The sequence below is a fragment of the Streptococcus oralis subsp. tigurinus genome, from assembly GCF_002096275.1.
GTDB classification, from domain to species: Bacteria; Bacillota; Bacilli; order Lactobacillales; family Streptococcaceae; genus Streptococcus; species Streptococcus oralis_CN.
Window position 1 is genome coordinate 1 of record NZ_NCUG01000015.1, and the last position, 57,671, is coordinate 57,671.

Genomic DNA, 57,671 nt, shown 5'->3' on the forward strand with positions numbered 1-57,671 from the left:
TCCAATTTTTTCTTAGCTTCAATTACAGCCTCAGCTGGTTCAGTGCTATACGTATTTGTAACAGTCAAATCAGCTGTTTGTGCTGGAGTATAGCCATCTATCGTATCTACGATGAGATTGCCATCTTCATCGACTTCCATCACACTATAAGTGTACTTCACGCCGTGCTCATCTGTCGCAGGAAGGTCTGTCCATTCTACAGTTCCATCTGTTTTGGGAACTTCTTTTTGACTAACACCAACTACTTCTTCAATCGCTCCACCTTCTGGCATACGATAGAGTTTGAAGTAGACAGTTGGACGAATATGTTCCTGACCGCCAACCCAGACTTTCTTAGCCGTCACGTTTGTCTTTGGAACTTCGTAAGTGTTGGTGACTTTGTTGTTTCCGTTATAGGATACAACATAGCTGTTGTCGCCTACTTTGACTTTCTCTCCTGCTTTCAGAGGAAGACCCGTCTGATCTTCAAGTTCTCGAACAGAATAAACTAGCTTGCTTCCATCAACATCACGTTCAGGAAGTTGATTTTTCCATTTATAAGTGTAAACACCATTAGACTCTGTCACTTCAGGGGTGTAGTTCCCAGTAACAGGTTTTGCATCTGCAACAGTTTGTCCTTCTTTGTGCACATACAAACCGAGTTTGACTTTTTTGTAGTCAGTTGCTTTTCCGTTTACCCAAGTCTTGGTTGCTTCAAAGTCAACTGTCACACGTTTGTTAGAGATATTGAGGGGAACACCCTTTCCATCTTTCATCTCCACTTCGAACTCTTGACTATTTACCTGATAGCCTGATTTAGGAGTTTTTTCTTTAACGATATACTTACCATTATTGAGAGCCTTTGAGACAGCTATCCCATCCGCATCTGTTGTAACGGTATCAACCAAATTATTAGTGGTTTTCTCACGGATTTCAAAGACAACGCCTGCCAACTTAACAGTTGCATCCGCTTCATCGTATTTTGTGATTTTGATCTTACCAGCAATATCAGCTGTGACTGATGCACCTACAGATTTAACCGTCTTTAAATTAAAGGTTGCTTCTGTTCTGGTTCCAATACTACCACCGTATTTTTCCCAAATAAGTTGTGGTTGGTTATCAATCAAGTACTGCGCTGAGTTACTTATCGTTGAAGTATCTGCTGGTGAGGACGTATCATACGTTAAGAAAAAGCTCTTTGTCCCCATATTGGTCGGCATGAGCAACTCAAATCCTCGTTTCCCGTTGACAAAGGTCAACAAAGCTTTTTTATCTGAGTTAGCCTTGTATACCTCCGGATCGGTTGTGATTTCGTATTCATCACCTAAACGTTTAAGAGCAGATGAATTCGTATTCGTCGTTTCGAATTCCGCTTCATGCATATAGAAAGTACCTTCCACATAGTTAGCAAAGGCTCCCTTTGAAACATCATCTGTAATCTTCACCACATGTCCAGTCATATCTTTCTTAGCGCGATTAATCTTCATCTGAAAATGTGCTATCGCCTTATTGTTATCGTTATAACCGTACTTTGTAATGGTTTCTCCTATCACGTCAGTCTGTTCATATTTATTTACTTTATACGTGATGGTCTGTTTTTTACCATCTGGTAAAACATAGGTAACCGTTTTCCCCTCTTTTTTGAGCGTTTCAGTTGCTTCTGCAACAAAGTCCCCACGAATATTTTGCTTGTCCTCCACCTTTTCGTTGAAAGTAAATACCAGCTGATGGTTAGCATTATCCACCTGGACAGTCCCCATTTTGGTATTTGATGTCGAATCAATCAAATCCAGATTACCATCCGTCAAACTCAAGTTATTTGGAGCTTTTACGATAAAGTAATCACCATTCTTGATTTCATTAACTGCCACATTGGGAAATGAGAATTTACCCGAATATTTCAATTTCATCGAAGTATCATTTGAACCATGAATTCCTTCAGTCTCGCTTCCTGTAGATGCTATAGTAATCTTCAAGTCATCTATTTTGACTTTACTCGTGATATCAGTTGCCGCATGTGCTTCACCCGCCGGGAAAAGCATCATCAAGAATAAAAGAGGGAATACCAGAAAACCGAGATATTTTTTTATCTTATCCATTATGACCAACCTTTCTATTTGTATATCGATAAAAAATTAAGTATTCAATTCTACGTACGCAACACCTCCACAATATAGTGACGTATCCATAATAACACCATGCTCTATTCTTGATAAAATTATATTCACTTACAGCACATGATATAATAGAACTTATCAAGTTTATTATAACATATATATTTTAATTGATTTATTTCATTACTAAAGAATTTATTTACGAAATGTCAACTTTAAAGAATTCATTCCTTTGATATTTCTACTATCCTTCAATAAATAATGTCCCTTTATTCCTAAAACTAAATATAACCAATTTATTAATCTATATACTGTTATAAGATTTAATATAGTAGAAATATATTATAATAAAAGTTTAGAACATAACAAAAAGTGAACTAAACAGAATTCTGATTGTCCCAGAATAGTTTGGTTCACTTTTTATTTAATCTATTAGATTTTCAAAATTCATAATGAAGAGTTTTTAAAATATAAATCTATTTTGTCCCCATCTCTTCATATCATAGAAATTCTAATCCTCTTTTTTGCCTTTAGTGGCTACTAGTCCTGCGCTCAAACCAAGAAGAGCTAGGCCTGCTGCTAGGGCTGCTTGACTTTCTGCACTTCCTGTATTTGGTAACTGCTCTTTTTGAACCTGACCAGCTGTACTTGAAGCGATTTCTTTTGTATCTGCTTTTTCTGATACTTGTGGTTTTGTAGACTCTTGCGGTACTGGTTTAGTCGTTTCACCAGCCGTACCTACTTCTACGATGCGATCCTGAGCCACGACTTTATCATAGCTTTCTTTTTCAGTTCGCTTGCCATTTTCAACTTCAATCAAGTGAACACGGATACCTTTTTGTCCTTCTTGGAGAACACGGGTTTGACCTGCTGGAAGCTTATCGTTCTTTTGTTCCTGAACCTTGAAGTCAATTGTTTCTTCTTCGATTACAAGTTTTGGTCTGTTAAGGACAAGGTTCTTCACTTCATCTTCTGGAAGGGAGGTTCCTGGTTTCGTTCCAACTTCTACGATGCGATCCTGAGCTATAACTTTATCATAGCTTTCTTTTTCAGTCCGCTTACCATTTTCAACCTCGATCAAGTGAATGCGAATACCCTTTTGACCTTCTTGGAGGATACGAGTTTCACCTAGATACAACTTATCAGACTTACGTTCCTGAACCTTGAAATCAATTGCTTCTTCTTCGATTACAAGTTCTGGTCTGTTAAGGACAAGGTTCTTCACTTCATCTTCTGGAAGGGAGGTTCCTAGCTTCGTTCCAACCAAGACGATGCGGTCTGTCGGAGCTTCTACCACTTCACGGAGTTTTTCTTCCTTAGTCCCGTCAGGATTCATCGATGTGAAAATACGTTCTTTACCAACTTTTCCTTCTTGTTTTACACGAGTTTCACCTAGATACAGTGTTGAATCTTTTTTCTCAACTGTCTTGTAGGCCAAATCTTTTTCAACAAATTCGAGTTTTGGAAGATCTTCTTGTACAGCAGCAACAGTCTTCTCAGAAACTGGTTTTTCCTTAGTCAAGTGGATACGGTATTCCTTGACTTGTTTTCCACTTTCTGAAACAAGACGAACAAGTACTGGAAGGCTATCGTCTCCGCTATCTACAACTGTTGAAGCCACTTGATTACTTTCTTCGACTGAGACTTTTGGACGTTGACCTTTATAGGTGATTTGATAGTCTTGACGATCCTCAGCGAAGTCAGGAAGTTCTTTTCCATCCACAAGAATCTTCGATTGGGTACTTTCTTGAGGCAATTCACTCGGTGCAAGGAAGGTCATCTCAATCATCGCAACACCGTTCTTGTCTGCTTTGCGCTCCATGCGCCATCTCATGGCTTTGGCTTTGACAGCTTTAAATGTTACGTTGATTTCATCACCAGCTGCAATGTCTTTATCCGCACGATAAGGCACAGTTTCCCAATTTTCTGGATTGTTGAATGGATGGGCTGCATCATAGGCTTGGTAGTTAGAATAGTAGGTAGGCACTTCAAACTCTGGGCCAATATAGCGTTCCAAAACGAGTTTAGATGGTGCATCCGTACCACTATCTGCAAAGAAATGAAGTTTGGCTTGCGCAACAGTCCGTTCTACAATCTTACCATTTTCACGGAAGATCACACCTGCTGATACTTCTGGATTAGAAGATGGTGTTGGAGACCAGTTTGTCCAACGACGATTTTCTGAATGATCTCCATCATTGATATAGTCTACACGGTCATGTGAACTTGGATCAATATCATTAGTTGCGGAAGCAAAGGCTTGGTTACTGTTTCCATCATACTCTGGGTTATTTGAGAGAGCTTCGCCTAGTTTGTCTGTCACTCGTACAGTGAACTCAGCAACAAGATCACTACCAAGGACACGACCTCGAACAGTAAATTGACCTGCTTTTGTCAGATTTTCTGCTGTAACTTCTTCCCATTCAACTGCCAAGTCTTTTGTTTCGTAACCGTCTTTACCTGTGAAGTAAACAGGAACCTTAGTTGGCAATTCAAGCGGTTGCCCTACTTGTAGCAAGCGAGCTTGTTTGACCGCGGCAACTGGTTTACGAGAAAGCAAGTCTTTATTGCTTGTAAAGTGTAGACGGTATTCTCCTAGGATATCACCATTTTCAGCTTTCGCGATAACACGAACTGGCTCACCTTCACGAACACTTGGAACGACGGTAGCGAGACCATTGTTGCTAACACTTGCTGTTACTGCAGGAACTTTTCCATCTACAGACTCAAGGTAGTAGTCTGTCAAATCAGGGTTAAAGTTTGCTAAGTCTTTACCGTCAACTTGGATTCTCGTTTGTCCTTGTTTGGCTGCTGCGACTTGTTTTGCAAAGATTTGTACTTCTGTGATAGAAGTTCCTTTCTTGCTATCAAGTCGAACCATACGAATGCGAACCGCATAGGTCTCAACTTTATCAAAGCTGAAATGATTCATTTCTCCAGCCTTGAGTTGAGCTGGTGCTTTTAGATTGGTAACAGGTTTCCAGTTAGCTGGATCGTTAAAGACATGGTTTTCTTCACCTACAAAGCTAGGGTTTTTAGGTGCTGTTGGAACAGTCTTACCAACATAATACTCAATCACATAAGACTTCGGTACACCAACTCCGTGGTCTTCGTGGAATCCGACACTTAGATTATCAACTGAACGTTTGCTCAAGATACCTGAATCTCCGAATAGGACACCAACTGAAGCTTCTGGATTAGTACGGTTCCAGTTTGTCCAACGGTTGGCTGGGCGGTCATTAAATGAAATCAATTTATCGTTGACGTTTGAAACAGGGTCGCTTGGATTTGAGTCTGAAGCAAAGGCCAGTGGCAATTCTGAACCGGTCCATTGGTCAGAAATATTTGCACCTTGCTCAGTTTGAGCAGATACGCGAACATGAAGTTTAGTTGTTAATTGCGTACCTTCTAGACGACCATTAACCGTAAAGACACCTTCCTTGGCGTATTGGTCTGGACGAATCGCATCCCAAGTAACCTTAGCTGATGAAACGTGACCATTTGAATCGTAGGTACGAACACTTTCTGGTAATTGTGGTGCTTCTGCGATTGGGGTTGTCACACTGACTTCTTCAACCGAAACAATACCTTCTACAGAGACTTTAGCACGCGCTTCAAGGTCAATTCCTTCAACTTTACCTAGTACTTCAAATGTTTGATAGGAGTCTAGTTTTTCTTTTGGAATAGCTTGCCAAGTGACTTTATGAGTTTTAGGGAAACCTTTGTCATACTCAACAGTTACTGTTGTTGGAAGAGTAGGTTCTTGATGCAAGTCTGTCACTACATTTACTGGACGGATAGATTGCGCAACCTTCGTCTCAGTATTGGCTTGGATAGTGAGTTCAACTTGGCCTTTAGCCCCCTCATATTCCGCTTTCAGAGTGACTGCTCCTGGCTTATGTAACTCAAGCATTCCTTTACGAACTGCGACTTCCCCTTCACCACTTGTAGAGAAGGTTACTTTATCAGCTGGTAAAACTGCTTGCGTTCCATCTTGATAGTGAGCGAGTATAGACAATTTCACTGTTTGATCTTCTTTAAGACCGTCAGCTTGCTCTACTTGCAAACTCAAGTGGTCAATTTTCGGTGCTTCTTCAAGGAATTGAATTGCATAGGTTTGAAGAGGGCCACCATCTTTTGGTTGAACATAGATACTTGCACGCATGCCGTTTGCTGCACTTGCTTGGACTACAGTAACATCCGCATTTTCAGCACTTGCTACAACTTCTGGCAACTTAGCTCCATAAGCAAGAGTTCGATATTGCATTGGTTTTTGGCTAGTAAGACCAGTGACAGCTTCACCACCAACCGTTACAGTTGGTAATGCAGGTGCCGCAGCCTCACCTTCTTCTACTACAAGGGTAGCATGAATAGTCTCACCACCCAGTTGGCCAGTCATTTGAATACGTGATCCTGCAACTGACAGTTTAGCTTTATCTGCTTCCGCAATCTCCCACTTATCAACTTCGTATTCTTGTACGCTTCCATCCGTAACAGCAATAGAAACGTATTTGTCAACAGCACTCAAGTCTGTTCCTGGAGCAACACGCTTAACAGTTGGAAGCTCATTTGCAATTGCTAGAATTTCGACACGGGCCTCAACTTCGCGTCCGTCTGCCATACCTTTAACAGTCACAACTCCTGCTTGGCTCACATCAACTGAAGACCAAGTTACTGGACGTTTTTCACGACTGCCATCACTGTAGATAAAACCGACTGTCTTCGGCATTTTTGGCTCTTTCTCAATAACAGTACGTACTTTTGGTACTTCTGTCCCGAGAACGGTCTTTTCTTGGTCTTCTTTCTTACCAGTAAAGATGGTGACTTGGTCCGATTTCAAGAGATCTGAATGGGCTGTTAGTGTGAATTTACCTGCTTGTTCAGTTGATTTGACAATGGCAACACCTTTACCGTTAAAGGCTCTGCGGACCCAAGAACCGTCTGGTTGCGCCTTGTAGCGTTCACGGCTGGCTTGTTCCCCATTATCGACACCGACCAGTTGACCTTGTCCATGTAATTGGAAACGAACCAGATTATTTGCAGTTGGTACAACATTTCCTTCACTGTCTACGATTTCGTAGTAGATGTAAGTCAAGTCTTTTCCATCTGCTGCGATTGCGTGTTCTTCCTTGACGAGGCGAACTCCTGCTGGTTGGCCTGCAGTAGTGATCTTATCACGTGCAATTTCTTTTCCAGCTTCATCTCGTGCTACAGCTTCCAGAGTACCTGGTTGGTACGCAACCTTCCACTCAAGATAGAGTTCCTTGGCATTGGCACCTTCTTGGTAAGTGCGTCCATCGCTGGTTTGTTTTTTGTTGAAGGTCTTAACTCCGAGAGATTGACCGTTCAAGAACAATTCAACGCTTGCAGCGTTTGAATAGGCTCGAACTGGGATTTTTCCGTCTGCATCAGCCACATTCGCTTTTAGAGTAGGGTTTTCCCCGTTCCAGTGAGGAAGAAGGTGAACCATTGGTTTCTTCTTGACAGAAACCCATTGGCTTTGGTAGAGGTAGAAGTCATGTTTTGGAATGCCGGCTGTATCTACGATACCAAAGTAAGAGCTCTTAACAGGAGTTTGATTTTGGTTGTGCCATGGTGTAGGTTCACCAATATAGTCCGTACCTGTCCAGATAAACTGTCCAGCATAGCCAGCGTTGTCACGGTCAAAAGTCCATGAAGCAGTTGCAGTTTTCCCCCAACCAACACGGTCATTTCCATAATCGGACTGTTCGTAATTACGATAAGCTTGGTTGCTATGTACCAATTCTTGGTCAGGACGATAGTAACTTCCACGTGTACGGGTTGCTGAAGATGTTTCTGAACCGTAAATCAACCAGTTTGGATGTTTCGCACGAAGTTTCTTGTAGTTGTCTTCTGAGTAGTTGAAACCAACCGCATCCAGTTCATCAGCAATTTTCTCATGATCACCACTACCATCACCAAAGCGGAACTTATCTGCTCCCATGGTAACATAACGAGTCTTATCAACATCTTTAATCACTTTTACTAAGCGTTTAACCGTTGCAAGTGAGTGAGCATTGCCGTTGGCTTCACCGATTTCGTTTCCGATAGACCACATGAAGACAGCTGGGTTATTTTTGTCTCTTTCGACCATGGTACGAAGATCGTAGTCAGACCATTTTTCACCTTTTCTAGCTTCTGGGTGAGTGGCATCTTTTTCAAAGAAACGTCCGTAGTCATAAGGTTTCTTGCCACCATACCAAGTATCAAAGGCCTCTTCCTGAACCAGCAAACCAAGTTCTGCTGCGATTTGCAAGGTCTGTGGACTTGCAGGGTTATGGGTTGTACGGATGGAGTTAACGCCCATCTCCTTCATTTGTTTGAGACGACGGTATTCTGCTTTATAATTTTCTTCTGCTCCAAGCGCTCCGTGGTCATGGTGCAAGGAAACACCATGGAATTTAATGCGTTCACCATTCAAAGAGAAACCTTCATTTGGAGTCCAGTGATAGTAACGGTAACCAAACAAATCTTTCTTAGCATCAACCAATTGACCGTCACGGTAAACACGCGTAATCAATTCGTACAAGGCAGGTTTATCGTTTAAAACTGTCCAGAGTTTTGGTCTTTCAACTTCTAAAATTGCATCAAGGCTTGTTGATTCATGTGCTTTTAAGGTACGACTCGCTGTACGAACCAAACCCGTTACAGCCTGACCACCACGTTCAACGATTTGATACTCTGCCACCAGTTCATGGTCTTTATCATCTGTATTGACGATTTTGCTGGCTACATGAGTTTCAACCTTGCCATGTTGCTGTTCTTCAAGTTTTGGTGTTAAGATAGTTGTCCCATTCTTCTCAACATGAACCTTATCTGTCACTTGCAAGGTTACATCACGGTAGATACCACTACCAGAATACCAACGGCTACTTGGTTGTTTGTTGACAGCATGGACAGCAATCACATTCTCACGGCCATCTTTATGGAGGTATTTAGTAATATCGTATGAGAACTGGTTATAACCATTTGGATAATGTCCCACTAACTGGCCATTGACATAGACTTGAGAGTCCATGTAGACGCCATCAAAGGTCACACGAACATTTTTCTTGAGATCTTTTTCATCAAGTTTAAAGGTCTTGCGATACCAAGCTTCACCACCATTGAGCTGTCCACCTTCGTTTTGGGCAGGTGATTGATGGTCAAAATCGTTAAAGATACTCCAGTCGTGTGGGAGATCCAATTTTTGCCATGTTGATACATCGGCATCTGATTTCACAGCTTCTTTAGGATTCGCATTGAGTTTAAAGTGCCAATTTTGATTAAAATTCACTTTTCTGTCTTCAATCATTTGATTTACTTCTTCATTTGTCGCAGCTTTCAAATCTTCCTTGACAGGCTTTTCTTGACTTGAAGCTTGAGATTCTACCTTTGGAGCTGTTTCTTCAGGTTTTAGAGATGCTTTCTCCTCTTTAGGAGCTACAGGTTCATCTTCTTTCTTCTCTGGTTTGCTTGCTTCAATTGGAGCAGCTTGACTTTGGTCGACACTTGCAGCATCCTTGTGCTCTGCTACAGCTTGATTTTCTTTTTCCTCCACTGCCGGACTTTCCTCTTTTGCTTGTTCCACAGTGCGGGCGATAGGAGTTTCATCCGCGAAAACTGGTGATTCTCCAATGACACTTCCTCCAAATAGAACCGAACAGGTTCCAATCATGACAGAGCAAGCGCCTACGGCAAACTTGCGAATGCTGTAGACTCTTTTACGATTCCAATGGCCTTTTTCCATAAAATCCTCCTTTAGTAACCGCTTCCATTTCATTGTAAGCGTATTACTTTTTCATAGCCTTTTGCCATTATTTTATAAAATAATATAGGGAATTTCAATACCCTAAACACAAAAAATCATATTTTTGATTGTTTTTTCTATAATTAGTAGAAAAGTTTAAAAATCTGAATGTACATTTAGTGAATGGTTTTACTAAAAAGGCGGTGGGACAGAAATCGATAGACAAAGTCTCGATTTCGTAGTCCCAGCCCCGCGAGGATGATTATGAGCTTTTTGGAGTCTAAAAGACGAACAAAAAGTTCAATCAGCTACCGCATCAAAGTTTGATTGCTAATAAAAAGTGAGGTCGGGATCTTTTGTCCCAACCTCTTTTACGGACTATCAAACTGATATTTCCTTATAGATTATTGACTAGATTTCCCCTTTTCCAAAAGCTTGACCATCTCATTTTTACGTTCTTCTAGATCGGCAATTTGATGGAGTAAAAGTCCTGAAAAATCACATTCAAGCTCTTCAGTTTCGCCACTATTATACCAATCTAGAGCCACTATATGATTGTCCTTATCAAAGCAAAAAATCACATCTCCATCCCCGATGATAGACAGAAATGGAATATAATCCACAAAGCCCAGAGCGTGTAATTCCTTGGTTTTAAGACGAATGTCTAAGAAGTCTGGGATGCCATTTGCAATTCCCAAGACCTTAATACCTCGACAGAAGGTCCAAAATGGTGCTACATCGTAAGCCTTGGCTCTTGGCCATAGCTCTTCTCTGACTTCCATAAAGAGACCTCCCAGAGATGACATAGTGAATTCCCTGAAATCTTCTGGCAGACGAATGCCGTATTGATTTTCAAAATCCTGAACATCTTCTTCCGATGGTTCATTGCCCATGCAGGCGACAACCTGATAAGTTTCCTTATCATAGTGACGAAAATACTCATAAACTTCCTTGAGTGCCATTATTTTAATCCTTTTTACTCAGAAATAATAACTACAAATCCATCTGGTAAGATAACCTCTTGTTCATCTTTAAGATGGCAATGACTCGCTAAATCAACAGAGTCTCTTTCTAAAACAAAATTCTCTTTAGACTGATTAAAGATTGCCTGAACTTCTTTTCCTTGGTAGTTCCAGCTCAAGGCAAGAACATCTGGTTTCACTTCTTGCAAGCAATATGAACCATGCTGAATCATACTTGCCACTTCCTTACGGACCTTGATTAATTTCTTCATGAAATTCAGCATATCATTGTCCTCAGACACACGTTCCCAAGGCATGACACGACGGCAGTCGGGATCTGGTCCACCTATTAATGCAAGCTCTGTTCCGTAATAGATACAAGGAGTCCCTTTTTGAAGGTAGAGGAAGGTTAAAGCAGCCTTGACATGTTGCACATTGCCTTTGGCAGTTGTGAGGATACGCTCTGTATCGTGAGAATCCAGAAGGTTAAACATCACTTCTGAGATTTGTTGCTTGTAGTACATTGACTGGCTATTGATTTCTGAAATAAACTGCTCTGTCTTTTTATGCTGACGCAAGAAATAATCCTTGATACTTTCAGAGAGCGGGTAGTTCATGACAGCATGGAACTCATCTCCTTTTAGCCAAGGCTGAGACGTATGCCAGATTTCACCTAAAATATACAAATCAGGCTTTTTAGCGAGAACTGCCTTTCTAAAATCTTTCCAGAACTGATGGTCAATTTCATTGGCAACGTCCAAACGCCAAGCATCGATATCAAAATTCTCAATCCAGTAGGTCGCAACACTTAAAAGATAGTCTTTGACTTCAGGATTTGCTGTATTTAACTTAGGCATATAGCTAGCAAAGGCAAAGGTATGATAAGGTAGTTCTCTCGCGTTTTTCAGTTTATCCTCTGTAATTGGGAATTCTTGAATATGGAACCAATCTTTATAAGGTGACTTTTCTCCATTTTTTAGAACATCCTGCCATTGGGCAGACTGGTCGCCAATATGATTAAATACCGCATCTAGCATGATCTTGATACCACGTTTGTGAGCTTCCTCGACTAGAGTAGCAAAGACTTCCTTGTCTCCAAAGTGACGGTCGATTTCAAAATAATCCGTCGTATCGTACTTATGATTGGTTGTAGCTTCAAAAATCGGACATAGATAAAGTCCAGTGATTCCCAAATCTTTTAGATAGTCCAGATGGTCGATAATCCCTTGCAAGTCTCCACCAAAAAAGTCATCCCTATTAGGTGTAATGGCAGCATCCCACTCTCGAGCTCCATCAGGAGTTAGATTAGGATTTCCATTAGAAAAGCGTTCTGGGAAAATCTGATACCAAACGGTATTTGAAACCCAGCTAGGAACCTGACATCCGTCAATTTCGTGAATATAAGGAAGCTTAAAGCCATTGCCTTCAGCATCCAAGTTTTCTTGAGTATGTTCCACACAACCCTTATCACCGTATAAAACACCCTGACCTTCCTCATCAAGGAGCTCAAAGAGATACTGAATCCGTGCAAAATCAACCGATACCGTAACCTGCCAATAATCAAATAAAGCATCCGAGGTTGCTTTAGTCATTTCTTTCTTGGCTTCATACTTATTCTCAATGAAAATAAAGGGATCTCCATAGTGCAAAATGACCTGCTGGACATCATTTTTCTTGGTTCTAATTCGGATATGTAGCTGACCTTCTTTGTACAGATAAGCATACTCTGATTCTGGCCTATGATAAATGGCTGTCAATTCCATGTCTTGTCTCCTAAATAATCATCATCAACAAAAACGCAAACGTTTTCATAACTAACAGAACTAGTATACTATTTAAAGATCCGATTTGCAATTTTTATACCAGTTTTACGATAGATATATAGATGGACAAGGGTAAAATTGAGTAGAATCTTTATGAGCTTTAAAAGAGAGTTTCCATGAACCGGAAAACTCTCCATCATTACGAATCAGATGATTAGAATAAATGCTATCTGATATCTTTAATCTTCTAAAATGAAAATTTCTTCAACATGTAGTTGTAGCAACCTTGCAATTTTCATTGCTAGTTCAAGTGTAGGATTGTACTTGTCATTCTCGATAGCAATAATGGTTTGTCGACTAACGCCTAATATTTTTGCCATATCTTCCTGACGTAGTCCTTCAGACTTTCTTAGCTGTTTGATATTATTTTTCATACAGCATTAGTCTTTCTGAAAACAATAAATGCCAATTGCCAAAACTACGATAAGGATAACAACCATCAAAATTACTCCTTGAACAAGTTTATTAGGTTCTTTAAAATCTTCATCACCATCAACCATTTTCTGTTTTATGGCAATTTGTGTAAATCCTTGAACAGAAATAGATAAACATAAAATCAGACATGGTAACATTTCAAGTTCAATGCCTTTTGTAATAGATTGATAAATATTAAATACTGTCCATCCACATAAGCCAAATAGAGCCGTTTTATAACCCCATTCCTCAGAACGTAGCTGAATCGCTCTGTCCATTTCATCCATTTTTCTCATAGTCCTGTTCCTCCAATCTGTCAAAACAATGTCAAGAGCTCTTTACATTTTTTATTATACTCTAAATCGATGAAATGTCAAGATGTTTTAACATTTTTAGGCTTTTTTATTTTCTTCTATTCTAAGAATATTTCTAACTCTGATTTACAGCCTAGTCAATCCGACAAAGGGCAAGTTCTTTTAAACCTCTGTCGTACAGGAAGGTTAAACAAAAGTTGTCTGTCATATTTTGAAGCTTGTGTTTACTCATTCCTCTAGGCAAGGCAATATCGCACCATTCTCTCGTTGCCAGAGAAAATAGCTTTTGCTTACCCTTCCAGTCATCATTCTTAAATAAGGGGCTCAGGATAAGATAAGGCGAATCCGTAAAAATTCCATTGACACCAGCTTTTTTGCCTAAAGCCTTTAAATGTTCAGATTCTAATAACTTTTCGATAATACGACCATCACTAGAGATTTTAACAAGAGCATAATAGTCCATGCCCCATTTATTGACAGAGGTTTGACTTTCTCCAGAGCTAAAGGCATAGAGCTCTTGCTTCCAAGATTTCATACTATCGATTTTAGGACAAAAACTTGAGTTCGTGTCGTGGTGATTTAACTCTTTTTTATCAATATGCGAATAAGTGGTCCACTTCGCCTGCTTTTTCTCTCGATCAAATTCTAAAAGGGCAAAGTTTCTTGCCTGATTTGTATAAACTTGATTTTCAAAACACACGGGTATCTGGTCGCTATCTGATACGATTTGAAAATATCTCTCTTGTGCCTTTTTAGGAAGTATACTTTGCGGATCCTTTATGGCAATGATTTCTGGATTAGAAAAATCACCAGTATAATAGACTATTTCCTTGCCAGCCTTGATGATGCCAATATTTTGTCCATCTGTAAAGAGTAGAGGCTCTTCCTCCCAAACATGGTCACAATACCAAGCATCTATCTCCTTCACACCCAAAGGTGATACTTCAAGCAGACAGTAGAGATTGAAAGCTTCCTTCTCACTGGTCAAGACAAAGGCTCTACCATCATGTAACATGACAGAATTGAAAACACTATTGTAGTCCTTGTCTAGTTCCCATTTATTCAATAGACTTAACTTTAACTTCCCCATTTTCTCTCTCCTAATCCATCACCACTCGTTGATGGCAAATAGAATGGCTGATCTAATATTTCTTAGCAATTGATCTGAAAGTTCATCGTATACTTGACCCAGTCCCTTATCTTGTGCCAGCCATCCAGGTTCATCATTCCAGGAGCCCATTCCTCCAAAAACATCCGCTGAGCTTGCAGCTCTAAATATGCTTAGATGTTGCAGTGGAATTTGAGGTTCTGCCAGCCCTTTACCAGATTCTGGGTCTAGCAAACAGTTTCTAGCAGATTGAAAGACTTTGGCAAAGTTGTCACATTCAATTTTAATTGCTAAATCTTCTATACGAGCCAATATGTCCTTAAATTCTTCGATATTATTTTCATAGTGGGGAATGTCTTGAGAAGACCTTTCCCATTCATACTCGGTGTAGGTAACATCCCAGCCCCTGCCTGCGGAAGCAGATTTCCAATTTGGTAGGAAATAACTTGCCTTCCCATCTTTATAAAAACAGAGAATTGAACTCTGTGTCGTATTGGAGAAACCTAAAATACTTCTGTCATTTACTGAGATAGGGCAAAATAATTTTAAGTCCTTCAAACCTTTTTCCTTAAGATTTTCAAACCAATCAGATACAGATAGTTCTATAACTTCCCCTTTTTCTGACGGCAAAATTTGAAAGCTCAACTTATTTGTATATTTTTCAGACTTATAGCATATTTCTTTACCACTTTTTAAAGCCTTCCTAGCTGCTGCCACGATACAAGCTATTTGGTACATTTGTCCATTCATATGATCTCATCCATTATCCCTTCAATCAGATTTGTAAGGCTTTCAGCCGCATAGATCACCTGGTCTGGATCATGGATGTAGCAAATAACCTGACCTTCCTGACCCTCCTGGTCTGGATCAAAATCCAGCATAAGATAACAAGAGTCACAATACTGAGCAAAAGGAAGCCATTTTTTATTAAAAAGATAGGGCTTAATTCTACTATCATGCATGTTTTCTAGGTCTTGACTAGAAAAATAGTCGGGAAATTCGGTTAACAGAGCATCTCTATTTTGAAAGTACTTTTTACAAGTCTCAATTTCCTGTAGACTCATGAGAGAAAAAGTCAAATCTCTCTGGTCAATTACACAAGGTAAAATAGAGAGGTATTTACTCCCATTTTTATAGCTATAAAGCTCTTTGAAGTCACCAGGTAGACGAATGCCAAATATTTCCTCAAAGGCTTGAAGCTCTTCCTCAGAAGCACCAGAAATGCCCTGATAATCTTCCAGATATCCTTCCTCTACAGGATCATCCAAATCCCAGTCTTCAAAACACTCACAAATATAAGTTTCTATTTTTTTAACTTGGTCAATTAGTTGCATCATTTCACCATGATTTCTTTATTTTATCTGTCTTCCAATGCTTTTTAACGCTTATAACTTGTTTTTTCTAGGAGAAGGGGTTCAGGATTTTGCTTAATCCAAGCAATAGCTAGCTGACACAGGCGGTCTAGGCGAGGCCCATCATCAAAATCTTTCCCATGAACTTGAGCAATAAGCTCTTTAGTCTCTTCTAATTCTTGATCTGAAAGGGGGATTCCTAGAGACAAGTATTGAGGGAGAGTTTGAAGCATTTTTCTATAGTCCCTGTCCCAGTTGACCCCACCATTGCGATCCAGTTCATCTCGAACTCGACCTGGTATACGAATAACTTCTCCCTGAACAGTTTTGGCTGCTCCACTTGAAGGAATCCAGAAAGACCATAGTTCCTCATATTGCTCCTCCCAGCTACCTTCTTTTACGAGAATCGGAGAAACTCCATCGTGGGTTATTCGTTTTTCTACAGGCTTGACATCGAAGAGCTCATAGAGCTTCGTTAAGCCTTTATCTGCAGCCTCTATGTAGTCAGGATGGATACTTTCCCGATGAAATTCAAAATCCTTGCCAATATTTTCAACCTTTTCTTTCATAGCAGATGTTTTCTTAGCACCAGCCTCTAATAACATAGAGGCAATTTCAGCAGTTTGGGCAATATAGATTCCCCGGCAGACCATCAAGACTGAAGCAAGTGGAGTTCTTCCCATATCATTCTCTACATTGACATTAGCACCCTTCTCAAGCAAGCATTTGACTGTCTTAGGATGGAAAAACTCAGCTGCCACATGTAAAGGTGTCTCGCCATAGGTATTGGGTTTCCCAATGTCTGCACCCAATTCGAGCAATAGTTTTACAGTCTCTCTTCCCATGGTTGCCTGACGATACAAAGGTGTCGCTCCATAATAATCAGGGATATTGATATCTAGGCCCTTTTCTACCAGCCAGATAACCAATTCATCCGGGACTCCTCCCATATGCAGAGGTGTACATAAGCTAAATCTTCCATCATGAGCGGTTAATTCACAACGATCATAGACTGCTTTAAGGGCTTCAATATTTCCTTCATCCATTAAATCCTTAAACTCTTTTGGTAATGTAACTCTTTTCTTTGCCATTTTTAGTTTCTTTCTTCTGATTCAGCATCTAGGGCAAGCCAATGAAGTTTGTCAATATTTTTCAAAGTCCTGACTTTTCCATCATAATCATTTTTCAACTCAAGACCGTTTTGCTCAATAGATATATGATTGTACCAGTGGTCTAGGCTGGCGTATTCCCCCATATGAATGTTGATGAGCATACTCGTTATGGGATTCCAAGTCCCTTTCTTAACTGTTTCTGCTAAGAGGTAGTAAGCATCTAAAAATATGAGATTTCTCCCATAGATCCAAAAGGGCAGATCAATCCCCAACAAAGGCAACTTGGCAGAAAAAATCTCATCACCGTGTGGTGGAACGGTTTCATAATGAAATTCTATCTCACTGCCATAATAGGCAATCAGGGCTCCCTGACATCCGATATTTTGAGGAATCCCTTCCTCAGCTACAATAAATTCCATGACCTGCTCCTTTAAAATCCGACCAGACTCTGCCAGAATATCAGGCTGGACGCATTCCCTATTCTAGTCATCAAGTGGATGAAGTTACTTTCACAACCCTTCCAAACTGCAAATTGGGCCGTCCCCATGGCTCTCACAAATACTAGAAAATCTGGTGCCAGCCATATTTTTTCATCATAGGTCAGCTCTGCATCAAGAGCATAGACCGCACCAGATTGACAATCCAGCAAAATAGTGTAGGGATCTCCATTTGCAATGATGATCAGGCCTCTTTCTTGTAGAGTAGAGTAATCGTGGTATTCCAAATTTCGATTCATCAGCCAAGTAAGACTAGTGTCGTCCCCATATCCAAACTGGTAACTTAAAAAACCGACCTGCCCCCAGTTATAGGCCAGAATATACTTCCTAAAAATCGGATCCAAATCTTGGATTTGCAGTTGTTTTTTCAAACGATCCAGTTCAGACACAGGCAGTTCTGTTTGGTTCAGGACAATTCCTTCTCTTATCTCAGGGTCAATCCCTAGGGTTTCTTCTTCTATAATGGAAATGATTTGGTCAATTGTCAATAATTCCATTGTCAACCTCCGACTATAAATAGTCCATTTTCTAGAGCAAACTAGCTAGTTTAGGTCTTCTTTTTTCTGATGAACATTCTTATCTCTATTATACCGCAAAGCTATCTAATAGGGATAAACCACCAGTATTTTCAGGGATTATTTTTGATGAACAACTTCTCCTAATTAAAACAAAAAGCCCTTCCTCAAGGGAACAGCTTTCTCACTTATAATTAAAGATTTCTCTTGCCAACTTATCTGCTAGCTTAGGAAAGAGAGTGTAAAACTTATGGGCTAGATTGAGTAAGACTGGGAGATTAAGCTCTCGTTTATTTCTTCCTATGGTCTTAACGATTTTTTTCGCAACCGTATCTGGCTCCAGCAGGAAGCGGTCAACCGACTTGAGATAAGTCCCATCTGGGTCTGCCTGGTCAAAAAAGGCAGTACGAATCGGTCCTGGATTAACCGTCGTTACATAGACACCATAGGGCATGAGTTCGAGGCGCAGAGCATTTGAAAATCCAATAGCTGCAAACTTGGTCGCTGAGTAAAGACTGGACTTGCTAGTCGCTATCAAACCTGCCATGCTGACAATATTGATGATATGCCCTTTTCCTCTCTCCTTCATGCGAGCTCCAAGACGACGAGACAGATTCATCAGAGCAAAGGTATTAACCTCAAACATCTGGTGAATGTCTTGAGCAGAAATCTTGTCAAACTCTTCAAAAATACCATAACCAGCATTGTTAATCAAGACATCAATCTTGCCATAACGGAGATAGAGGTCAGCGACCAGAGCTTCTAGGGCTGAGTCATCAGTAATGTCGATTTCAATCCATTCCACATTAGGATGATTCCCGTAGAGTTGTGCCAGTTTTTCCTTGTTTCTACCTAGCAAGATCAGTTGGTCATTTGGCAAGAGTTTGACCATTTCTTGGGCTAATCCACCGCTAGCTCCGGTAATGAGAATAGTACGCATACTTATCCTTTCTCAATCTTCTAGATTTCCACTTCTTCCAAGTCTTTAACCACATGGACATTCTCAAAAATACTAGCTGCATCTTTCTTAAGCTGGCTGATATCTTTTGAGAGGAAGCGAGCACTGATATGATTGAGCAAGAGGCGCTTAGCACTGGCTTCTGCTGCTACTTGTGCTGCCTGCATATTGGTTGAGTGACCGTGATTGCGAGCAATTTTTTCATCTCCCTTGCCATAAGTCGACTCATGGATAAGGACATCGGCATTGACAGCTAAACGCACACTAGCATTGGTTTTTCGGGTGTCACCCAGAATAGTAATAATCTTACCCGGACGGGGAGCTGAGATATAGTCTGCCGCCTTGATTTCAGTCCCATCATCCAAAACAACATCCTGGCCGTTTTTGATTTTTCCAAAAAGCGGACCAAATGGGACACCAGCAGCCTTGAGCTTCTCAGCATCCAAGGTTCCTTCTAAGTCCTTTTGCATGACACGATAGCCAACACAGAAAATAGTGTGATCCAGCTCCTCTGCATACACAGTGAATTTATCGGTTTCAAGGATTTTCCCTAGAGAATCTTGGTCAAACTCATGAAAATAAATGCGGTAAGGCAGACGAGAACCTGACACACGTAAACTAGTTAAGACAAAGGACTTGATCCCTTGCGGTCCATAGATGTCCAAATCTGTCTGCTCTTCATTGGCCTGAAAGGCACGACTAGAAAGGAAGCCTGGCAAGCCAAAGATATGGTCTCCATGCAGGTGAGTGATAAAGATTTTGCTGACCTTACGTGGTCGAATCGTGGTTTCCAGAATGCGATTTTGCGTTCCTTCTCCACAGTCAAAGAGCCAAACTTCGTTAATCTCATCCAAGAGTTTCAGGGCGAGACTTGAGACGTTTCGGGCTTTAGAGGGCTGACCAGCCCCCGTTCCTAAAAATTGAATATCCATTTGATACTTTCTAATTAATCAATATATAACATGGCTGTGCGGTTTTCCGATCGGAAATAGCGCTTGCCAGAAAAAGCAACAGCTTCTTGTAATAAATCCTCTTGGCTATAGCCTTTGAGACGCTTGCGACCATCAGCCAAGCTTTCCAAATCTGTCAAAGCTGTGAGACTCTCCACACTAACAACTTCTTCGTCTCCGGCATCCTTCATGTAAATCTTTCCAGACTCTTCAAAGACGAGCTGATGGGGGAAAATTTGCGCAATCTCAAAAAGCAAGTCATTCGAGATTTCCTCTTCATTTTCAGAGAAAATCCTTCCCAGTCCTTCACTCTCGTAGCAAAATCCAAAAGATTTGCCAGATAAATTAAGACGAATGAAAGGCTTATTTTCAAAGGTGAAACTTGGCTCAGCATTGTAGAGGTTCAATTCCTTGCTTAGTTCTGCAAAATAATCCGTCGCAGCTTGAGGACTCTTTTTCTGGTAGAGTTCTGCAAAGTAAGCATTCACTACACTGGGCGGAGGGGTAATGAGAGCCAACTGCTCTTGTTCTGTTTTGCCAGCTAGAAGTTGATCCAGATAGACCTTATCCAGACTTGTATAGCCCCCATATTTTAGAGCCAAGGTTTTAATATCAGTCATAAAATTCCTCTAACCTCCATTTGTTTTTCTCCGAAATATAGCCTGTAATCACTTCACCGTCATCTTGATAGTCGCGCTCTTCCAGAACCGCTACACTTTCCAAATCATGAATCTTGTAGGATTTCGAAAAAGGTACTCGCAGGGTAAATGCTTCAAAAATATCCTTGATTTTCTCTAAAAATAAAGCCTGCAATTGCTCACGACTATCCTCAGACTTGGCAGAAATGAGGGCATAAGGTGTTTGAGTAGGCGTGAAATCCTCCACCAAATCCGCTTTATTATAAAGGGTCAGACGAGGAATATCCTCCATATCCAAGTCTTTCATGATAGACAGAACCGTTTTTTCATGCTCCTCGTGATAAGGATTGCTGGCATCAATGACATGAACCAGAAGGTCTACATGCTTACTTTCTTCCAAGGTTGACTTAAAACTGGACACCAATTCTGTTGGCAAATCTTGGATAAAGCCAACAGTATCAGTCAAGGTAACCTGAAGATTGCCTCCCAGATGGATACTCTTAGTCGTCGCGTCCAGAGTCGCAAAGAGTTCGTCCGTTTCATACTGGGTCTTACTGGTCAAGGTGTTCATGATGGTTGACTTCCCAGCATTGGTATAACCAATCAAACCAATCTTAAAGGTACTTGACTCCAAGCGTTTTTCTCTGACTGTCGCTCGATTCTTCTCAACTACCTTAAGCTGACGCTCAATATCTGTGATTTGATTGCGAACACTACGTCGGTTCAGTTCCAACTGACTCTCACCTGGACCACGGGAACCAATTCCCCCTGCCTGACGGCTGAGCATAATTCCCTGACCAACCAAGCGAGGTAAGAGGTACTTAAGCTGGGCCAAATGCACTTGAAGTTTTCCTTCATGGCTTCGAGCTCGCATAGCAAAGATATCCAGAATCAACTGCATACGGTCAATCACCTTGACACCCAGAACTTCCTCTAGATTGACATTTTGCCGTGGTGTCAGACGGTTGTTGACAATGACAGTGCTAATTTCTTCCGCATCTACCATCAGTGCAATCTCTTCCAGCTTACCAGAGCCGACGAAGGTCTTGGAATCATATTTTTCACGTTTCTGTCTGTAGCTGTCAACTACAACAGCACCAGCTGTCTTAGCTAGACTGGCCAACTCTTCCATGGACAGGTCAAAATTATCCATGCCCTGCAGTTCAACACCAATTAGCAGGACCCGTTCTTCTTTTTTCTCCGTTTCAATCATTTAAAAACTCCTCAATCTGGCTTAGAATACGCCCCTTCACGCCAGACTCTCCTATCTGATAAAAGGTCACCTGCATGCGATTACGGAACCAGGTCAACTGACGCTTGGCAAAACGACGGGTAGCCTGTTTGAGACTCTCACTAGCTTCCTCTAAAGTCTGCTCCCCACGGAAATATGGAAATAGTTCCTTGTAGCCAATTCCTTTGGCTGCCTGCGCATCAGGGTAATGGTCAAAAAGCCACTTGGCCTCATCCAAAAGCCCAGCCTCAAACATCAGATCCACTCGGTTGTTGATACGTTCATAAAGCTGACTACGCTCATCATCTAAGCAGATAATCAGAGGTTCATACAAAGTCTCTTGATTTTCCAAATCCTGACCAAAATGGGCAATCTCCAAGGCGCGCATGGCACGACGACGGTTAAACTGGGGAATTTCAAGACCTGCTTGCTTCACGAGATGGGCTAATTCCTCATCTGAATAAGGCTCCAAGCTAGCCCGATAAGCTAAAATCTCCTCATGAGGTGTTTCTCCACCTAGATGGTATCCTTCCAGCAAGCTCTGGATATAAAGCCCTGTACCACCAGCAATAATGGCTAGCTTGCCACGGCTTTGAATATCCTCAATAGCCTTCTTAGCTTCCGAAACAAAATCAAAAGCCGAGTAAGACTCGGTCACCTCTCTGACATCAATCAAATGATGAGGAACAGCTGCTTGCTCCTCTGGGCTGGCCTTGGCCGTACCAATATCCACCCCTCTATAAACTTGCTGACTGTCACCGCTGACCACCTCTCCACCAAAGCGCTTGGCTACCTCAATAGCAAGGGCTGTCTTCCCAACAGCAGTCGGTCCAACAATCACAATTATTTTTGTTTTCATCTTTTTCCCTTGAAAAATTCCCATTTTTTCGTTACTATTATTATATCACAAAAAGGTCAGTCAGAAAAATGCTACCTCTTGAGGAGCCTAGCTGATCGGGAAGATAAAGGAGGAAGACTCATGGCCAAAGGATTCGCTAAAGGTCTTGTAACAGGTGTCGCAGGAACTGTCGCTGCCGTTGCAGGTGCAGTATACGCACTTAAAAAGAAAGTGATTGAGCCAGAAGAGCAAAAAGCAGCTTTCATCGAAGAAAACCGCAAAAAGGCAGCTCGCCGTCGCGTATCACATTAACAACAAAAGAAGTTGAGAAATCTCAACTTCTTTTTATTTTTTTAAATAGCCAAATCAAACTTCAGTTGTGGCTTGACTGGATCATAGTCGACCAACTCAAAGTCTTCGGCTTTGATATCAAAGAAATTAGTCTTATCTGGCACATTCAAGACCAAACGAGGTTGGCAGTTTGACGGCTCACGACGGAGCAATTCCTCTGCTTGTTCAAACTGATTATCATAGATATGAAGGTTATTGATAAAGTAGAAGAACTTCCCAACCTTCCAGCCGAAATGCTTGGCAATCATCATCTGAAGAGCTACGTACTGCATAGCGTTAATGTGGTGGGCCACCAACATATCATTAGAACGCTGAGTCAAGGTCGCATCTAGATAGATTTCCCCATCAACGCGACGGACATCAAACATGGTCTGAAAGGCGCATGGAAGGAGGCCGTCTGTCTCCTCAAATGCTTGGTAATCCCAGAGTGAGATGATATTGCGACGGTTCCAGGGATTGGCTTCCAACTGCTTGAGAATCTTATTAATGATATCGTGTTTCTTAACGACCGCACCGTAGCGTTCACCAATGGTTCCCGTATCTCCCACTTCCCAGTCATTCCAGTAGTGAACATTGTACTTGCTATTCAGCACTTCTAGGCTATTAGACTGATCTTGGTAGATCCAGAGTACTTCCTTGATAGCGGATTTGATTGCAATGGGACGCAAGGTTGTGATGGGAAATTCCCCCTTAGATAAATCATACTCGGCAAAGGCACCCGTTATGTACTTGGAATTGGCAACAGTTCCATCTTTGTACTTGGGACGAGCCTGCTCAGAAAAGACACCTTCCTTAAGAATTCGTTCTATATTTTCTTTAAAAATCGTATCTGCTTTTGTCATTTACTCTCACCTCATTTATTGTCCTAACTAGTATAGCATAAAAAAAGAAAGGAGGAAAATCACTCGCTTCTAGAAAGCAATTTTCTCCTTTTTTATTTTACTGCAATACAAGTGATGCTGCTCCGATAACTCCAGCGTCATTTCCTAGAGTTGCAAGAGCCAATTTAGTGGATGTGCGTACTTGTGGGAAGGTATTTTCGTCGTAGACCTTTTGCACGCCTTGGAGAAGGAATTCTCCCGCAGCTGATACTCCACCACCGATAACGATTGTTGATGGGTTTAGGATTGAACCAATATTAGCACACGCAATACCCAAGTAACGTGAGAAGTTACGGTAAACGATCAAGGCAAGGTCGTCCCCTTCTTTTGCAAGGTCAAAGACAGTTTTAGCAGTTACTTCTTCTCCGTCATCAATCAAGCGTTTCAAAGCTGCATCGCCTTCGTATTCATCTGCATAACGACGAGTCAAGTTGACAATCCCTGTTGCTGAAGCAACTGTCTCAAGACAGCCTTTTTTACCACAGGTACATGCGATTGGTTGGTCAAAGTCAACAGTGATGTGACCAAGCTCACCAGCAGCACCAGCAACACCGTGAAGCAATTTGCCTTCTGCCACGATACCGCCACCAACACCTGTACCAAGTGTCATAAAGACAACGTCTGGTTGGTTGTCACCTGCACCCATCCAACGCTCACCGAGAGCAGCTACGTTGGCATCATTGTCGATGAAGAATGGGATACCCAAGGCTTTTTCGATTTTTTCTTTAATTGGTTGAAGAGTTTTCCAGTTCAGGTTGTAGGCACCGATAACAGTCCCTTTTTCACGGTCAACCACACCAGGTGATCCCATTCCAATGCCTCGGAAGTCCGTAGCTGACAATCCAAGCAAGTCCAAACGATGTTGAATAGACTCAATCATATCATCTACGATATGGCTTCCTTCATCCAAAATGTTAGTCTTGATAGACCATTTTTCTTGGATTTCTCCCTCTTGAGTTAAAATTGCAAACTTGATAGATGTTCCACCAAGGTCAACCCCAATAATCTTTTGACTCATCGTCTTCTCCTTTTTAATTGAAAATGCTTACAGATATAGTATAACAGAATCGTCTGTTTTGTGCAAAGGTTTGCATTATTTCCCTAGAATTTGTTTGCTTTATGGTTTCCACAAACCAGAAGCATCCACATAGTAGCGACCACCATCAACCCGCTCATTCGTAGCCAGCTTGCCATCTGATTTGAGGTAATAGTTCCCTTGCCAAGTGTTTCTAGCATAAACACCATTGGATTTTAGGTAGTACCATGCTTGATAACTGGTGTCATAAACCCATTCACTTGCTGCCATCTTACCATTCGACTTGAGATAATAACTTCCTTGCCAAGCGTTGCGGGCGTAAGCTCCGTCCTCTTTTAGATAATACCACGATTGATAATAGGAATCATATAGCCATTCACCTGCTGCCATCTTACCATTTAATTTAAGGTAGTAGCTCCCCTGCCAAGTACTTCTCGCATAAGAACCGTCGGATTTTAGATAGTACCAAGATTGATAGCTAGCATCATAAATCCACTCGCTGGCTGCCATCTTGCCATCTGACTTAAGGTAATAGCTACCTTGCCAAGCATTCCTAACTGCATGCCCATTTTCAGCAAAATAATACCAATAACCGTCCTGTTTGACCCATTCGCTAGCTGTGACATTGGATTGCGAACCCGACTGGCGTGGTTTAAAAACTCCCCGAGGTGCATTGGCACGTTCACAAGCTATCCCATCACCATCACGATCTAGTTTAGAAGAGTAACCTGGTTCTCCTCTATGAATATCAGAGTAACCATTTTCCCATGCTTCTCTACAACTAGAAAAATGAATATTTTCCTCTGCAGTAACTGGTTCGGTAAATAGTCCCCAAACTAGAAAAGCAGCAAAAGCCACTTTTAGCAAAACTTTTTTTTCATTATTCTCTCCTTTTTTGATATCGCTTTCGCTTTTATTTTACCAGACTTATTCCAGCAATTCAAGAAAACTTCTAGTCTTTTCTGCAAACTCCTTCGGTTTGTCAGTGTTCAGTGTGTGAGGACCGTCAGGAATAATCTGCAACTTAGAATCTGACATCAATTGATGAAGGCCCCTCATAGAACTGAGATTAGGCTTGTCTTGGCTACCACAAATTAGCAAGGTTGGATAGTAACAATTCTGTGCTACTTGGGTTAAATCAAGTGTTTTCAATTCCTCAGAAACACCAACCATGAGTGCTTTGTCTGCTCCCTGCTTTTCAAAAAAACTTTTTGGAAGTAGTTTAAAAATTATCAACTGGATTTTAAACAAGATATTACCTGCTAGTTTCACTGGACAGCCTGACAAGACCAAACCTTGAAGATTTGGCAAATCGTAACTTGAAAGCTCTAGTGCAAGAGTAGCACCGAGGGATAAACCGATTAAAACAAAATGTTTCTTCTCCTCTGATAGGTATTTAGCTATCCGTTTTTTGGCTTCCTGATAAGAACCAACTCCCACAGGAAACAATTCAAGGGCCTCAGAAGGATGATCGGCAAGTAGATCCTGAACTTCCTTCCAGCTTGCGGCTGTCTGACCTAAGCCATGTAAAAATATCAATTTCATTTATTTTTCCCTCAATTCCAACTCATACAAACCTCTGACCGCATTACAGCCATAGATAGTTTCCGCTTGGTTCAAGTCTGCCAAAGTCAGAATTTTCTCTTCTACCTGTCCTTTTCCTAGCAAATGCTGACGATAGATTCCTGACAAGATGCCAAGATTGATAGGCGGTGTGTAGAGCTTCCCATTAATTTTTAAGACCAGATTTCCAATAGAGGTTTCAAGCAATTCTCCTGCTGCATTATGGTAAATGATTTCCTGTTTACCTAGACTTAAGTGTGGTCTGTGAGTTGTTTTAAAGTAGGTAAATGCTTGCTGTAAATCCGCTTTTTGCAGGCAAAGTTTGGCCTGACAGAAGCTTGGACTAAGAGGTGTTAAGATTTGGCGACTGAGTTCTATCTCTCCAGACTTGCTGAGGCTTATTCGCAAACGGTAGTCTTGGTGGGAATCACAAGCTTGGCACTCTTCCTCTATCTTTTGTCTCAGTTCTTCTGGATCAAAAGGATAGGCAAAATAACGACTCGCCTTTGTCAGTCTTTCCAGATGTTGATCTTCAAATAGCAGTTGTTTTTGGCTGATTTTCCCAGTTGTAATCAATTGGAAACGTGCTTGTTTACGATAGAGAACAGCCGCCTTTTGATGAACCTCTCGGTATTCAGATTCCCAAGTACTATCCCAAGTAATCCCTCCGCCAACCCCATAGATGGCTTTCCCTTGATGCAGTTGAATGGTCCGAATGGCGACATTGAAAATCCGTCGTCCATTTGGAAGCAAGAGACCAATCGTTCCGCAGTAAACTCCTCTGGGTTGGGGCTCCAAGTTCTTGATGATTTCCATGGTCGCAATTTTGGGAGCTCCTGTGATAGATCCACATGGAAAGAGCGAACGGAAGATTTCAACTAGGTCAACATCCGGTCGTAACTGACTCTTGATGGTCGAAGTCATCTGCCAAACGGTCGAATACTGCTCCACCTGACACAGACGCTCCACATGCTCACTCCCCACCTCAGAAATACGGTTCATATCGTTTCGCAAGAGGTCCACAATCATCATATTTTCAGAGCGATTTTTAGGATCCTGCTCCAACCAGCTAGCCTGGGCAAGGTCTTCTTGGTCAGTCACTCCCCGCTGGGTTGTCCCCTTCATTGGTCGCGTTGTCAACTCACGGTCATTTTGCTCAAAAAAGAGCTCTGGACTCATGGAAATCACTGCCATCTCATCATGTTCAACATAGGCATTGTAGCCCGCCTCCTGTTCTACCACCATACGATTGTAGATGGCAAAAGGATTGGCGTTTAAGTCTTGCTTGAGTTGGACAGTGTAGTTGACCTGGTAGGTGTCCCCCTGACGCAAATGATGGTGGATCTGGGCAATAGCCTTTTCATAGTTCTCTGCAGATGTTTCTTCCTGCCACTTTGAAGGCAGATCTACTTCCTCATAAGTCAGAGGAATAGGCGATGTTTCCACCCTATCGTGAACGGTAAAGTAAAGCAAATATTCGCCCAGTAGAGGAAGCTTGTGAACTGCTAGTTTTTCCTCAAAAGCAGGAGCAGCCTCATAGCTGACATAGCCCACGACATAATAGCCTTGCTCTTGGTATCTTTCCACTTGTGCCAGCAAATCTGCCACTTCTGCTACATTTCTCGTTTTTAACTCTTTGATCGGCTGGGTAAAGGTGTATCTCTCCCCCAAAGCTCTAAAATCAATCACTGTTTTTCTATGCATACCTTAAGTATAGCACAAAAAGGCAGATACAGACAAAGCTGATCTACCTTTTTTCATTTTACTAGTCCTATCTACTATTTAGTGAATAAATCTCCAGTAAATCCGTCTGATTTCTGCAATAGTTGTTTGTAAACTTTCCATTTAAGATTCACTGTATTATCAAATTTATTACCTTGAAGGTCTTTTTCAACTGCAGCATCGAATAGCTCTTGAAGTTTTTCATATGTTGAAATCTTTTGACCATCAATTTCAATTTCTACAAAACCTTTCTCAGCTTTAGCTCTGACTTCTTTATACCATTCTTTCTTCCACTCTTCTAATGTATTAAATCTACCTTTAGAAACTTTTTGGATGATAAAGTCATCACCTAGACCTACGTTACCGGCTGCTTTAGATTCTTGTTTATACTTATTAGATGCATACCCTAAGAATCCATCAAGGTAACCGTAGTAGCCCCACATACGGAATGTATTGTGTTTGAATGAGATTGAGCCAGCCGTACTCTTACTTGTGTTGCCACCGTAAATACCAGTCATCATATTCACAACAGTATAAGCAGAATCGAATCCTTCAGTACGGTAATGACCATTACCTGGTAGCCCGTGTTTAGTAGCGAAGTTGTTATCTACAAGTTGATCAATAATTGTCAGTTTCATACTCTTCTCATCATCATTTAAATCACGAACTAAATCCCATTGGTGTGGTGCACCTTCTAACTTATTATAGCTCGCTTTTTCGCGATATTTCTTATCGATTTTCTTGAACCACTTATCGTTAGTTCCAGTATTTTTCTTGATGACAGATTCTGCTTCTAAGTAATCAAGCATCATCATTGATTCGTTATAGTTCTTCATGTAGTGATCAATCTTCTCACGACTACTTAACATATTAGGATCATAGTTATAAATTTGTGTACCGTCATTTTTACGTTCGTACGCCATATTCAATCCAAGTGAACCATATTCACCATTATAGTTCGTAAGAGATGGTGATTGTAGCATACCTTGAGCAAATGATTCAATATCTGTCCCTTCACGGTGACGCCATGTTCCTAAGTAGGCCATACGGTCATTGATATGAGTCGTTTCGTGAGTGAATGCAGATGTACCATAATCACTAATCATACTAGAAATGATGTAGTATACAGCTTCTGAATTTTGTGGGTTAGAAAAGATATAAGCATACGCACCCATACCGTTATATCCGTGCCATTTACCTGTAGGTCCATAGAACTCACGAACTGGAGCATAGTCACCATTCTTATTATGACCCATTCGGTCAGCCCATCCATTACCTGGAACATCTTGGTTATCCCAAATTGCTGATGGAACCATATTTTCAGATTTCAACAACTGATTACGTACATTATCAGCAGCAAGTCTTGACCAGAAGTCTAAGTAATTAATTTGCTCTTGTGCACGTAAATTGATTTCTTTCTTAAACGCTTCACGTTCAGATTCTGTATTCTTACCATATTTCTCAAATGCACTAAACGCTAGCGTATTGTACGTTGAAATTAAGAACATGTGAGCCTTCTTCGTATTAAGAAGTGGTAAAATGTATCGACCATGTTCACCGTTATTTAAGTTTTCATATAAGTGATATTTCTTATTAGCAAAATCAGGGTTAGATGATTGTTTCTCAACTACATAGTTAGTATGAGAAATAGCTTTCTTATACCATACATTCATATCAGTATCTTCTGTAAAGAGTTTCATGTTATATGTTAAGAAGTCATTTAAATTACCTTTACCTGTTGCTCCCGCAATCACATCACGATAAGCATCTTGAGTTCGGTCACCTTTCAAGAAGTGTTCTCGTGAACCAATTTGAATCAATCTATCGATAACGCTAACGTTCTTACCATAAAAATCAGGCTTGAACATCATAAGGTCTTTAATGCTCATATCATTGTATTTAAATCCATAATAACGATTTAAATAAGTAAGAGCCATCATAATTTTAGCTTTGTTGTCTTCTACTTTTTTAAGAAGAGCTTTCATGGCAGCTTCATCACTATTCAATTGATGGTCTTCGTTTTCAACTAAAGCTTTGACTAATTTATCTAAATTAGCTTTCGTTTCTTCAAAGCTTTCTTCAAGGAACAAGTTACGAATGTAATTGTTCTTATGATTGTCACTATTCTCAGCTGGTTTGTTACGTTTGTCCATTAACGCACGCACTTCAGGTGAAATCAATTCAACACCTGCTAATTTTGCTTTAATATCGTTGATTAATTGTGTTCTATCTTTAACAACCATATTCGGTGTATAAACGACGTCACCAAGACCTTCGATACTATATTCACGAACTTGTTGGACTTGAGAATCAGCTTTACGTGTGACAACTTTTTCTTCCTTAGTACCATCAGCATAATGAATCATAATATGATCAACATCTGACAAGTCAGTTACAAATTGCCCATCTTTCATACCTGTCACAGATAATACTTCTGTAGTTAATAATTTAGATCCTTCAGGAGTCTTATTACCTTGATTCACAATCCACTCTTTATTGTAGAACGGTTGAAGTTTTTCAACATTTCGGTAAGCAAGTTCACGTTCTGCATTATAATCTTGAGTAGTTTTGTACGTGTCTTCTTTATACGCTACGTGATTTAATTTATCAGTCAAATATGGTGTGATTTCATATTTATCGGCTGTGATATTGAACGAAGCAATCCGTTTATCCGCTTCTGCTTGGTCGACACCCTTAATCTGTTTTGAACGGTTATAAGAAACGTTACCTGATGCAACATCGTTCACATACACATTGTTCTTGAAGTAATCAAATCCGAAGTATGGGTCACCTGAGTCAACTGACCCTGAACCATACATCATTTCACCATTTGTCACTTTCATCATGCTGACGTTATTTTCAACCCAACCCCAGTCATAGTTTTCGTGAATTAAACCACCGCTTTGATTATTGGTTTTGAGTGTCAATGTCCCTTTGACCACAGATTTAGTTAAACGACCTTTTTGTTTAACATCATTTGGATTTCCACCATGGTTGACTTTGGCAATCAATCCACCAAATTTAGCATTGTTGGCTTTAATGTCAGCTTCAACATAAGAACTATCTACATTGCTTCTCCAGCTTTCACTTACAAGTCCACCAGACCACCAACCTTTGTTACCCACGCTTTCAATTTTACCGATAAAGGCTACATTACGCATATTGGATTCATCTAGTTTGTTGACCATACCTGTAACGTCGTTATTACCAACCACATTACCCGTAACCTTAATATTCTCAATCGTTGAGTTCTTAAACATATCTCCAAGTGGAGCTGTTTTATCAGCCCACGGCATATTGATATTCACATTACCAAAGTTGATGTCATGAATATGAGCATTTTCAACACGGTTGAACAATGGTCGAGCTAGATTGTGAATGGCATAACGTTTATCACCTTCACTATACAACTTACCTTTAAAAATGTTCGTCACGTATTGTTTATTCGGAGTCGGAACATTTGCTGCATTAAGATCCGCACCAAGTTTAAACTCACCCGTTGGGTTAGCTTGCATATCTTTTACAAGCTCATTGAAGTTGTAATATACATTACCTTCTTTTAATTTTTGTTTTTCAAAGTAATGAACATACTCTTCACTGAAAGTATCATCTGCTCTACGTTGAACTAAGTTTGGAGCTTTTGCTACCACTTTGTACAATGTTTTTCCATCGACAACCACTTCTTCAACAGAACTTACCGTAAGTCTTGTTGTCTTATTATCATGAGTTGTCACTCGTAAGTAAAGTGGAGCAACGTCTGTCGGTTTTTCAGTAAGTAAGCTCTTATCTGTTTCAACACCAGCATCATCCACACTCATCAAGCTTGTTTCTTTGATGTTTTTGATTTCAACTTTTTTAAGGTCAAGTCTTAGCGGTTCTTCTTTCAGAAGCTCTTCCTCATCACCCTCACCACGGTCATAAACCATCTTCGTTTCAAGTTTATAATCCTTGTAGTACTGTAAATCTGTCAGGGTAGTTGTCAAGTCGTCTGGTGAAACATTCAAGGTTTTGACAATCTCATCACCTTTTTTCAGAGTTAAGGTAATAGATTTAATGGCTGCCTTACTTGGATTTTCTAGACTATACTTAACATCTGAAGTACGCTTCAAATCCTTAGGCTCAACTGCTGTGATGGTCAATACTGGTTTTTCAAAGGTCTTGGTACCACGTTTCAAAATTTTGTCTTGAGGTGCCTCAAGGATTTCCTCTGTAACTTTTGGAGCGTCCTCTGTTTTAACTCCCTTAATGGTATTAAAGGTCTTGGTGATTTTTTTCTGGCCTTCTTTTCCTTCTTGAGCTACAACTTCTAAGCCTTTTTTCAGTTGGTCATCTTCTTTAACAACTTCCTTAAATGGAATCTTTTCAAGACTTTCTTCTACAAGAGTTCCTTCAATTGGTTTTTTCCCACGACTTACCTGTTGGTTTACAGGCTCCTTGGTAACTTCTGTGCTAGTTGAAAGAACTTGGTCAGTTTTAACACCTTCTACTGTTTTATAAGTTGTTTTAGTAACTTGACTACCTTTTTCACCATTTCTTACGACAGTTTCTTCGTCCGTATACTTGGTTGGATCCTCAGTCGTTTCAGTTTTGTAGTCTAGGTCTGTAGTCGATGTTTCAACAAGGGTTCCCTCAGTTACTTTGTACTCAGGTAACTGTTCTTGTACAAGAGCTTGACCTACTTTACCTTCCTCTTGTGTACCTTTTACTTCTACTGGAGCATCTGGTAATGTTGGTTGCGTCAAAGCTTGACCTTCTTTGCCTTCTTCTTGGGTTCCTTTTGCTTCAACTGGAGTCTCTGGCAATTCAGGTTGCGTTAAGGATTGTCCTGCCTTACCTTCTTCTTGTGTACCTTTAGCTACTTGGTGAGTTGGTTCAGCTTGTGGTACTGGAGTTGGAGCAGGTTGCACCTCTTTCTTAGTTCCGACTGCAATGACTTGCGACACAGGATTTTGGACTACTTGGTCTTCGATGACTTCTCTAACTTCTTGACCGTTAACCATCGATACCTTGGTTACAAGGCGACGCTGACCATTTACTCCGGCTGCGACGATACGAGTCTCTCCTTCTGCTAGATTCGCATCTGGGCTTGTGACTGTTTCAAAAGGAATCTCTACCAAGCTCTCTTCCTGTCTAGTCTGAGGATTCTCAAAAACTGGTTTTTCTTCAACAGCAGGAGAAACCGGAGTTTGTGCCACAGGTTTTTCAACGACAGTTTCTGGCGCAACAGTCGGTGTTTCTTGAACTACTTCTATTTTCTCGATTTCATTTGCACTTTGCTTTTCTACTGGCAACTGAGGCTTCTCAGCTGAAGCTGGTCTTGATGGGTGGAGTTCTGCTTCCTTGAAGTAACCAATGTATTCATAGCCATCAATATGGATAATCCCTTCAGCCAAACCTTCATGTGTAGAGGCCGAAATAGTTTGGTTATAAGAAAGCAATTCTTTATTTTCAAATGCAAATGTCCCATAAGGTACAAAAGTGCTGGCTCCCAAAGAACCAATCAAGAGAACACCTAGGACCTCTTTGCGACCTTTTTTGGATACCAAAAAGACTGCTAGTGAGGCTGTTGCCAAGCCAAGACCAGCCAAGGCTAGTTCTTTACTTCCTGTGTAAGGAAGTTGTTGACTGTTAGTTGCTTTCTTGCGATAAACTACATAAATAATATCTTCATCTTGAAATTCTGTAGGAACCTCATGGTGAATCAAGGCTTTTTCAGACTCGGTCAATTCCTGCTCCGCCAGATAACGGTAATGCACGCTATGAGCACCACCAACTTCATTGGCTTGCACCTTATCTACTAAAAGGGTACTGGCACCAAAAAGAAAGGCCCCGATAGCTACAGGACCTACCCCAACAGTGAGCTTACGAATCGAATATTTGGTGATTTTTTCTAGTTGTTGTTTTGTCTTTTTCATTCTCATGACTTTCTGATAGAATCTTGTGGATACTGCGCACGCGCACCTCCGATTAATTTTGGACGACTAGCTAGAGCAGTTACATGGGCATGCCCAATTTCTCTCAAAAGAGGGCGAATTGGAACCTGAACATGCTTGACATGCATGCCAATCGCAGTATCTCCGATATCCAATCCAGCATGGGCCTTGATAAATTCAACCTCAACTGGATCCTGCATAAACTTGAAGGCTGCCAACTGACCCGAACCTCCTGCATGAAGAGTAGGAAGGACACTGACGATTTCTAGCCCAAACTGCTCCGCCACCTGACGTTCGACGACGAGGGCACGATTGACATGTTCACAACCTTGAACGGCTAGATGAATTCCTTTTTTCTCTAGGATATCTAGGATGGTCTTCACAATGATTTCGCCAATTTCTTGGCTGGATTCCTTGCCAATCTGACCACCTATCACCTCACTAGAAGAAAGGCCCAAAACAAAGATAGATCCCTGCTTCAAACTGGCCTTTTCTAATACATCTTTTACAATCTGGCTTGTTTCTCTTTGAATGTCTTTTTCCTTCATACTTGATACCTCTTTTGTCATTATCTATCATATCGTTTTTTCTACGTTTTAGCAAGATAGATAACCTAGAAAGCTTGCTCAATTACGCATTAAACTCCCAGAATTGACTGGGAGTTAACTAGTTTCTATTCTATTTATGTATATTTCAACTGTCGTCCCTTTTTCGGGTGCAGAATTAATCTTCATCTGGTAATTGTCTCCAAAATGAAGTTTGAGTCGTTGGTCGACATTTTGAAGACCAACTCCCCCACGTTTGAGCTGACTTTGACTACTATCGTCAGGATTTTGGAAACCAACGCCATCATCCTCAATGCGGATGATTAGTCCTGAATCCTTTTTATAGACGGAAACTTTAATATGTCCCTGTCCATCTTTCTCCTTGATGCCGTGATAAAGGGCATTTTCTACAAGGGGTTGTAGCACCAGTTTAGGCAAGACTAAATTATCAAAGTCAGGATCTTCAGCAATTTCATACTCCAGCTTATCCCCATAGCGTTGTTTTTGGATAAAGAGGTACTGGCGGACATGATTGATTTCATCAGAGAGGCAAATCAAATCTTTTCCTTGATTGAGCGCCAAGCGGAAATAGGTTGCCAAGGACTTGGTCACCTGAACCACTCGCTGACTATCCTGAAACTCAGCCATCCAGATGATAGTGTCCAAAGTATTATAGAGGAAATGGGGGTTAATCTGGCTCGACAGTGCTTGAAGTTCATACTGCCGGGTCGCTTCTTCCTGCCTGCGAATAGCTGCCATCAGCTGATCAATCTGATCCAACATGGCATTAAACTGGCGAGTTACTACTCTCAGTTCATAGGCACCAGCTTCCTTAGCACGCAGATTTTGTGTACCAGAAGCAATTTCCAGCATGGTTTCTCTTAGGTCCTTCAAAGGGGCAATCCAGCGTTTGAGACTGAACCACACCAAGCAGAGACAGGCAAGAAGAGATAAGGCACTAGTAGCAAGCAAGGTCCACATGAGTTGACTCCGAACCTGGTCTAACTTCTCCAACGAAGACACGCCTATCACCGTCCAATCTGTTCCTGCAATCTGTTCCTGACTGACGTAGGATTCGTGATCCAGCGTATAGCCCTGCCCCGTCTCGATGTAGGGTTTCATGGCCTCCATTTCACTCGCTGAGCTATAGACAGTACGTTGAGGATGGTAGACAAATTCATGGTTTTCATTGATGATAAAGGCAAAGCCCTGCTGGCCCAACTGGAGTCGGTTGAGATAGGCTTCCAGAGTTTCGTAGGAAATATCCAAACGAAGCACACCTAAATTGGTTCCCTTTGCATCAACAAGTTCCTGAGTGACAGAAATAACCCACTGGCTGTCTGATTTACGAGCTGGTGTCAAAACGGGTTTAGCCCCCTGATGAATAGCCTTTTGGTACCAATCCTCAGCCATCATATCTGAGGAAGTTTTCATCTGCACACTGTCATCAGTGGAAATGACCTGACCAGACTTGGTTACCAACACCACCGTTTTCAAATCCTGGTCTGCCTTTAAGATGGTCAAAAATAGATCTCGGATTCCCTTGACCTTGTCTTGACTGGGATTCTCAGCATAGGCTAGGACTTCCGTCTGCTGAGTCAAACTGGTTGAGGTGGTTTCTAATTTTTTGATATAAGACTGGATAAAGTGGCTAGTTTGACTGATGGTCGTTTGGCTATTGCCTTCAATGGTAGCCTCAATGGCTGATGAACTAGATTGATAGTAGAAAGTCCCAACCAGAGCTAGGAGAATGAGAAAGACCAGAAAGATGGAAATAACCATTCTGACTAGGAGAGAAGAACGCTTCATCGACCTTCTCCCTTCTTAAACTGACGAGGTGTCACACCTGCAATCTGTTTAAAACGTTGGGTAAAGTAGTTCATATCCTCAAAACCAACTTTCTCTGCGATCTCATAAATCTTCAGATCTGTGGTCAGAAGCAAGAGCTTGGCTTGTTTGACACGTTCTCGCACCAAATAATCCTGAAAAGGTATGCCCAACTCTTTCTTAATCAAGGAGCTCAGATAAGTCGAACTAAAACCCAAGTCACTGGCCAAGCTCTTTAAACTGAATTGGCTATCAGCTAGATGAGACTGGATCTTCTGGGCCATATTTCCTTCAAACTTATCGGTCAGTAAATCTTGTAACTGCTCTTCCTTTCCTTCCTTGTCTAGTTTTTGCTTGATTTTCCCCAACATTTCCTCAATATCCTGACGAGAAAAGGGCTTGAGCAGATAGTCATCGACACCTAGTTTGACAGCAGACAAGGCATAATCAAAATCATCGTAGCCAGTTAAAAAAACTAAATGCACCTGAGGATAGGTTTCTCGGACCAGACTGGCCAACTGGATGCCATTTAGCTGAGGCATATTGATATCGGTTAAAATGATATCTGGCACCTGCTTTTGAATCAAGTCCCAAGCCTGTCTTCCATTTTCAGCCTGACCGATGATTTCCATATCGTAGGCTGCTACATTGACCAGCTTGGTCAAGCCTTGTCTTACCAGATACTCATCTTCTACGATTAAGATTGTGTAGGTCATGCTCTGCTCCTTTGTCACTTACTAGTATCAGTATAGCAAAATTCTCCTCTAACTGCTTAGGAAAGACTTCTTAATCGACATAATCTAGTAAATAAGCATAACCTTTTTCTGCCATTTGGTCTTTGGGAATAAAGCGGATAGAAAGACTATTGATACAGTAGCGCAAGCCTCCCTTGTCCTTTGGTCCATCCGTAAAGACATGACCAAGGTGAGAATCTCCAACTCGGCTTCTTACTTCCATGCGCGTCATATTGTAAGACTTATCTTCCTTATAAGTGGCAACATCCGGGCTGATAGGTTGTGTGAAACTAGGCCAGCCACAACCAGACTCAAACTTATCCTTTGATGAAAAGAGGGGTTCACCAGTTGCCACATCCACATAGATACCGGATTCAAATTTATCCCAGTAGCGGTTTGAAAAAGCTCGTTCCGTTTGATTTTTCTGGGTGACGGCATACTCCTCAGTTGACAAGGTCTTTTTCAATTCCTCATCACTTGGTTTAGGATATTTGCTGGCATCGATGACGGGATATACAGCCTGATTGACATTGATATGACAGTAGCCATTTGGATTTTTCTTGAGGTAGTCTTGATGATAGTCCTCAGCCACCACAAAATTTTTCAAGGGTTCCTTTTCAACTGCCAGAGGTTGGTCATATTTTTTAGCAACTTCATCAAAGACTTGATTGATTACTTCCAAATCCTTGTCATCTGTGTAATAAACGCCGGTACGATACTGAGTCCCCACATCATTTCCTTGTTTATTTTTGCTGGTTGGATTGATAATGCGGAAGTAATGAAGCAGGATTTCTTTGAGGGAAATTTGGTTGGCGTCATAGGTGACATGGACAGTCTCTGCATGTCCTGTTTGGTTAATCAATTCGTACTTGGTTGTTTCCCCTCTACCATTTGCATAGCCTGAAACGGCATCTGTCACTCCAGGCACGCGTGAGAAGTATTCCTCCACTCCCCAGAAACATCCCCCAGCTAGATAAATTTCGTGCAAGTCTGCGTCTTTACTCACTTCTGTTTTTTTCACTGTTTTTCCTCCTTGGCTAACTGACGCTTTCTCAATTTGCGAGCTATCTGTCTGGCCTGCATTTCGCATCAATAGAAAATAGAAACCGCTTATGGCTAGGAGAATGACCCCTGCCAAGACAAACAATTTTACTTTATCATTCATGATCTTTCTCTACCCCATTTCTTTCAATGTCTTTAAAATCATATCCTTATCCATAAAACCTGGTTGCGTTTTGACCAGCTTGCCTTCCCTGTCTATAAAGGCTTGAGTCGGGTAAGAACGAACACCATAACTTTCCAAAAGTTTGCCTGATGGATCAATTAAAACCGGTAAATTTTTATAATCCAATCCCTTGTACCAGTTCTTAAAGTCTGCTTCCGCTTGTTCTCCTTTGTGACCAGGAGACACCACTGTCAAGACCAAATAGTCATCACCAGCATCCTTAGCGATTTCGTCCGTATCTGGAAGGCTAGCTAGACAGATGGAACACCAAGAAGCCCAGAATTTGAGATAGACTTTCTTGCCTTTGTAGTCAGATAAACGATAGGTCTTACCATCTACTCCCATCAGTTCAAAATCAGCAACCGCCTGACCTTTAGTCGCAGTTTGCGAACTGACTTGTTCTGTTTTGGTTTGCTCCTTCATAGTAGCTTCGTCTGACATATTTTTAGCCGAACAGGCTGCCAAACAACAGATTGAGCCTACTCCAAGGAGACATGTTTGCCATTTTTTCATTTCTTTTTCCTCTCTATTCAAATAATGTAGTCAAAATGGAAGCATTTCCCAAAAGCACCAAGATTCCCATCACGATAATGAGGAAACCACCCACTCTTTTGAGGGTTCCGAGGTAAGGATGGAGTTTTCGGAAATGTTTCAAAACATAACTGGAAGCAAGAGCTAGAACCAAAAATGGTAGCGCCAAACCCAGCGTGTAAACCAACATGAGACCAGCTCCCTGCCAAGCTCCTGAACCACCTGAAGCCGCTAAGGCCAAAACAGACCCCAGAACCGGCCCTACACATGGCGTCCAAGCAAAACTAAAGGTCAACCCCAGTAAAAATGCCTGACTATAGCCGTTACCCTTTTGCCCCTGTCTCTTTAATTGTAGCCTTCTTTCCTTGTAGAGCCCTTGCAAATGTAAGACTTCCATCTGGTGTAAGCCCAAGAGAATGATAACTGCACCTGTCACATACTGAAACCAAGAAGCATACAGCAAATTACCTAAAAAACCAGCTCCATAGCCCAGTAAGATAAAGATAAAAGAAATCCCCGCTATAAAGGCCAAAGTTCGCACTAAACTAACAAGTGAGATTGAAATTTTTCCACTAGAAGCCTGAGCATCATTCTTATCATCCAACAAGACCCCTGCATAGACCGGCAACAAGGGTAAAATACAAGGAGAAAAGAAGGAAAGAATTCCAGCAAGAAAAACACTGATAAAAAAGAATACATTGTCCATTGCCTTCCTCCATTCTTTGATTTGTTAAGTCTATTATAATTCCCAACTCTAAGAAAAAACAGGGACAATGATAGGAAAAAATAGGAATTTAATCAGTTTATTCAGAAATATGGTACAAAAAAAGCCAGACAAGGTCTGACTTTGATAGAAACAGAAAAGAAAATCACCTGTCTTCCCTAATTATCTGGTAATAAATAAGGTCCGAAACGTAGTCTTTTCTCTCCACACCATTGGCAATAGTTTTTAGATAGGACATTCCAGCCTTCTCCATCACACGGCCTGAAGCTGGGTTAAGACTGGCGTAACGAGCTCTGACCTTTTGAAAGCCTGCTTGAGTAAAACAAAAGTCTAAGACAGCTTTCAAGGCCTCCGTCATCATACCTCGGCTCCAATAATTTTTTCCTAAAATATACCCAATTTCACAAGAAGAATCGTTCTTATCCATATCAACGATGCTGATATCACCTATCACTTGTTCTGGGTTTTCCTTGAGGCAAATCGCCCATTTGTAATAGTTGGGATTGGCATAAGAGGCAACCCAATTGCGAATTGAGTTTCGAGTCACATCGACATCAGGATGGGGATCCCAGGTGACATAGGTCAGATTCTCAGCAGACGAAGCCCAATTTTCAAACATAGCTTCTGCATCACTTTCCACAAATCTTCTCAAAATCAATCGTTTCGTCTGCAACGTTTGCGTACCGATTGCTTTCATGATGTTACCTCGCTTTCTAAGCTTAAGGCTCAAGCTAAAAAGGTCCCCCGGACCTTCTTCGCTTTCTCATTTCTAGGCTCAGGGTAAAAACCTCCACTAGAGGTTCCTCGTTTTCCCGTTTCTAGACTCGGGCTGAAAACCTCCACTGGAGGTTTTCACTCCCAAAAGTCATCAAATACGGTGATGGGTAGGTGGCGTTTATGTTGGCCTTTGTGCCACCAGTTTTCAATAGTCGCTTGGGCTTCTGGGCTGATTGTTTTGCCTTCTAGGTAATCATCAATTTCATTGTAAGTGACTCCAAGTGCGATTTCGTCTGCAATACCTGGTTTTTCTTCTTCCAAATCTGCTGTTGGGATTTTTTCATAAAGGGCTGGGTCTGCACCAAGCTCTTTCAAGAGTTGTTTTCCTTGACGTTTATTGAGACGGAAAAGGGGTAAAATATCCGCACCACCATCACCAAACTTGGTAAAGAAACCTGTGATATTTTCAGCTGCATGATCAGTCCCAATAACAGCTCCGCTATGGGCTCCAGCAAGCGCATATTGAGCAATCATACGGCTACGAGCCTTGATATTTCCTTTATTAAAATCCGTCATTGGACTGCCTGTAGCTTCTACTGCTAAGGCCATGGCATCAACAGAGTCTTTTATATTCACAACCAAGCTGACATCTGGTTGGATGAAAGCGAGGGCTTTTTGAGCATCCGCTTCATCAGCTTGCACGCCATAGGGCAGGCGGGCAGCGATAAATTGGTAACTGTCATCTCCTGTCTCTGCTCGCATTTCTTCCATAGCTAATTGCGCCAAGCGCCCTGCTAAGGTTGAGTCTTGTCCTCCAGAAATCCCTAGTACAAAAGTTTTAAGGAAGGGGTGTTTTTTCAAGTATCTCTTTAAGAAATCAATCGAACGACGGATTTCTTCCTGAGCGTCAATCACTGGCTTGACACCCAGTTGCTGGATAATGGTCTCTTGCAAACTCATTCTTATTCTCCTTCACCAAGGGCTTCTTTGCGCATCTTGTCAATCAAGTCCATCTTATCTTGCCAAATATCATGCGCCAAATCTACTGGATAGTGCTGTGGATTGAGTACCCGTTTATACTCATCCCAAAGCTTGTCAAATTCTTTGCGAGCATAGGACTGAATCTCGGTCAAACTAGGCAAATCGTAAACCAATTTTCCTTCTTTAAAGATATCCACTAAGAGAGGAACGGCATCAAAATTACGAACGGTCTTCTTGATGTATGTATAAGTCGGATGGAACATCTTGATTTCAGTCATACCGCTCACATCCACACCATCATAGGTGATGTAGTCGCCTTCTGACTTGCCTTTTTCACGACTGGTAATGCGCCACACCTGTTTCTTACCTGGCGTTGATACTTTTTCAGCATTATTAGACAGTTTGATGGTATTGCGCATACGACCATTCTCATCTTCGATAGCTACAATCTTATAAACTGCCCCAAGAGCTGGCTGATCATAGGCTGTAATCAGCTTGGTTCCCACACCCCAGACATCAATCTTGGCCTTTTGCATCTTGAGGTTGAGAATAGTATTTTCATCCAAATCATTAGAAGCATAGATCTTAGCCTCTGTAAAGCCAGCCTCGTCCAGTTGCTGACGGACTTTCTTGGAAATGTAGGCAATGTCCCCAGAGTCGATCCGCACACCCATAAAGTTAATCTGATCACCCAGCTCACGCGCCACCTGAATGGCAGCTGGCACACCGATTCGCAACGTGTCATAAGTATCTACTAGAAAGACACAGTCACGATGGGTCGCCGCATAAGCCTTGAACGCTTCATAGTCGTTTCCATAAACTTGTACCAAGGCATGGGCATGAGTCCCCAAGACAGGAATATCAAAGAGTTTACCAGCACGCACGTTGCTGGTTCCATCGGCGCCACCAATCACGGCTGCGCGTGTTCCCCAGATAGCTGCATCCATTTCTTGCGCACGACGTGTCCCAAACTCCATCAAGGGTTCATCTTCAATAACCGAACGAATACGTGCCGCCTTAGTCGCTATCAAGGTTTGAAAGTTAACGATGTTTAAAAGAGCAGTTTCAACCAATTGACATTGGGCTAGAGGGCCTTCCACCTGCACAATTGGCTCATTAGCAAAAACCAAGTCCCCTTCCTGGGCAGAACGAACCGTCAACTCCAACTTGAGATTGCGGAGGTAGTCTAAGAATGCCCCGTGATAGCCAAGCGACTCCAAGTAGGCAATATCGCTATCTGAAAAGTGCAAGTCTTTAAGATAGTTCACAATTCTTTCCAAACCAGCAAAAACCGCATAGCCGTTCTGAAAAGGTTGCTGGCGGAAATAAACTTCAAAAACCGCCTTCTTATTGTGAATCCCTTGGTCAAAGTAAACTTGCATCATATTAATCTGGTACAAGTCCGTGTGCAATGTCAAACTATCATCTGGATACATCTGTTTTCCTTCTTCCTTCTTTATAAAGGTATGAACGTATTCTACCACTTTCACACCATCCGATAAATCAGTACTATTATAACACATTTTACCGAGATTGATAAAAAGCTAACAAGCTATTCTCCATTCTCCAGTTCATCCATATCTTGCTCAAACTTTTTTTTGAGCCCATTCGCCATAACTTTTAAGACCGAGATTACCGATAAAAACCCAAGGAAGGTAAATCAGATAAGTAAGCACCCAAGCAGATAAGTATTTAACGTTCAAAGGATTGTGCTGATAAATTTCGATATTGAATTGATAATTCTGCAACATCAAAAGAGTCGTAATAGCGAGAGTTACCAGCAGACACCCTATAATCGTAAAATGAAAACGACTATAGTAGGTCACTCCAAGTTGTCGTGCACGATTGAAAAAGAAGAAAATTTCTAAAAGAAGGGTAACCAGAAGAATATTAGGATTAAAAAGAGCAGGTGCTAATACTGCCACCAAATAACTTAGTAGAATGAGCCCGATAAACACATAAAAAGACTCTGTCCCAGCTTTGTTAATCAGTTGTTCTTCCCTTTCGTCTAGTAATTGATAATAAAAAAATCTATTTTTCATCTTCTTCCTCCCAAACTTGCTGATTTCTGCGATTCAAGTATAGGATAACTCTATCCATAGAATAACTCCCAACGAGATAGATGATAACTGCTAGAACCACTTTTAGGGAGTACTTCCAAGTCAATAGACTGACCAGTTCCTCGCGATTGCCTACGATATCAATCAATAAAACCACTATAGAAAATCCCAAAGCAGATAAAATTCTTTCTTTTCCAGTATTCTCAACAATATCTCGAATATCAATTCCTACATACATGCGGCGAATAATGGCATACAAACCTACTCCAATCAATAAAAGTAATTCTGGTGAATAGGATAGAAGCGTTAAATTAAAAATATAAACTTTGGCAAAAATTTCCAGTGCCAAAAATAGGCACATTCCCAAAAGAATTTCTCCTGAAATCTTTCCATCCAATTTTTCCGTACGTTCATCTTTGATCACAAGTTTTTTTCTATTTTTCATCTTCTTCCTCCCAAAATAGTTGGTCTAATGTTTTTCCTAAGCATCTGCAAATGGACTGGCAGAGGGAGAGACTAGGATTGTATTTCCCAGCTTCAATCAAGCCTATAGTCTGCCTAGTAACGCCCACAGCTTCTGCCAAATCCCCTTGTGTTAAATCACGCTCCACCCGAGCTAATTTTAATTTTAAATTTTTAGCCACTAGCGTCCTCCTTCACATTTTTAAAAGTTGCGCTTCTTTTAAAAACATTATACCATATATCTAACTTAATGCAATATATAAATGTCATTTTGTGAGATTTTATTAACAAAAAAACTCTCTACTACAAAAAATAGAGAGCGTTGCCTTTAAATATAGGATTTCAAAATATCAACGACATCACTTCTTTTCTTGACCTGATGGGCCTTGATGCCCAATTTCTGAGCTGCGTTTGTATTGTCCTCAATATCGTCTAGAAAGACACAATTTGTAGGATCTAGCTGGTATTTATCGAGAATCTCCTTAAACATTACCAAATCAGGCTTTATAGCTTTTATATCACAGGATAAGACAAAGCCATCTAAAAGTTCTTTTAAGGGAGATAGTTGCTCTTCCAGCAAGTCATAAAATACCTTTGAGGTATTGGACAAGACAAAGATGCGATGCCCCTTTTTCTTTAGTTCTGACAAGACAGGAAAAACTTCCGTATAAATGTCAATGTAGCTAGACCAGTTCCAGATAACTTCTTCGACCTTCTTTTGATAGGTCCTGCCAATCATTGACACAACTTTAAGCACCAACTCTTCTCTCGTCATGGTTCCAAGATCTAATCTTTCCCAAAGTCCCGACTGAAAAATGGCCTTATCTAAAATCAAATATTCTTCCTTCGTATCCGAAACACCTTGCAAAATCTTATCTTTGTTCCATTCTAATAAAACGTTGCCCATATCTAGTATGATATCCATTAGCCCACCTCCATAGCGATGTGAAGATTTCCTCTTTGATTTATACTTTCATATTTAGCTTACAAATCCTTTTGGTAATAGTATCTTTGTCCTGTATAGGGATAGTCTTGCAAGGTAAAGACTTCCTTGTAGCCATGCCTTTTATAAAAATCTGGCGCCTGAAACTGGTAAGTATTGACAAAAGCAAAACGACAGTTTCGATTCTTAGCTTCACTTTCTGCCTGTTGCAATAGTTTTGAACCGATTCCCTGTTCTCGCAATTCCTCTTTCACAAACAAATACTCGATTTCCAACCAATTTCCGAAAGTCTCTGCTACTAAGCCTGCCAAGAGATTACCCTTTTCGTCTTCAACATAAAGATTCAGTGGCTCGCTTTCAGCCTCTTCTCTTTTGGAACGATTATAAGAACGAATCAGATTTCCTATTTCTTGTGCTTTATGCGATTCCTTATTTTCCAATCTAAAGTGCATCCAAACCTCCTTCGAACTGTTACAGCTTGATTATAATCTTATTTCAATAGACTGTCAAACTAGAAAAAAACTCACCAAGCAGAGTTGATGAGTTCATGAGTTATTTTCTAAATTTCCACTGGCTATAAATTCCGAAACCGATAATCCAGATAGCTGAACCAATTGCTCCCATAAAAGTAGATTCTTGTAAAAAGAGGGTTACAAAGACAAAGATAAAGAAGAGCATGGTTAAAGGATTTAGAAAACGGTAATGGGGCATGAGGTAGCCATCCGCCATGAAGTCTTGTGACTTGCGGTATTTGAGATGAGCCACCATGATCAAGATATAAATCGCGATGTAAACACCTGATGAAGACGCCGTAATCAAAGCAAAGGCATCGGAAACACCTGGCAAAACATTGATAAAGGCAGCCAGAGCAATCAAGATTGCTGAAGCAATAATAGCATTTTGTGGAACATTATGGCGAGAGAGAGTATCTGCCTTGATCGCTTTTAGGAAGCGATTGGGTGAATCATGAGCAATCTGGTAGAGGTGTCGCCCTGTTGAATAGAGGGTTGAATTAAGAGCAGATGCTGCCGACGTCAAAACAACGAAGTTAATCAGAGCTGCCGCCCACTTAATACCTGCCAGCTCAAAAACCGTTACAAATGGTGAATCTGAAGAAGCAAGTTCTCTCCAGGGAATAATAGACATAATGGCTAATAGAGCACCGCCATAGAAGAAGACAATTCGGAGAGGAATTTCTTTAACTGCTTTTGGCAAAACCTGACGAGGATTCTTCGTTTCAGAGGTTGTCACTCCGATAAATTCAATCATCAGATAGGCAAAAAATACCATTTGAAAGGCCATGACAAAGTTCATGACTCCATTTGGGAAAAGAGAGAATTGATTGCTGATATTTGCCAGACTTGCAGCACCATATGGTGTTTCAAATCCTGTCAAGACCATAAAGACCCCTGTTGCAATCATAGCTAAAATAGCCACAATCTTAACCATAGCAAACCAAAACTCGACTTCTCCAAAGAGCTTAACCGCAATCAGATTGACCAAGGCCAAAATCGTTAAAAAAACAATCTGAATCAACCAACTAGGCCAAGAAGGAAACCAAAACTGAACATAATGCGAAATCGCAGTGATTTCTGCCATACCGATAAAGACAACAGACAACCAATAAGACCAAACAGAGAAATACCCCCAGCCTTTCCCCAAATGACGGGTGATAAAGTTGATAAAAGTATGTTGTTCTGGATCCTGATATAGCATCTCCCCAACAGCCCTCATCATCAAAAACATAAAGGCTCCTGTAATCATGTAAATCAGGATGATAGAAGGTCCAGTAAGGCTGATAGAACGACCAGCACCTAGGAAAAGTCCTGTTCCGATTGTCCCCGCAATGGCCATCACCTGAACATGGCGATTGGTTAAACCACGCTCCATTTTATTTTTTTTCTTATTTGAACTCATATAGTCTCCTATTTATTCAAAAAATCAAAAAGGAGTTGAGCAAGTCAAGACCTCCACTACTCCGTTTTCATTCTATTTAGGCTGTTTTTTCAACCTTTAAAATTTTGACATCGTAACTACCAACAGGTGTCTCAATCGTAACAATATCGCCTGTTTTTTTGCCGATCAAAGCTTGTCCAATAGGACTTTCATTTGATACCTTCCCAGCGAAAGCATCCGCACCTGCAGAACCGACGATGATGTAGACTTCTTCTTCCTCTTCACCGATTTCTTGAATGGTTACGGTCTTACCGATAGCTACCTCATCTTGGGCAACTGCATCGCTATTAACAATTTCAGCATAGCGAATTTTTGTTTCTAGACTTGAAATTTGTCCTTCAACAAAAGCTTGTTCATCCTTAGCTGCTTCATACTCACTATTTTCTGAAAGGTCTCCATAGGAACGAGCAATCTTGATACGCTCTACGACTTCGGGACGACGAACTAGTTTCAATTCTTCTAATTCTTTTTCTAACTTTTTCTTTTCTTCAAGGGTCATTGGGTAAGTTTTTTCTGCCATTTTTTCAACTTTCTTTTCTATTACTTTTTTTAAAACAAAATTATGTGGAAAACCACATAATTTTAGTTTGAACTACTTGATTGTGTTAATTTACTATTGATATGTTCTGCAACGTTTTGGTCATGCTCTTCTTTTGTCGTTGCAAAGTACACTTTACCGTCTTCAACATTTGCTACAAAGTACAAGTACTCACTCTTTGTCTGATTTACACTTGCTTCAATAGCATCAAGGCTTGGACTATCAACTGGGCCGGGCATGAGGCCAAGATGTGTATAAACATTATAAGGTGAATCAATCGTAGTATCAATTGCAGTATCATCAGCCAAGCTAATCTTTTGGCCAAGTTTTCCTTCAGCATACAAGATAGCAATGTTGCTTTGAAGTGGCATACCAAGATTCAAGCGGTTATAGAAGACTCCCGCAATCAATTTACGATCTTCAGTCTTAGCCCCTTCTTTTTCGACAAGAGAAGCAATACTGAGCAATTCATTAACTGTCAGATTCTTTTCTTTGATCGTAGTGTAATACGGTGACATGGCCTTGTCCATAGCTGCCAACATATCATCAATCAAGCTTTCAACTGTGGTGCTGTCTTTGATAGTGTAGGTTGCTGGGAAAAGATAACCTTCAAGACGATAACGAACGCCACTGTCTTTTGTTGGAAGACTTCCAAGAAGGTTTGGATACTTGGCTACTAGTTGGGAGATGAAGGTTTCATCTTGAGCTTTTGCCATGAAAGCATCCGCTGTAAGAGGTTCTTTAAAATCACCTTGGAGTTGACCTACTGTCTGAGCAATTTGCTCTAAGGTATAACCTTCTGGAATAGTTAAGTTCGCAAGCACTGGTTCTTGAGGTTCAGGAGTTCCACCTTTTTGCAATTCTTGAATCAAGTCATCCGTACTCATGCTCTTCTTCAAATTGTAATAACCTGACTTCAAATCTGAACCCTTATACTTAGCATAAATACTAAAGATAAGTCCATGTTTGACCAAACCAGATTTTTCCAAAGTGCTCCCAATTTGTTGCACGTTTGATCCTTCTGGAATTTGAACTGTCACATACTCCTTAGAGCTCGCATCAACAGGTTTCAAAGAGTTTTGAACGTAACCGTATCCAAAGTATCCACCAGCAGCCACAAGCACCAAGAGGACTAAAAAGGTTACTAGGAAACCTTTGGCCTTTGATTTCTTCTTTTTCTTGGTTGGCTTTTTACCTTTACGGCGACGGTTACGACGTGATTCCTCCGTTAATCTGTCTGAGGATCCAGTTGAAGCTAGCGCTTCAGCTTTATTCTCAGAAGAAGCAACTGATGTATTGGCCTCTTCTGTCTTATAAGTCACATCTATCTTGGTCGGAGTATCGTTAAATTCTTTTTCTTCAGGTTCAAGTTCAACTGGTTCCACCTTAGGTTGAACGGACTCCACTACAGGTTCTTCAGCTGGATGAATCGGTTCTACTAGAGGTTCTTCAGATTCTACAACTTCAATCTTGTCAATGACAGGCTGTCTAATCTCTTTCTCTTCTTTTTCATCCGTTTTATCAGCTTCAGCACTCGAAAGTGGAGGAACACTCGGCGCATTCTTTAGAATTTTATCGACAACAGATAGGGAATCAGCCATCAACTCTTCTGTTGAAGTATCAGATTCAGGATTTGCAGGAGTTACTGAACTAGCTTGAGATAATGAAGCTGTCAGATTTGGAATGTCTACTTCTTTCTCTCTTCTATCTTGTTCTTTTACTCTCTCTAAATCACGTAGAATCTGCTCTTTAAAGCTTAATTTTTCTTCTTCTCTTGATTTTTCAGTCAAAAGCATTACCTCCTTGTTGACAATCCCTAATATTATATCTTAAAAGTCGCAGAAAAGCAACCAACTAGGGCATTCCCTAGCTAGTTTTCTTTATTTTCAGGCTGCCAGACCATATCATACCATGTTTCCCCAGCAAAGTTTGACTGGGATATTCCTTCATTAACAAAGCCGTGCTTTTCGTAATAGGAGATAAGGTAATCATGACAGGTCAAATTGATACCTTCTCGTTCATGTTCTAAAGCGACCTCTTTCAGAGTCTTTAATAGTCTTTTCCCTACCCCCAAAGCTTGTGCTTCCTTGGCAATAGATAGGCAAGTCACAGAAATATAACCTCCAGGTTGATGGCTATAGTCTTTTATTTCTTCTGTAAAGGACTGATCATGTAGATGGCGGTGTGGGACGACTGGACCTTCGATATAACCAAGAATACGCCCCTCCTTTTCAGCTACCAGAAAACTGGTCTGAATTTCACGTAAGTGCGCCTCAAAGACCAAACGAGGAATCGCTTCTTCAAGGGAGAAATTCTCCAGCTCTATCTCTAAAATTTGATCTAAATCCGAAAATCTTGCGTGTCTGATTTTCATACTTCCTCCTGATAAAAAGGATTGGCCCAAATCAGATTCCATCCCGAAAATCTTGCGTACGAAGCCTCTAGCAATTCTCCCGTAGCAAAGTCATTCATCTCAAAATAAGAGAGCAAGTCATCAGGACAAGTCAAGCGAAGATACTCATACCCTCCTTCCACCGCCACTTGTTTCAAGCTAGCAAGAAGAAGGGTCCCCAAGCCTTGCCCGCGATGGTCAGGATGAATAGCAAATGATCTTATTTCTATCCATGCGGGATGAAGAGACTGAGACTCTCCTAAAACATAGCCTAGGAGCTGGTTTTCATCTCTAGCTACAAGAAAGGTATCCGTAATCTTACGGATACTCTCTTCTAAAAACTCGTAGCTCACTATTTCTTCTGAGGATAAACAAGATTCTTCAATTGCTACAATTTCTTCTAAATCCGATAATGTAGCCCGTCCTATGGTGATTGGAATTTCCATTCTTTTTTCTTATTGGACGTTACTTGTCAAATTAGACAAAAGACGTTCAAATGAGTACTCATAGGTTTGGATGTCTCCTGCTCCCATAAAGACATAGACTGCATTATCATGCTCAAGGAGTGGTGATACATTTTCAACTGTGATGACTTGGCTTTTCTTCTTAATTTTATCTGCTAGGTCTTCTACCTTGACGTCACCATGGTCCACCTCACGGGCTGATCCATAGATTTTCGCCAAGTAAACAGCATCTGCCTGGCTCAAAGCTTTAGCAAAGTCGTCCAATAGGGCAATTGTTCTAGTAAAAGTGTGTGGTTGGAAGATTGCAATAATTTCCTTGCTTGGGTATTTCTGACGAGCCGCATCTAAGGTCGCAATGATTTCCGTTGGATGGTGGGCGAAATCATCAATAATAATGGTGCCATTGACAACCTTTTCAGTGAAACGACGCTTGACACCAGCAAATGTTTTCAAGTGTTCACGTACCAAGTTCAAATCAAACCCTGCTGTATAAAGTAAACCAATAACGGCTGTCGCATTCATAATATTGTGACGACCAAAGGTTGGAATGTGGAATTGACCCAACTCTTGTCCGCGGAAATGAACTGTGAAGGTCGAACCAGTCGTAGAACGTAGAAGGTCGCTAGCTACAAAGTCATTTCCCTCAGCATCAAAGCCATAGTAATAGATTGGAGCATTGGCTGTAATCTTACGCAACTCAGCATCCTCACCGTAGACGAATAAACCTTTGGTAATTTGTTTAGCATAGTCATTAAAGGCATTGAAAACATCCTCTAGACTAGTAAAGTAGTCTGGATGGTCAAAGTCAATATTGGTGATAATAGAGTATTCTGGGTGGTAAGGCATGAAATGACGCTCATATTCGTCAGATTCAAAAACAAAATACTTAGCATTTTCAGAACCTCGACCCGTTCCATCCCCAATCAAGAAGCTAGTGTCTGTGATGTGAGACAAAACATGAGACAGCATCCCAGTCGTTGATGTCTTACCATGCGCTCCTGCAACCCCCATGCTGACAAAGTCACGCATAAAGCTGCCTAGGAATTCATGGTAACGTTTGTAGCTGATACCATTTTTGTCGGCATAGGCGATTTCAACGTTATTATCTGGACGAAAGGCATTTCCAGCAATAATTTCAAGATCCCCTTGCAGGTTCTTTTCATCAAAAGGAAGAATCGTAATCCCTGCCTGCTCTAGTCCACGTTGAGTAAAGTAGTATTTTTCAACGTCTGAACCTTGAACCTTGTGTCCCATTTGGTGCAACATCAAGGCCAAGGCACTCATCCCTGATCCCTTGATTCCAATAAAATGATATGTTTTTGACATGTTTTTCTCCCTTACTCAGTAATTCTTGTCAGATTCAACTCTTGGGCAACCTGACGTTCCTGTTCCGTTTGCTTATTCTTTTTATTATATATTTGACTCTTCTTTAGAAAATCATAGTTGTTCTTTTTAGCCTTTTCCGTTTGAGATTTCGGAGTTGGAGTCACTACCTGGCCAGCTTCCTCGGCTAGAATATAGTGGGACTGGCTCAAGTTTTTACTAAACTTGGCAAACTCACCTGGATTTTCCTTTTGAAATGGTGCTGTTGGTTGGTTTCCTTGACGAACAAGTGTTGAACCATTGTGTCGTCTGGTATGACTAACATCCTGAGTCAAATACTTGGCTGAGCGTTTCTTCTTCAAGTCCGCACGCGCCTCTTCTCTAGCCAATTCAGCATACGTTTTTTCAATTTTTTTAGATTCTGGGCCTGGTTTTGACTCCTTGCTAGCTACCGAAGGAGTTACAGCCTGTTCCTCATTGATAGGAGACCATTCCAAATAGTTTTTATCGCGGTAATCACCCTTGATATTGCTAATAAAGTCTGACTCATCGTACAAGTCCATGACTGGCATTTTGGTCAGCATGATCTCATCATCTGACACCAATGGAAATCGATCTTGTTTCATTTTGTATTTCCTTTCAACACTTCATTATAGCGTATTGTCTTGATTTTTCAAGTGCTGGCTTCAGAAATCCCTAAAATTTCTCGAATTTCTGCCAGACTAAGACTCGCACGCGATTCCGTCCCATCTAAAACTTGGGAAACTAGGTGTCTCTTCTGTTCTTGGAGTTCTTGAATCTTTTCTTCAATGGTTCCTCTAGTAATCAAACGATAAACTTCTACCTTCCGTTCCTGTCCCATTCGATGAGCTCGTCCGATAGCCTGAGCCTCGACAGCAGGATTCCACCAGAGGTCCACTAGGATGACGGTGTCAGCTCCTGTCAGATTGAGACCGACACCACCTGCCTTAAGGGAGATGAGAAAGATATCCCTTTCCCCTTGATTAAATATTTTGGTCATCTCTTGTCGGTCTTGAGCAGGAGTTGAGCCCGTAATTTTGAAGGAAGTCAAGCCCAAATTTGGGAGCTCTTGCTCGATTTTTTCCAACATTCCTTTAAATTGAGAGAAAATCAAGACCCGATGCCCACCATCTGCCACTTGTAGCAATAAATCTCGGAGACTATCCAATTTACCACTGGCTCCTTGGTAATCGTCCATAAAGAGAGCTGGCGTATCGCAGATCTGGCGTAAACGCATGAGACCAGATAAGATTTCTACCCGACTTCTCTGGAATTCTTGATCTGTCACTTGTGCTAGGCGGTCTCGCATCTGTTGCAACTGGGCTAGATAGATGGCCTTCTGCTGATCTTCCAGTTCATTTTTATAGACGACTTCGATCAGATCAGGCAGTTCTGTAAGGACTTCTTCTTTCTTACGCCTCATGACGAAGGGCTTGATAAACTGCGCTACTCGGTCAGCCGGTAATTTCATAAACTCCTTCTTGTTAGGTAAGAGCCCCGGAAGCACAATTTGGAAGATAGACCACAACTCTCCTAAATGATTTTCGATGGGCGTACCTGACAAAGCAAAGACTGCCGGCACCACAAACTGGCGCAAACTCTGAGCAATCTTAGTCTGGGCATTTTTCATGACCTGGGCTTCATCTAAAAAGAGAAAATCAAAAGCCATCTCTTGATAAAGCTCGCTGTCTTGACGAAAGGTGGCATAGCTAGTCACATAGATTTGGTGATTTTCAGAAAGAATTGCTTCTCGATTCGCTTTCAAACCATGAACGACAGTCAAATCCAACTGTGGGGCAAATTTCCTGAATTCATCTGTCCAGTTGTAGATCAAACCTGACGGCGCTAAAATCAAGACCCGACTGTCTTCTGTCACCTGACTAGTCAAAAAAGCGATAGTTTGCAGTGTTTTTCCCAGTCCCATATCATCTGCCAGAATGCCACCAAAACCATAGTAATGTAGCATTTGGAGCCAACGAACACCCTTTTCCTGATAGTCTCTCAAACTCGCCTGCACCCGTATATCTCCCAAAGGAAAATCCTCTGGATGGGTCAAATCATGAGCTAAATGCTGAAATTCCTCCGAAAAGGAGATCCTATCTCGACCTTCAAAAAGCTGAGAAAGGCTATAAGCCAGAGATTTCCGAGCTTGAAAAGAACCATCTTTTAGCTCAACCCCCAGTTCCTGTAAATTTTGACGAATCTGCTTGGTTTCCTCATCAAAAAAGTACACTTGGTCAGAAGAACTGATATAGAAATCCTGATTGCTGGTCAGGGCTTTAAGAGCTTGATCAATCTCTTCTTGGGCAATCCCTTGAAAATCAAATTGGATTTCCAACAGTCCTCCCTTGGACTCAATCTGAACCTGAGGAGCTTGGACGCTGTAGAGCTGATTTATCTCATCAGACAAGAAAACCTGACCCAACTTCTCAAAAGCTGGAATCGTATGGTGAAAGAAAGAATAAACTGCCTCTGGCTTCAAGGCCTGTCTCCAAGACTGAAAATCAGCCTCAAAACCAGCCCCTAAACAGACTTGAAATAATTGGTTTTCCAAGACAGCATCACTTGAAAATGGTAATTGTTCCAGCTGTTGACGACTAGTCACCTTAACATCTCCATAGTCAAACTGGATATCCAAGCGGATGCGGCCGTCATCCTCCCTATCAAAGTAAAAGATTGGTGAAAAGGGTCTGATTTGCAAGCGCTCGGGGGCAGACACTATTCCTAGCTGTCCAAACAAAGGCAGACAAGCGGCCAGACGGTCACGATCACTGTTGTCAAACTGGAGGCATTTTCTCCCTCTCTCCTCCTGAGGAAGCTCCTTAATTTCCTTTAGTAGGCTGATTTGTTTAGGGTTTAAGAGATAAAGATTCCCCTTACGAAATAGAACCGCTCCCCCATAGAATACGTTGACTCGCTCACTTTCAGAAATCTCCATTTCAAAATAATCGGGATGCTCCCTCACAGAAAAAGTGAAAAGTCCCGCATCGGGATCTAAATCATGAAAGAGAAGATTTTCATAACTATCGATCTGGTGTTCGAAATGAAAATCTTCCAAGTTCATCAGCAACTCCACTCCCTGCTCAAAAAAGGTCAGAGGGAAAAAGAGGTGACGACCTTGATTTGGGAAAAAGAGGTCTTGACTCAGTCCCTCCTCAATCAAGCCACATAAAAAAGTAAGAACTTCTTGACTAGCTGTATCAAAAGCATCCCAAGACAAGTCATTTTCATAGTGTTTCCCAATCATGTATGGCTTTCGTTGGACCAAGACCTTCAAAAAGAGAGGGATGTCACGAATGACATAATATTTTTGACTATCAACTAAACCGATTCGGAGAGTCCAAAGGAGGCGATTGGTTCCAGCTTCCACCTGCCCTTGAGCCGACAAAGTGTAGATTTTCTCTCTCTTCTGAGGTTGAATACGCTCCAAAAAACTACCACCAAAACTAACCTTGGTTTCGACCTCTTCTTGCTCTTCATGTCCTTTTTCTAAGGCTTGTAAAATCACCTGGCCTTCCTCATCATTCTTCAGATAATGCTCGAGCGCTGCGAGGTGAACACAGTAACCTCTTTTTTGGAAAAAATCACAAGCACAAAAAACCAGATCATCCTCTAAACTGTAGCGCAAGTCTTCTCCCGCCACACGAGTATAGAGGCGATTCCCTTTTTCCTTGATAATCTCAATGTTGCCTGTTTCATAGAGTGTAACCCCCTCCATGCGCAACTTTCCTGGAATCAATTTAGCCATAGTTACCCCTTTATCTTATCTTTTCATTATACCACATTTTCCCCTACGAAAATAGCCTTCTAGGAAGACTTTTCTCCTAGAAGGCTCGATTTTTAAAGTGTAGCAAAAGTGGTCACGATGCGTTGGCAAACCTCTTCCAGTACTGACTTCGGCATGGCTACATTGAGGCGGGCATGAAGATTTCCTTCCTCTCCATAATCCAAACCACGGTTGAGGATAACCTTAGCTTCATTTCTCAAAAGCTCTTGCAAGCGCTCATCAGTTAGGTTATAGGCTGAAAAATCAAGCCAGATCAAGTAGGTACCTTGCGGTTTCATGACCTTAATCTTGGTTTCGTTGCCCAAAACATCCACTACATAGTTAATGTGGTCCTCAATGACTTCTTTCAACTCTCCTAACCAGTCCTTGCCATAACGGTAGGCAGCTTCTGTCGCCAAATACCCCAAGCCTGAGATTTCATGCTGGTTATTGGCCAACTGGCGTTTTTGGAAAGCAACACGAAGCTTGGGATTTTCAATAACTGCATAGGAATTCTTGGTCCCAGCAATATTAAAGGTCTTAGTGGCACTGCTCAAGATAAGGGCGAAGTCTTTAAAAGCAGGATCAATGGTATTAAAAGACTGGTGTTTGTGACCAAAGAGTGCCAAATCTTGGTGAATCTCATCTGAAACCAACAAAACACCATGTTTTTGGCAGAGATGCCCAATCTTTTCTAACACTTCCTTTTCCCAAACACGTCCACCAGGATTGTGGGGATTGCAAAGGATATAAAGCTTCACATCCTCTTCCACCAATTCCTTCTCCAACTGGTCAAAGTCAATCTCAAACAGCCCATCCTTTTCCACCAAAGAATTGGTAATCAATCTGCGATTGTTCAGTTTGACACTGCGGGCAAAAGGTGGATAGACCGGTGTGTTAATCAGAACAGCCTCTCCTTCTTTTGTAAAGGCTTGAATAGCTGTTGAAATGGCTGGTACCACTCCCTCTATAAAGACGAGGGCATCCTTGTCAAAGTGATAGCCGTGTTGTGTAGCTTCCCAGTCCTGAACCGACTCAATCAAAGCATCACTGGCATAGGTATAGCCATAGACCAACTGATCTGCGTAGGCTTGTACAGCTTGTCGAACCTCAGGCAAAACCACAAAGTCCATATCTGCTATCCAGGCTGGTAGAACTTCGCGATCAGCTTCCGCTTCTTTCCATTTATAGGTATGGTGCCCAAAACGATTGGGCAGGCTTGTAAAATCATATTTTCCCATATCTATCTTATCCTTCCAAAGCTTGGCGCAAGTCCGCAATCAAATCTCTAGCATCCTCAATCCCAATTGACAAGCGCAAGAGGTCATCTGTTAAGCCATAGGAATGGCGCACTTCTGCTGGAATATCCGCATGGGTTTGAGTCGTCGGATAGGTGATCAGACTCTCTACCCCACCCAAACTTTCCGCAAATGAGAAGACCTTGAGGCTATTTAAAATATGAGGAATACGTTTTTCATCCACTACTTTAAAGGAAATCATGCCTCCACGTCCAGTATAGAGCACTTCCTTGACAGCAGGTGAATCCTTCAAAAAGGCAACCACTTCTTGGGCATTGGCTGTAGAACGCTCCATACGAAGAGGTAGAGTTTTAAGGCCACGAATCAACTGATAACTATCAAATGGTGACAAGACCGCACCTGTCGTATTCAAATTGTAGAACAGTTGCTCATATAGTTCTAAACTATTAGTCACAACGACCCCAGCCAAGACATCATTGTGCCCTGCTAGATACTTGGTGGCAGAATGAAGAACGATATCCGCACCATCTTCAATCGGACGTTGGTAAATCGGACTGTAGAAGGTATTGTCCACCACTACCTTGGCACCTTTGGCATGAGCTAGTTTGGCTAGTTTGGCAATATCAAATTCCAACATCAAGGGATTGGTTGGTGTTTCAATATAGAGAACATCCACATCTTTCTCCAACTCAGCAATCAACTCTTCTTCTGTATTGGCATAGGTAAAATGGAAACGGCCTTCTTGCTCGACTTGATTGAACCAACGGAAAGAACCCCCATACAGATCGCGTACAGCCAAGACTTTACTTCCTACTGGAAAAACACTAAAAGCCAGTACAATCGCAGCCATACCTGAGCTTGTCGCTAGGGCATAATCTGCTGATTCGATTGCCGCCAAGACTTCCTCCGCCTTACTGCGAGTTGGGTTTTTGGTACGAGTATAGTCAAATCCCGTAGACTGACCGAACTCTGGATGCTGATAAGTGGTTGAAAAATGAAGCGGTGTTACCAAGGCACCTGTAGCCTCATCTGACTTGATTCCCGCCTGGGCCAAAATTGTGTTGATGTGTAGTTCTTTGCTCATACAATACCTCCAAATCTATAGTAACTATTGTACCACTTATTTTCACTAACTCATTTTCTTGTTTTCAAGAGCTAGTTA

Annotated in this window: 47 protein-coding genes and 1 pseudogene; 1 reads left to right on the forward strand and 47 read right to left on the reverse strand. The window is 41.3% G+C overall.

All coding sequences use genetic code 11. The annotated features are described in order from the left end of the window. The 17 genes from B7725_RS01965 to miaA all read right to left on the reverse strand — a co-directional run. A partial coding sequence (locus B7725_RS01965; protein ID WP_142357344.1) for a SpaA isopeptide-forming pilin-related protein occupies positions 1 to 2,078 on the reverse strand: 2,078 nt, incomplete at its 3' end. Positions 2,079 to 2,604: 526 nt separating this feature from the next. Then, the gene (gene bgaA, locus B7725_RS01970; RefSeq protein ID WP_084874309.1) at positions 2,605 to 9,843 is read right to left on the reverse strand and encodes an LPXTG-anchored adhesin/beta-galactosidase BgaA; all 7,239 of its coding nucleotides are present in this window, start codon (positions 9,841 to 9,843) and stop codon (positions 2,605 to 2,607) included. A 404-nt stretch (positions 9,844 to 10,247) separates the two neighbouring features. Further along, a complete protein-coding gene (locus tag B7725_RS01975; RefSeq protein WP_084874310.1) occupies positions 10,248 to 10,805 on the reverse strand; it encodes an SMI1/KNR4 family protein in 558 nt (185 codons plus the stop codon). A gap of 14 nt (positions 10,806 to 10,819) precedes the next feature. After that, positions 10,820 to 12,568, reverse strand: a complete 1,749-nt coding sequence (locus B7725_RS01980) for a glycoside hydrolase family 13 protein (RefSeq protein WP_084874311.1) — start codon at positions 12,566 to 12,568, stop codon at positions 10,820 to 10,822. Positions 12,569 to 12,807: 239 nt separating this feature from the next. Continuing rightward, complete coding sequence (locus tag B7725_RS01985) at positions 12,808 to 13,002, reverse strand: helix-turn-helix transcriptional regulator (RefSeq protein WP_033584559.1); 195 nt, start codon at positions 13,000 to 13,002, stop codon at positions 12,808 to 12,810. Positions 13,003 to 13,008: 6 nt separating this feature from the next. Further along, on the reverse strand, positions 13,009 to 13,338 hold the full coding sequence (locus B7725_RS01990) for a hypothetical protein (protein WP_033584556.1): 330 nt from the start codon (positions 13,336 to 13,338) through the stop codon (positions 13,009 to 13,011). Between the two features lie 151 nt (positions 13,339 to 13,489). Further along, entirely contained in the window at positions 13,490 to 14,446 is a 957-nt protein-coding gene (locus tag B7725_RS01995; protein WP_084874312.1) for a hypothetical protein, read from the reverse strand. 18 nt (positions 14,447 to 14,464) lie between these two features. Continuing rightward, positions 14,465 to 15,214 (reverse strand): hypothetical protein, encoded by a 750-nt coding sequence (locus B7725_RS02000; RefSeq protein WP_084874313.1) that lies wholly within the window; start codon positions 15,212 to 15,214, stop codon positions 14,465 to 14,467. Beyond that, positions 15,211 to 15,798, reverse strand: a complete 588-nt coding sequence (locus B7725_RS02005) for an SMI1/KNR4 family protein (protein ID WP_084874314.1) — start codon at positions 15,796 to 15,798, stop codon at positions 15,211 to 15,213. Before B7725_RS02005 ends, B7725_RS02000 begins: the two co-directional genes overlap by 4 nt. Before the next feature lie 44 nt (positions 15,799 to 15,842). Next, positions 15,843 to 16,907 (reverse strand): ankyrin repeat domain-containing protein, encoded by a 1,065-nt coding sequence (locus B7725_RS02010; RefSeq protein ID WP_084874315.1) that lies wholly within the window; start codon positions 16,905 to 16,907, stop codon positions 15,843 to 15,845. Positions 16,908 to 16,909: 2 nt separating this feature from the next. Then, positions 16,910 to 17,347, reverse strand: a complete 438-nt coding sequence (locus B7725_RS02015; RefSeq protein ID WP_084874316.1) for a hypothetical protein — start codon at positions 17,345 to 17,347, stop codon at positions 16,910 to 16,912. Positions 17,348 to 17,358: 11 nt separating this feature from the next. Beyond that, positions 17,359 to 17,922 carry an SMI1/KNR4 family protein gene (locus B7725_RS02020; protein ID WP_084874317.1) on the reverse strand — a complete coding sequence of 188 codons (564 nt, stop codon included), beginning with the start codon at positions 17,920 to 17,922 and terminating at the stop codon, positions 17,359 to 17,361. 202 nt (positions 17,923 to 18,124) lie between these two features. Continuing rightward, positions 18,125 to 18,880, reverse strand: a complete 756-nt coding sequence (locus B7725_RS02025) for an SDR family NAD(P)-dependent oxidoreductase (RefSeq protein ID WP_084874318.1) — start codon at positions 18,878 to 18,880, stop codon at positions 18,125 to 18,127. A gap of 20 nt (positions 18,881 to 18,900) precedes the next feature. After that, positions 18,901 to 19,830, reverse strand: coding sequence for a ribonuclease Z (gene rnz / locus B7725_RS02030; protein ID WP_000354325.1), 930 nt, complete (start codon positions 19,828 to 19,830; stop codon positions 18,901 to 18,903). Between the two features lie 14 nt (positions 19,831 to 19,844). Continuing rightward, positions 19,845 to 20,468, reverse strand: a complete 624-nt coding sequence (locus B7725_RS02035; RefSeq protein WP_000129705.1) for a hypothetical protein — start codon at positions 20,466 to 20,468, stop codon at positions 19,845 to 19,847. Beyond that, positions 20,461 to 21,699, reverse strand: a complete 1,239-nt coding sequence (gene hflX / locus B7725_RS02040; RefSeq protein ID WP_084874319.1) for a GTPase HflX — start codon at positions 21,697 to 21,699, stop codon at positions 20,461 to 20,463. The genes B7725_RS02035 and hflX overlap by 8 nt, the downstream gene beginning before the upstream one ends. Further along, complete coding sequence (miaA, locus tag B7725_RS02045) at positions 21,692 to 22,576, reverse strand: tRNA (adenosine(37)-N6)-dimethylallyltransferase MiaA (RefSeq protein WP_084874320.1); 885 nt, start codon at positions 22,574 to 22,576, stop codon at positions 21,692 to 21,694. Before miaA ends, hflX begins: the two co-directional genes overlap by 8 nt. A gap of 120 nt (positions 22,577 to 22,696) precedes the next feature. Between miaA and B7725_RS02050 the strand changes: the two genes are divergently transcribed. Further along, a complete protein-coding gene (locus tag B7725_RS02050; protein WP_084874321.1) occupies positions 22,697 to 22,867 on the forward strand; it encodes a DUF3042 family protein in 171 nt (56 codons plus the stop codon). Between the two features lie 41 nt (positions 22,868 to 22,908). Here B7725_RS02050 and B7725_RS02055 read toward each other — a convergent pair whose 3' ends face one another. The 30 genes and pseudogenes from B7725_RS02055 to B7725_RS02200 all read right to left on the reverse strand — a co-directional run bounded on the left by B7725_RS02055 (position 22,909) and on the right by B7725_RS02200 (position 57,593). After that, positions 22,909 to 23,748, reverse strand: a complete 840-nt coding sequence (locus tag B7725_RS02055) for a thymidylate synthase (protein ID WP_084874322.1) — start codon at positions 23,746 to 23,748, stop codon at positions 22,909 to 22,911. A gap of 97 nt (positions 23,749 to 23,845) precedes the next feature. Next, entirely contained in the window at positions 23,846 to 24,805 is a 960-nt protein-coding gene (locus B7725_RS02060) for an ROK family glucokinase (RefSeq protein ID WP_084874323.1), read from the reverse strand. Between the two features lie 99 nt (positions 24,806 to 24,904). Then, entirely contained in the window at positions 24,905 to 25,690 is a 786-nt protein-coding gene (locus B7725_RS02065) for an excalibur calcium-binding domain-containing protein (RefSeq protein WP_084874324.1), read from the reverse strand. A 60-nt stretch (positions 25,691 to 25,750) separates the two neighbouring features. Beyond that, positions 25,751 to 26,368 (reverse strand): alpha/beta fold hydrolase, encoded by a 618-nt coding sequence (locus B7725_RS02070; RefSeq protein WP_084874325.1) that lies wholly within the window; start codon positions 26,366 to 26,368, stop codon positions 25,751 to 25,753. Then, on the reverse strand, positions 26,369 to 28,090 hold the full coding sequence (pabB, locus tag B7725_RS02075; RefSeq protein ID WP_084874326.1) for an aminodeoxychorismate synthase component I: 1,722 nt from the start codon (positions 28,088 to 28,090) through the stop codon (positions 26,369 to 26,371). Between the two features lie 74 nt (positions 28,091 to 28,164). Continuing rightward, positions 28,165 to 34,023 (reverse strand): ZmpA/ZmpB/ZmpC family metallo-endopeptidase, encoded by a 5,859-nt coding sequence (locus B7725_RS02080; protein WP_084874327.1) that lies wholly within the window; start codon positions 34,021 to 34,023, stop codon positions 28,165 to 28,167. Between the two features lie 2 nt (positions 34,024 to 34,025). Continuing rightward, positions 34,026 to 34,589, reverse strand: a complete 564-nt coding sequence (locus B7725_RS02085) for a TIGR01440 family protein (protein ID WP_162278995.1) — start codon at positions 34,587 to 34,589, stop codon at positions 34,026 to 34,028. A 114-nt stretch (positions 34,590 to 34,703) separates the two neighbouring features. Then, positions 34,704 to 36,395 (reverse strand): cache domain-containing sensor histidine kinase, encoded by a 1,692-nt coding sequence (locus B7725_RS02090; protein ID WP_084874329.1) that lies wholly within the window; start codon positions 36,393 to 36,395, stop codon positions 34,704 to 34,706. Continuing rightward, on the reverse strand, positions 36,392 to 37,129 hold the full coding sequence (locus B7725_RS02095; RefSeq protein WP_084874330.1) for a response regulator transcription factor: 738 nt from the start codon (positions 37,127 to 37,129) through the stop codon (positions 36,392 to 36,394). Before B7725_RS02095 ends, B7725_RS02090 begins: the two co-directional genes overlap by 4 nt. 70 nt (positions 37,130 to 37,199) lie before the next feature. Beyond that, complete coding sequence (msrB, locus tag B7725_RS02100; protein WP_084874331.1) at positions 37,200 to 38,312, reverse strand: peptide-methionine (R)-S-oxide reductase MsrB; 1,113 nt, start codon at positions 38,310 to 38,312, stop codon at positions 37,200 to 37,202. Between the two features lie 9 nt (positions 38,313 to 38,321). Then, positions 38,322 to 38,885 carry a redoxin family protein gene (locus B7725_RS02105; RefSeq protein WP_084874332.1) on the reverse strand — a complete coding sequence of 188 codons (564 nt, stop codon included), beginning with the start codon at positions 38,883 to 38,885 and terminating at the stop codon, positions 38,322 to 38,324. A 13-nt stretch (positions 38,886 to 38,898) separates the two neighbouring features. Beyond that, positions 38,899 to 39,609 (reverse strand): thiol-disulfide oxidoreductase-associated membrane protein CcdA2, encoded by a 711-nt coding sequence (gene ccdA2 / locus B7725_RS02110; RefSeq protein WP_000370893.1) that lies wholly within the window; start codon positions 39,607 to 39,609, stop codon positions 38,899 to 38,901. Between the two features lie 163 nt (positions 39,610 to 39,772). Further along, positions 39,773 to 40,324 carry a GNAT family N-acetyltransferase gene (locus B7725_RS02115; RefSeq protein ID WP_009730373.1) on the reverse strand — a complete coding sequence of 184 codons (552 nt, stop codon included), beginning with the start codon at positions 40,322 to 40,324 and terminating at the stop codon, positions 39,773 to 39,775. Between the two features lie 155 nt (positions 40,325 to 40,479). After that, on the reverse strand, positions 40,480 to 41,304 hold the full coding sequence (gene nadE / locus B7725_RS02120) for an ammonia-dependent NAD(+) synthetase (RefSeq protein ID WP_009730374.1): 825 nt from the start codon (positions 41,302 to 41,304) through the stop codon (positions 40,480 to 40,482). 2 nt (positions 41,305 to 41,306) lie between these two features. After that, positions 41,307 to 42,761 carry a nicotinate phosphoribosyltransferase gene (locus tag B7725_RS02125; protein ID WP_009730375.1) on the reverse strand — a complete coding sequence of 485 codons (1,455 nt, stop codon included), beginning with the start codon at positions 42,759 to 42,761 and terminating at the stop codon, positions 41,307 to 41,309. Positions 42,762 to 42,877: 116 nt separating this feature from the next. Beyond that, a pseudogene (locus B7725_RS02130) lies at positions 42,878 to 43,367 on the reverse strand (DUF6773 family protein). Further along, the gene (locus B7725_RS02135) at positions 43,357 to 43,830 is read right to left on the reverse strand and encodes a DUF6773 family protein (RefSeq protein WP_000797306.1); all 474 of its coding nucleotides are present in this window, start codon (positions 43,828 to 43,830) and stop codon (positions 43,357 to 43,359) included. Before B7725_RS02135 ends, B7725_RS02130 begins: the two are co-directional and overlap by 11 nt. Continuing rightward, positions 43,820 to 44,029: a helix-turn-helix transcriptional regulator gene (locus B7725_RS02140; RefSeq protein WP_001107502.1), complete on the reverse strand. Its 210-nt coding sequence runs from the start codon at positions 44,027 to 44,029 to the stop codon at positions 43,820 to 43,822. Before B7725_RS02140 ends, B7725_RS02135 begins: the two co-directional genes overlap by 11 nt. 146 nt (positions 44,030 to 44,175) lie before the next feature. Then, a complete protein-coding gene (locus B7725_RS02145; RefSeq protein ID WP_000351391.1) occupies positions 44,176 to 44,772 on the reverse strand; it encodes an HAD family hydrolase in 597 nt (198 codons plus the stop codon). A gap of 59 nt (positions 44,773 to 44,831) precedes the next feature. Beyond that, a complete protein-coding gene (locus B7725_RS02150) occupies positions 44,832 to 45,242 on the reverse strand; it encodes a GNAT family N-acetyltransferase (protein WP_009730376.1) in 411 nt (136 codons plus the stop codon). A gap of 100 nt (positions 45,243 to 45,342) precedes the next feature. Then, positions 45,343 to 46,707: an amino acid permease gene (locus B7725_RS02155; RefSeq protein ID WP_057489444.1), complete on the reverse strand. Its 1,365-nt coding sequence runs from the start codon at positions 46,705 to 46,707 to the stop codon at positions 45,343 to 45,345. A gap of 76 nt (positions 46,708 to 46,783) precedes the next feature. Further along, positions 46,784 to 47,266: a transcription elongation factor GreA gene (gene greA, locus B7725_RS02160; protein WP_000818770.1), complete on the reverse strand. Its 483-nt coding sequence runs from the start codon at positions 47,264 to 47,266 to the stop codon at positions 46,784 to 46,786. Positions 47,267 to 47,328: 62 nt separating this feature from the next. Continuing rightward, a complete protein-coding gene (gene mltG, locus B7725_RS02165; protein WP_084874333.1) occupies positions 47,329 to 49,080 on the reverse strand; it encodes an endolytic transglycosylase MltG in 1,752 nt (583 codons plus the stop codon). Between the two features lie 74 nt (positions 49,081 to 49,154). Further along, positions 49,155 to 49,658 carry a GNAT family N-acetyltransferase gene (locus B7725_RS02170; protein WP_061598189.1) on the reverse strand — a complete coding sequence of 168 codons (504 nt, stop codon included), beginning with the start codon at positions 49,656 to 49,658 and terminating at the stop codon, positions 49,155 to 49,157. Then, positions 49,655 to 50,122, reverse strand: coding sequence for a GNAT family N-acetyltransferase (locus B7725_RS02175; RefSeq protein WP_061598188.1), 468 nt, complete (start codon positions 50,120 to 50,122; stop codon positions 49,655 to 49,657). Before B7725_RS02175 ends, B7725_RS02170 begins: the two co-directional genes overlap by 4 nt. A gap of 9 nt (positions 50,123 to 50,131) precedes the next feature. After that, positions 50,132 to 51,466 (reverse strand): UDP-N-acetylmuramate--L-alanine ligase, encoded by a 1,335-nt coding sequence (gene murC / locus B7725_RS02180; RefSeq protein WP_084874334.1) that lies wholly within the window; start codon positions 51,464 to 51,466, stop codon positions 50,132 to 50,134. An 11-nt stretch (positions 51,467 to 51,477) separates the two neighbouring features. Next, a complete protein-coding gene (locus tag B7725_RS02185; RefSeq protein ID WP_009730379.1) occupies positions 51,478 to 52,089 on the reverse strand; it encodes a hypothetical protein in 612 nt (203 codons plus the stop codon). 47 nt (positions 52,090 to 52,136) lie between these two features. Then, on the reverse strand, positions 52,137 to 55,232 hold the full coding sequence (locus tag B7725_RS02190; protein ID WP_084874335.1) for a DEAD/DEAH box helicase: 3,096 nt from the start codon (positions 55,230 to 55,232) through the stop codon (positions 52,137 to 52,139). A 92-nt stretch (positions 55,233 to 55,324) separates the two neighbouring features. Then, positions 55,325 to 56,491, reverse strand: coding sequence for a MalY/PatB family protein (locus tag B7725_RS02195; protein ID WP_084874337.1), 1,167 nt, complete (start codon positions 56,489 to 56,491; stop codon positions 55,325 to 55,327). A 7-nt stretch (positions 56,492 to 56,498) separates the two neighbouring features. Next, entirely contained in the window at positions 56,499 to 57,593 is a 1,095-nt protein-coding gene (locus B7725_RS02200) for a cystathionine gamma-synthase (RefSeq protein WP_000031946.1), read from the reverse strand. Positions 57,594 to 57,671 lie beyond the last annotated feature (78 nt).

Excerpts from the sequence above, each read along its gene's own strand:
- bgaA (WP_084874309.1), bottom strand. The coding sequence starts at position 9,843 with ATGGAAAAAGGCCATTGGAATCGTAAAAGAGTCTACAGCATTCGCAAG.
- B7725_RS01975 (WP_084874310.1), bottom strand. The coding sequence starts at position 10,805 with ATGGCACTCAAGGAAGTTTATGAGTATTTTCGTCACTATGATAAGGAA.
- B7725_RS01980 (WP_084874311.1), bottom strand. The coding sequence starts at position 12,568 with ATGGAATTGACAGCCATTTATCATAGGCCAGAATCAGAGTATGCTTAT.
- B7725_RS01985 (WP_033584559.1), bottom strand. The coding sequence starts at position 13,002 with ATGAAAAATAATATCAAACAGCTAAGAAAGTCTGAAGGACTACGTCAG.
- B7725_RS01990 (WP_033584556.1), bottom strand. The coding sequence starts at position 13,338 with ATGAGAAAAATGGATGAAATGGACAGAGCGATTCAGCTACGTTCTGAG.
- B7725_RS01995 (WP_084874312.1), bottom strand. The coding sequence starts at position 14,446 with ATGGGGAAGTTAAAGTTAAGTCTATTGAATAAATGGGAACTAGACAAG.
- B7725_RS02000 (WP_084874313.1), bottom strand. The coding sequence starts at position 15,214 with ATGAATGGACAAATGTACCAAATAGCTTGTATCGTGGCAGCAGCTAGG.
- B7725_RS02005 (WP_084874314.1), bottom strand. The coding sequence starts at position 15,798 with ATGCAACTAATTGACCAAGTTAAAAAAATAGAAACTTATATTTGTGAG.
- B7725_RS02010 (WP_084874315.1), bottom strand. The coding sequence starts at position 16,907 with ATGGCAAAGAAAAGAGTTACATTACCAAAAGAGTTTAAGGATTTAATG.
- B7725_RS02015 (WP_084874316.1), bottom strand. The coding sequence starts at position 17,347 with ATGGAATTTATTGTAGCTGAGGAAGGGATTCCTCAAAATATCGGATGT.
- B7725_RS02020 (WP_084874317.1), bottom strand. The coding sequence starts at position 17,922 with ATGGAATTATTGACAATTGACCAAATCATTTCCATTATAGAAGAAGAA.
- B7725_RS02025 (WP_084874318.1), bottom strand. The coding sequence starts at position 18,880 with ATGCGTACTATTCTCATTACCGGAGCTAGCGGTGGATTAGCCCAAGAA.
- rnz (WP_000354325.1), bottom strand. The coding sequence starts at position 19,830 with ATGGATATTCAATTTTTAGGAACGGGGGCTGGTCAGCCCTCTAAAGCC.
- B7725_RS02035 (WP_000129705.1), bottom strand. The coding sequence starts at position 20,468 with ATGACTGATATTAAAACCTTGGCTCTAAAATATGGGGGCTATACAAGT.
- hflX (WP_084874319.1), bottom strand. The coding sequence starts at position 21,699 with ATGATTGAAACGGAGAAAAAAGAAGAACGGGTCCTGCTAATTGGTGTT.
- miaA (WP_084874320.1), bottom strand. The coding sequence starts at position 22,576 with ATGAAAACAAAAATAATTGTGATTGTTGGACCGACTGCTGTTGGGAAG.
- B7725_RS02050 (WP_084874321.1), top strand. The coding sequence starts at position 22,697 with ATGGCCAAAGGATTCGCTAAAGGTCTTGTAACAGGTGTCGCAGGAACT.
- B7725_RS02055 (WP_084874322.1), bottom strand. The coding sequence starts at position 23,748 with ATGACAAAAGCAGATACGATTTTTAAAGAAAATATAGAACGAATTCTT.
- B7725_RS02060 (WP_084874323.1), bottom strand. The coding sequence starts at position 24,805 with ATGAGTCAAAAGATTATTGGGGTTGACCTTGGTGGAACATCTATCAAG.
- B7725_RS02070 (WP_084874325.1), bottom strand. The coding sequence starts at position 26,368 with ATGAAATTGATATTTTTACATGGCTTAGGTCAGACAGCCGCAAGCTGG.
- pabB (WP_084874326.1), bottom strand. The coding sequence starts at position 28,090 with ATGCATAGAAAAACAGTGATTGATTTTAGAGCTTTGGGGGAGAGATAC.
- B7725_RS02080 (WP_084874327.1), bottom strand. The coding sequence starts at position 34,023 with ATGAAAAAGACAAAACAACAACTAGAAAAAATCACCAAATATTCGATT.
- B7725_RS02085 (WP_162278995.1), bottom strand. The coding sequence starts at position 34,589 with ATGAAGGAAAAAGACATTCAAAGAGAAACAAGCCAGATTGTAAAAGAT.
- B7725_RS02090 (WP_084874329.1), bottom strand. The coding sequence starts at position 36,395 with ATGAAGCGTTCTTCTCTCCTAGTCAGAATGGTTATTTCCATCTTTCTG.
- B7725_RS02095 (WP_084874330.1), bottom strand. The coding sequence starts at position 37,129 with ATGACCTACACAATCTTAATCGTAGAAGATGAGTATCTGGTAAGACAA.
- msrB (WP_084874331.1), bottom strand. The coding sequence starts at position 38,312 with ATGAATGATAAAGTAAAATTGTTTGTCTTGGCAGGGGTCATTCTCCTA.
- B7725_RS02105 (WP_084874332.1), bottom strand. The coding sequence starts at position 38,885 with ATGAAAAAATGGCAAACATGTCTCCTTGGAGTAGGCTCAATCTGTTGT.
- ccdA2 (WP_000370893.1), bottom strand. The coding sequence starts at position 39,609 with ATGGACAATGTATTCTTTTTTATCAGTGTTTTTCTTGCTGGAATTCTT.
- B7725_RS02115 (WP_009730373.1), bottom strand. The coding sequence starts at position 40,324 with ATGAAAGCAATCGGTACGCAAACGTTGCAGACGAAACGATTGATTTTG.
- nadE (WP_009730374.1), bottom strand. The coding sequence starts at position 41,304 with ATGAGTTTGCAAGAGACCATTATCCAGCAACTGGGTGTCAAGCCAGTG.
- B7725_RS02125 (WP_009730375.1), bottom strand. The coding sequence starts at position 42,761 with ATGTATCCAGATGATAGTTTGACATTGCACACGGACTTGTACCAGATT.
- B7725_RS02135 (WP_000797306.1), bottom strand. The coding sequence starts at position 43,830 with ATGAAAAATAGAAAAAAACTTGTGATCAAAGATGAACGTACGGAAAAA.
- B7725_RS02145 (WP_000351391.1), bottom strand. The coding sequence starts at position 44,772 with ATGGATATCATACTAGATATGGGCAACGTTTTATTAGAATGGAACAAA.
- B7725_RS02150 (WP_009730376.1), bottom strand. The coding sequence starts at position 45,242 with ATGCACTTTAGATTGGAAAATAAGGAATCGCATAAAGCACAAGAAATA.
- B7725_RS02155 (WP_057489444.1), bottom strand. The coding sequence starts at position 46,707 with ATGAGTTCAAATAAGAAAAAAAATAAAATGGAGCGTGGTTTAACCAAT.
- greA (WP_000818770.1), bottom strand. The coding sequence starts at position 47,266 with ATGGCAGAAAAAACTTACCCAATGACCCTTGAAGAAAAGAAAAAGTTA.
- mltG (WP_084874333.1), bottom strand. The coding sequence starts at position 49,080 with ATGCTTTTGACTGAAAAATCAAGAGAAGAAGAAAAATTAAGCTTTAAA.
- B7725_RS02170 (WP_061598189.1), bottom strand. The coding sequence starts at position 49,658 with ATGAAAATCAGACACGCAAGATTTTCGGATTTAGATCAAATTTTAGAG.
- B7725_RS02175 (WP_061598188.1), bottom strand. The coding sequence starts at position 50,122 with ATGGAAATTCCAATCACCATAGGACGGGCTACATTATCGGATTTAGAA.
- murC (WP_084874334.1), bottom strand. The coding sequence starts at position 51,466 with ATGTCAAAAACATATCATTTTATTGGAATCAAGGGATCAGGGATGAGT.
- B7725_RS02185 (WP_009730379.1), bottom strand. The coding sequence starts at position 52,089 with ATGAAACAAGATCGATTTCCATTGGTGTCAGATGATGAGATCATGCTG.
- B7725_RS02190 (WP_084874335.1), bottom strand. The coding sequence starts at position 55,232 with ATGGCTAAATTGATTCCAGGAAAGTTGCGCATGGAGGGGGTTACACTC.
- B7725_RS02195 (WP_084874337.1), bottom strand. The coding sequence starts at position 56,491 with ATGGGAAAATATGATTTTACAAGCCTGCCCAATCGTTTTGGGCACCAT.
- B7725_RS02200 (WP_000031946.1), bottom strand. The coding sequence starts at position 57,593 with ATGAGCAAAGAACTACACATCAACACAATTTTGGCCCAGGCGGGAATC.